Annotated in this window: 50 protein-coding genes and 2 pseudogenes (1 of these 52 only partly in view); 11 read left to right on the top strand and 41 right to left on the bottom strand. The window is 73.4% G+C overall.

The genetic code is table 11. The features are described 5' to 3' along the window. From ACIQZN_RS28180 to ACIQZN_RS28165, 4 genes and pseudogenes are all read right to left on the bottom strand, one after another. Window positions 1-227, bottom strand: a pseudogene (locus ACIQZN_RS28180) (trifunctional class I SAM-dependent methyltransferase/NUDIX hydrolase/VOC family protein) (it extends 1,134 nt beyond the left edge of the window). A 79-nt stretch (window positions 228-306) separates the two neighbouring features. After that, window positions 307-1,200 carry an esterase/lipase family protein gene (locus ACIQZN_RS28175; protein WP_403999499.1) on the bottom strand — a complete coding sequence of 298 codons (894 nt, stop codon included), beginning with the start codon at window positions 1,198-1,200 and terminating at the stop codon, window positions 307-309. A gap of 176 nt (window positions 1,201-1,376) precedes the next feature. Next, window positions 1,377-2,387 carry a hypothetical protein gene (locus ACIQZN_RS28170; RefSeq protein WP_403999496.1) on the bottom strand — a complete coding sequence of 337 codons (1,011 nt, stop codon included), beginning with the start codon at window positions 2,385-2,387 and terminating at the stop codon, window positions 1,377-1,379. Further along, entirely contained in the window at window positions 2,384-5,908 is a 3,525-nt protein-coding gene (locus ACIQZN_RS28165) for a DNA polymerase III subunit alpha (RefSeq protein ID WP_403999493.1), read from the bottom strand. The genes ACIQZN_RS28170 and ACIQZN_RS28165 overlap by 4 nt, the downstream gene beginning before the upstream one ends. A gap of 129 nt (window positions 5,909-6,037) precedes the next feature. Between ACIQZN_RS28165 and ACIQZN_RS28160 the strand changes: the two genes are divergently transcribed. Further along, a complete protein-coding gene (locus ACIQZN_RS28160) occupies window positions 6,038-7,033 on the top strand; it encodes a DUF3533 domain-containing protein (protein ID WP_403999490.1) in 996 nt (331 codons plus the stop codon). A gap of 137 nt (window positions 7,034-7,170) precedes the next feature. After that, window positions 7,171-7,653 (top strand): phospholipase, encoded by a 483-nt coding sequence (locus ACIQZN_RS28155; RefSeq protein ID WP_403999487.1) that lies wholly within the window; start codon window positions 7,171-7,173, stop codon window positions 7,651-7,653. A gap of 71 nt (window positions 7,654-7,724) precedes the next feature. Here ACIQZN_RS28155 and ACIQZN_RS28150 read toward each other — a convergent pair whose 3' ends face one another. The 5 genes from ACIQZN_RS28150 to ACIQZN_RS28130 all read right to left on the bottom strand — a co-directional run bounded on the left by ACIQZN_RS28150 (window position 7,725) and on the right by ACIQZN_RS28130 (window position 13,141). After that, the gene (locus tag ACIQZN_RS28150; RefSeq protein ID WP_403999484.1) at window positions 7,725-8,624 is read right to left on the bottom strand and encodes a S1 family peptidase; all 900 of its coding nucleotides are present in this window, start codon (window positions 8,622-8,624) and stop codon (window positions 7,725-7,727) included. A 189-nt stretch (window positions 8,625-8,813) separates the two neighbouring features. Further along, complete coding sequence (locus ACIQZN_RS28145; RefSeq protein WP_403999481.1) at window positions 8,814-9,614, bottom strand: DUF1684 domain-containing protein; 801 nt, start codon at window positions 9,612-9,614, stop codon at window positions 8,814-8,816. Between the two features lie 5 nt (window positions 9,615-9,619). Next, window positions 9,620-10,555 (bottom strand): LLM class flavin-dependent oxidoreductase, encoded by a 936-nt coding sequence (locus ACIQZN_RS28140; RefSeq protein WP_403999479.1) that lies wholly within the window; start codon window positions 10,553-10,555, stop codon window positions 9,620-9,622. Next, entirely contained in the window at window positions 10,552-11,526 is a 975-nt protein-coding gene (locus ACIQZN_RS28135) for an LLM class flavin-dependent oxidoreductase (RefSeq protein ID WP_403999476.1), read from the bottom strand. The genes ACIQZN_RS28140 and ACIQZN_RS28135 overlap by 4 nt, the downstream gene beginning before the upstream one ends. Window positions 11,527-11,962: 436 nt before the next feature. After that, complete coding sequence (locus ACIQZN_RS28130) at window positions 11,963-13,141, bottom strand: DUF5685 family protein (RefSeq protein ID WP_403999473.1); 1,179 nt, start codon at window positions 13,139-13,141, stop codon at window positions 11,963-11,965. 365 nt (window positions 13,142-13,506) lie between these two features. Here ACIQZN_RS28130 and ACIQZN_RS28125 point away from each other — a divergent pair, with 365 nt between their 5' ends. After that, complete coding sequence (locus ACIQZN_RS28125; RefSeq protein WP_403999471.1) at window positions 13,507-13,950, top strand: cell division protein SepF; 444 nt, start codon at window positions 13,507-13,509, stop codon at window positions 13,948-13,950. Between the two features lie 15 nt (window positions 13,951-13,965). On the opposite strand, the gene ACIQZN_RS28120 is transcribed toward ACIQZN_RS28125, so the two are convergent. Both ACIQZN_RS28120 and ACIQZN_RS28115 read right to left on the bottom strand, forming a co-directional pair. Continuing rightward, window positions 13,966-15,177, bottom strand: a complete 1,212-nt coding sequence (locus ACIQZN_RS28120) for an acyl-CoA dehydrogenase family protein (RefSeq protein WP_403999468.1) — start codon at window positions 15,175-15,177, stop codon at window positions 13,966-13,968. A gap of 65 nt (window positions 15,178-15,242) precedes the next feature. Continuing rightward, window positions 15,243-16,964 carry an MFS transporter gene (locus ACIQZN_RS28115; RefSeq protein WP_403999465.1) on the bottom strand — a complete coding sequence of 574 codons (1,722 nt, stop codon included), beginning with the start codon at window positions 16,962-16,964 and terminating at the stop codon, window positions 15,243-15,245. 466 nt (window positions 16,965-17,430) lie between these two features. Here ACIQZN_RS28115 and ACIQZN_RS28110 point away from each other — a divergent pair, with 466 nt between their 5' ends. Beyond that, window positions 17,431-18,468 carry a phosphatase PAP2 family protein gene (locus ACIQZN_RS28110; RefSeq protein WP_403999462.1) on the top strand — a complete coding sequence of 346 codons (1,038 nt, stop codon included), beginning with the start codon at window positions 17,431-17,433 and terminating at the stop codon, window positions 18,466-18,468. A gap of 67 nt (window positions 18,469-18,535) precedes the next feature. Here the strand turns inward: ACIQZN_RS28110 and ACIQZN_RS28105 are convergent, their stop codons facing one another. Next, the gene (locus ACIQZN_RS28105) at window positions 18,536-18,751 is read right to left on the bottom strand and encodes an I78 family peptidase inhibitor (protein ID WP_403999459.1); all 216 of its coding nucleotides are present in this window, start codon (window positions 18,749-18,751) and stop codon (window positions 18,536-18,538) included. A gap of 622 nt (window positions 18,752-19,373) precedes the next feature. On the opposite strand from ACIQZN_RS28105, the gene ACIQZN_RS28100 reads away from it, so the two are divergent. Continuing rightward, window positions 19,374-20,156 (top strand): hypothetical protein, encoded by a 783-nt coding sequence (locus ACIQZN_RS28100; RefSeq protein ID WP_403999456.1) that lies wholly within the window; start codon window positions 19,374-19,376, stop codon window positions 20,154-20,156. Between the two features lie 152 nt (window positions 20,157-20,308). Next, entirely contained in the window at window positions 20,309-20,644 is a 336-nt protein-coding gene (locus ACIQZN_RS28095) for a hypothetical protein (RefSeq protein ID WP_403999453.1), read from the top strand. 73 nt (window positions 20,645-20,717) lie between these two features. On the opposite strand, the gene der is transcribed toward ACIQZN_RS28095, so the two are convergent. From der to aroH, 5 genes are all read right to left on the bottom strand, one after another. After that, on the bottom strand, window positions 20,718-22,187 hold the full coding sequence (gene der, locus ACIQZN_RS28090) for a ribosome biogenesis GTPase Der (protein WP_403999450.1): 1,470 nt from the start codon (window positions 22,185-22,187) through the stop codon (window positions 20,718-20,720). A gap of 64 nt (window positions 22,188-22,251) precedes the next feature. After that, window positions 22,252-22,914 (bottom strand): lysophospholipid acyltransferase family protein, encoded by a 663-nt coding sequence (locus ACIQZN_RS28085; RefSeq protein WP_403999447.1) that lies wholly within the window; start codon window positions 22,912-22,914, stop codon window positions 22,252-22,254. Next, on the bottom strand, window positions 22,911-23,627 hold the full coding sequence (gene cmk, locus ACIQZN_RS28080; RefSeq protein WP_403999444.1) for a (d)CMP kinase: 717 nt from the start codon (window positions 23,625-23,627) through the stop codon (window positions 22,911-22,913). Before cmk ends, ACIQZN_RS28085 begins: the two co-directional genes overlap by 4 nt. 325 nt (window positions 23,628-23,952) lie before the next feature. Then, entirely contained in the window at window positions 23,953-25,038 is a 1,086-nt protein-coding gene (locus tag ACIQZN_RS28075) for a prephenate dehydrogenase (protein WP_403999441.1), read from the bottom strand. Next, window positions 25,035-25,397, bottom strand: coding sequence for a chorismate mutase (aroH, locus tag ACIQZN_RS28070; protein ID WP_376457408.1), 363 nt, complete (start codon window positions 25,395-25,397; stop codon window positions 25,035-25,037). The genes ACIQZN_RS28075 and aroH overlap by 4 nt, the downstream gene beginning before the upstream one ends. Before the next feature lie 129 nt (window positions 25,398-25,526). On the opposite strand from aroH, the gene ACIQZN_RS28065 reads away from it, so the two are divergent. Further along, entirely contained in the window at window positions 25,527-26,228 is a 702-nt protein-coding gene (locus ACIQZN_RS28065; RefSeq protein WP_403999437.1) for a DNA polymerase beta superfamily protein, read from the top strand. Here the strand turns inward: ACIQZN_RS28065 and ACIQZN_RS28060 are convergent. The 13 genes and pseudogenes from ACIQZN_RS28060 to ACIQZN_RS28000 form a co-directional block, all read right to left on the bottom strand. Further along, window positions 26,217-27,000, bottom strand: a pseudogene (locus tag ACIQZN_RS28060) (DNA polymerase beta superfamily protein). The gene ACIQZN_RS28065 and the pseudogene ACIQZN_RS28060 overlap by 12 nt on opposite strands. A 116-nt stretch (window positions 27,001-27,116) precedes the next feature. Next, window positions 27,117-27,851, bottom strand: a complete 735-nt coding sequence (locus ACIQZN_RS28055; protein WP_403999434.1) for an NUDIX hydrolase — start codon at window positions 27,849-27,851, stop codon at window positions 27,117-27,119. Then, window positions 27,848-28,927 carry an AAA family ATPase gene (locus tag ACIQZN_RS28050; RefSeq protein ID WP_403999432.1) on the bottom strand — a complete coding sequence of 360 codons (1,080 nt, stop codon included), beginning with the start codon at window positions 28,925-28,927 and terminating at the stop codon, window positions 27,848-27,850. Before ACIQZN_RS28050 ends, ACIQZN_RS28055 begins: the two co-directional genes overlap by 4 nt. Then, window positions 28,924-29,574: a nicotinamide riboside transporter PnuC gene (gene pnuC / locus ACIQZN_RS28045; RefSeq protein WP_403999430.1), complete on the bottom strand. Its 651-nt coding sequence runs from the start codon at window positions 29,572-29,574 to the stop codon at window positions 28,924-28,926. Before pnuC ends, ACIQZN_RS28050 begins: the two co-directional genes overlap by 4 nt. A 130-nt stretch (window positions 29,575-29,704) precedes the next feature. Further along, window positions 29,705-30,868 (bottom strand): pseudouridine synthase, encoded by a 1,164-nt coding sequence (locus ACIQZN_RS28040; RefSeq protein ID WP_403999427.1) that lies wholly within the window; start codon window positions 30,866-30,868, stop codon window positions 29,705-29,707. After that, window positions 30,868-31,509 carry an SMC-Scp complex subunit ScpB gene (gene scpB / locus ACIQZN_RS28035; protein WP_403999424.1) on the bottom strand — a complete coding sequence of 214 codons (642 nt, stop codon included), beginning with the start codon at window positions 31,507-31,509 and terminating at the stop codon, window positions 30,868-30,870. Before scpB ends, ACIQZN_RS28040 begins: the two co-directional genes overlap by 1 nt. Continuing rightward, window positions 31,506-32,462, bottom strand: coding sequence for a segregation and condensation protein A (locus ACIQZN_RS28030; RefSeq protein ID WP_403999422.1), 957 nt, complete (start codon window positions 32,460-32,462; stop codon window positions 31,506-31,508). Before ACIQZN_RS28030 ends, scpB begins: the two co-directional genes overlap by 4 nt. A gap of 95 nt (window positions 32,463-32,557) precedes the next feature. Continuing rightward, a complete protein-coding gene (locus tag ACIQZN_RS28025) occupies window positions 32,558-33,142 on the bottom strand; it encodes a hypothetical protein (protein ID WP_403999733.1) in 585 nt (194 codons plus the stop codon). Beyond that, a complete protein-coding gene (locus tag ACIQZN_RS28020) occupies window positions 33,139-34,257 on the bottom strand; it encodes a ParA family protein (protein WP_073968097.1) in 1,119 nt (372 codons plus the stop codon). Before ACIQZN_RS28020 ends, ACIQZN_RS28025 begins: the two co-directional genes overlap by 4 nt. Window positions 34,258-34,624: 367 nt before the next feature. After that, a complete protein-coding gene (gene ald / locus ACIQZN_RS28015; RefSeq protein ID WP_403999730.1) occupies window positions 34,625-35,740 on the bottom strand; it encodes an alanine dehydrogenase in 1,116 nt (371 codons plus the stop codon). 142 nt (window positions 35,741-35,882) lie between these two features. Further along, window positions 35,883-37,946: a tetratricopeptide repeat protein gene (locus ACIQZN_RS28010; RefSeq protein WP_403999419.1), complete on the bottom strand. Its 2,064-nt coding sequence runs from the start codon at window positions 37,944-37,946 to the stop codon at window positions 35,883-35,885. Window positions 37,947-38,198: 252 nt separating this feature from the next. Further along, window positions 38,199-38,825, bottom strand: a complete 627-nt coding sequence (locus ACIQZN_RS28005) for an NUDIX domain-containing protein (RefSeq protein WP_403999416.1) — start codon at window positions 38,823-38,825, stop codon at window positions 38,199-38,201. 90 nt (window positions 38,826-38,915) lie between these two features. Continuing rightward, window positions 38,916-40,589 carry a CTP synthase gene (locus ACIQZN_RS28000; RefSeq protein ID WP_403999413.1) on the bottom strand — a complete coding sequence of 558 codons (1,674 nt, stop codon included), beginning with the start codon at window positions 40,587-40,589 and terminating at the stop codon, window positions 38,916-38,918. 403 nt (window positions 40,590-40,992) lie between these two features. Here ACIQZN_RS28000 and ACIQZN_RS27995 point away from each other — a divergent pair, with 403 nt between their 5' ends. Continuing rightward, window positions 40,993-42,795 (top strand): glycoside hydrolase family 15 protein, encoded by a 1,803-nt coding sequence (locus ACIQZN_RS27995; protein ID WP_403999727.1) that lies wholly within the window; start codon window positions 40,993-40,995, stop codon window positions 42,793-42,795. Between the two features lie 70 nt (window positions 42,796-42,865). On the opposite strand, the gene ACIQZN_RS27990 is transcribed toward ACIQZN_RS27995, so the two are convergent. From ACIQZN_RS27990 to ACIQZN_RS27965, 6 genes are all read right to left on the bottom strand, one after another. Then, window positions 42,866-43,801: a sulfurtransferase gene (locus ACIQZN_RS27990; protein ID WP_403999410.1), complete on the bottom strand. Its 936-nt coding sequence runs from the start codon at window positions 43,799-43,801 to the stop codon at window positions 42,866-42,868. Window positions 43,802-43,857: 56 nt separating this feature from the next. Continuing rightward, window positions 43,858-44,937, bottom strand: coding sequence for a glycosyltransferase family 4 protein (locus tag ACIQZN_RS27985; RefSeq protein ID WP_403999407.1), 1,080 nt, complete (start codon window positions 44,935-44,937; stop codon window positions 43,858-43,860). A 207-nt stretch (window positions 44,938-45,144) separates the two neighbouring features. Next, window positions 45,145-46,890, bottom strand: a complete 1,746-nt coding sequence (recN, locus tag ACIQZN_RS27980) for a DNA repair protein RecN (protein WP_403999404.1) — start codon at window positions 46,888-46,890, stop codon at window positions 45,145-45,147. Window positions 46,891-46,931: 41 nt separating this feature from the next. Then, complete coding sequence (locus ACIQZN_RS27975; RefSeq protein ID WP_391264254.1) at window positions 46,932-47,837, bottom strand: NAD kinase; 906 nt, start codon at window positions 47,835-47,837, stop codon at window positions 46,932-46,934. Next, on the bottom strand, window positions 47,834-48,649 hold the full coding sequence (locus ACIQZN_RS27970) for a TlyA family RNA methyltransferase (protein WP_403999401.1): 816 nt from the start codon (window positions 48,647-48,649) through the stop codon (window positions 47,834-47,836). The genes ACIQZN_RS27975 and ACIQZN_RS27970 overlap by 4 nt, the downstream gene beginning before the upstream one ends. Before the next feature lie 7 nt (window positions 48,650-48,656). Continuing rightward, window positions 48,657-48,890 (bottom strand): hypothetical protein, encoded by a 234-nt coding sequence (locus tag ACIQZN_RS27965; RefSeq protein WP_403999398.1) that lies wholly within the window; start codon window positions 48,888-48,890, stop codon window positions 48,657-48,659. A 42-nt stretch (window positions 48,891-48,932) separates the two neighbouring features. On the opposite strand from ACIQZN_RS27965, the gene ACIQZN_RS27960 reads away from it, so the two are divergent. Further along, window positions 48,933-49,280 carry an SCP2 sterol-binding domain-containing protein gene (locus ACIQZN_RS27960; RefSeq protein ID WP_026171585.1) on the top strand — a complete coding sequence of 116 codons (348 nt, stop codon included), beginning with the start codon at window positions 48,933-48,935 and terminating at the stop codon, window positions 49,278-49,280. 101 nt (window positions 49,281-49,381) lie between these two features. Here ACIQZN_RS27960 and ACIQZN_RS27955 read toward each other — a convergent pair whose 3' ends face one another. The 4 genes from ACIQZN_RS27955 to ACIQZN_RS27940 all read right to left on the bottom strand — a co-directional run bounded on the left by ACIQZN_RS27955 (window position 49,382) and on the right by ACIQZN_RS27940 (window position 53,492). Next, on the bottom strand, window positions 49,382-50,215 hold the full coding sequence (locus ACIQZN_RS27955; RefSeq protein WP_403999395.1) for an ABC transporter ATP-binding protein: 834 nt from the start codon (window positions 50,213-50,215) through the stop codon (window positions 49,382-49,384). A gap of 68 nt (window positions 50,216-50,283) precedes the next feature. Then, window positions 50,284-51,357, bottom strand: coding sequence for a FecCD family ABC transporter permease (locus tag ACIQZN_RS27950; protein WP_403999392.1), 1,074 nt, complete (start codon window positions 51,355-51,357; stop codon window positions 50,284-50,286). Further along, window positions 51,354-52,313, bottom strand: a complete 960-nt coding sequence (locus ACIQZN_RS27945; protein ID WP_403999724.1) for a FecCD family ABC transporter permease — start codon at window positions 52,311-52,313, stop codon at window positions 51,354-51,356. Before ACIQZN_RS27945 ends, ACIQZN_RS27950 begins: the two co-directional genes overlap by 4 nt. Window positions 52,314-52,463: 150 nt before the next feature. Further along, complete coding sequence (locus tag ACIQZN_RS27940; RefSeq protein WP_403999390.1) at window positions 52,464-53,492, bottom strand: HAD-IIA family hydrolase; 1,029 nt, start codon at window positions 53,490-53,492, stop codon at window positions 52,464-52,466. A gap of 71 nt (window positions 53,493-53,563) precedes the next feature. Here ACIQZN_RS27940 and ACIQZN_RS27935 point away from each other — a divergent pair, with 71 nt between their 5' ends. After that, window positions 53,564-54,844 (top strand): DUF1015 family protein, encoded by a 1,281-nt coding sequence (locus ACIQZN_RS27935; RefSeq protein ID WP_403999387.1) that lies wholly within the window; start codon window positions 53,564-53,566, stop codon window positions 54,842-54,844. A 49-nt stretch (window positions 54,845-54,893) separates the two neighbouring features. Here the strand turns inward: ACIQZN_RS27935 and ACIQZN_RS27930 are convergent, their stop codons facing one another. Continuing rightward, on the bottom strand, window positions 54,894-55,586 hold the full coding sequence (locus ACIQZN_RS27930) for a tetratricopeptide repeat protein (RefSeq protein ID WP_403999721.1): 693 nt from the start codon (window positions 55,584-55,586) through the stop codon (window positions 54,894-54,896). A gap of 30 nt (window positions 55,587-55,616) precedes the next feature. Here ACIQZN_RS27930 and ACIQZN_RS27925 point away from each other — a divergent pair. Further along, window positions 55,617-56,511, top strand: an 895-nt coding sequence (locus ACIQZN_RS27925) for a hypothetical protein (protein WP_403999384.1), incomplete at its 3' end; no start/stop codon positions are given.

Genomic DNA, 56,511 nt, shown 5'->3' with positions numbered 1-56,511 from the left:
ACCATGCGCGGCGCGCTGTCCACGGCGGTGAGCCGGTGGCCCCGGCCGGCCGCGAGCAGGGACAGGCTCCCCGTACCGCAGCCGAGGTCGAGCACATCGGCCGGTCCGGCGGGCAGCCAGCTCTCCAGCCGCCGCGCCCAGGCGTCGCGGACCACCGGGTCGAGCAGCCCGTGGTCGGCCTCCTGGTCGAAGGTGTCGGCGAGGGAGTCCCAGTCGTTCGTCGTCATGATCCGATCGTGCCAGCCGCCACTGACAACGCCCCGTCCCGGCGAGGAGGAGCCCTCACCGGGACGGGGCGGCACGGCTCTAGCCGATGACCGAGGCGCAGTTGGTCGGGCCGGCGTGCGACGGGTCCAGGGCGTTCGCCACCTCGTGGTAGGCGACCCGGTCGATGGTCCCGATGGCGACGTGCTCGGAGAGGTCGACCGGGCACAGGTCCTGGAGCAGGACGTTGCGCACGTCCGGCCCGTCCAGGAACTGGGTCCGGTACGGGGTCACGACCTCGTCGTACCGGGTCGCGATGACGGTGTAGTGCACGCCGGGCACGGTGTCCGGCAGGGAGTTGAGCTTCTTGATGAAGGGCGATCCGGCCACCTGGTCGGCGAGTCCGGGCGTACCGGCGTTGAGCAGGTACTCGGCGCCGGGGAAGTACGGCAGGAGCTGGGTCAGGCCGAGCAGCGTGGTGCCGTGGTTGTCGGGGGCGAGGCCGATCATGGCGTTCACCTTGGCCGCCCCGCCGAGGAACTTCAGGTAGTAGTTCGGCATCATGCCGCCCTGCGAGTGGCCCACGATGTCCGCCTTGGCGGCGCCGGTGGAGGCGAGCACCTTGTCGACGAACGTGGCGAGCTGGCCTGCCGACTTGTCGATCGGACCGAGCCCGTTGAAGACCGGCACACCGGGCAGCTGGCCGTAGTCGAGCGAGTAGACGCAGTAGCCCCGGTTCACCAGGTAGGGGGCGAGGACGAGCCAGTTGTCGACGGAGTTCCCGAAGGTCCCGTGGACCAGGACGACGGGACGGGGGTGGGCGGCGGAGGGCTTGCAGGAGTAGTCGTTCCAGCCGCGCGAGGTGGCGGCCGTCGCGGTGGGGGCGGCCGCGGCGGCGGTGGCCGTGGGGGTGGCGACCGCGGCGACGGCGAGAAGCAGGGCGGCGAGCGTCCGGCGGGCGCGTGGGGAACGCGACGCACGGGTCCAGGGCAGCATCGTGGGGTCTCCTTGCGGCTCAAGGGAGTTGCGATGTCTGTGCACCCTGCGGCCCGGACCACAAGTTTCTGCTGCGTTTCTGCGTGCTCATGCCAAATTACGCATGAGTAGGGTTCGCTGGGAAGTTACGCGTCGGTAAAAAGTGCGCGGGGCCGCGCGGCGGGTGGCGAACCCCCTCAGGCCGCCAGCCGCCCCGGCATCACGGCCCGGGGGCCGAACCGCTCCCGCAGCTCGTCCGCGACCGCCTCGATCCGCCGGGCCCGCTCGTCCACCGGGTCGAAGCTCAGCTGCCGGGCGGCCCGTTCCGCCTCGCCCAGCCCCTCCGCGCGCAGCCCGATCCCCCGCACCCGGGCCCGTTGCAGGCCGAACGAGTCGTGGACGCGGTACGCGAGCGCGGTGAGCTCCGCGGAGTGCGCGGTGGGTTCGCGGAGGGTACGGCTCCGGGTCAGCGTCGAGTAGCCGGTGCGGTCGGCGTAGCGCACGGAGACCGCGAGCGCGCGGCACACCTGCCCCTCGCCGCGCATACGCGCCCCCAGCTCCTCGGTGAGCGACATGAGCGCGCGCCGCTGCCGCTCCGGGTCCAGCTCGTCGCGCGGGAAGGTGCGCTCGGCGGCGACCGAGCGGGCGGCGGCGTTCGGCCGGACGGCGGTGCGGTCGATGCCGTGCGCCCGCTCCCACAGGTCGCGCCCGGTCCGCGTCCCGGTGATCCGTTGCAGGGTGCCGAGCGGGGCCGCCGCGATCCGGCCGACGGAGTCGAGCCCGTACCCGCACAGCGTCCGGGCCGTCGCCGCCCCGACGCCGTCCAGCGCGGCGGCGGGCCGGTCCGCGAGGAAGGCGGCCACCCCGTCGGCGGGCACCACGAAGGTCGTCCCGGGCGCGGCCTGCCGCAGCGCCATCCGGGCCAGCATCGGATTCGGGGCGGCCCCGATCGCGCAGTCCACCCCGTGCAGGGCCAGCGCGCGGACCCGGATCACCGAGGCCAGGCCCCGCACGTCCCGCCCGAAGTAGCGGAGCGCGCCGCCCACATCGGCGAGCGCCCCGTCCGGCGGCGCCGCCTCCACGACCGGGGTGAACGAGCCGAGCAGGGCGAGCAGCCCCGCGTACCCGGCGGCGTCCGGGGGCCCGCCGCCGACCGGCCGGAACCGCAGGCAGAGGACACCGGGCTGCCCGTCCGGCACCCCGGTCATCCCGCGCTCCCCGGGCTCTGGTGCCACAACTTCCTTCCGGTGGGCAGGCCCTCACCGGGCGGCTTCAGGTCCGCCCAGGGGTTCATCTCGTAACCGGTGGGCATCCGGATGCGCCGCCCGTCGTCACCGGGCGGGGCCTCATCCGATGGCGCACCCCCGGCCTCCGGCTCCGGCACCTGCGCCAGCCGCTCCGCGACCGCGTCGAGTCCGCCGGTGCGCCGCAGCTCGGCCAGCTCCGCCAGATTCCAGGCGGCCGCGCCGACCACGCTCAGGCTGCGCGCCCCGCGCCGCTGCACCACCCCGCGCACAAGCAGCAGCCAGGAGTGGAAGACGGTGTGCGCGCAGGCGGCGTGGCTGTCGTCGAAGAAGGCCAGGTCGACCAGGCCCGTACCGTCGTCCAGGGTGGTGAAGACGACCCGGCGGCCGGAGCGGATGGGCGGGGTCTGGGTCGCCGCCTTGGCGCCCGCGACCAGCACGGTCTCCCCGTGCCGCGCCTCGCGCAGCCGCTTCGCCGAGACCGCGCCGAGCTCCTTGAGGAAGGCGTGGTGATCGCTCATCAGATGGCGCGAGACGTCCATGCTCAGCACGCCCAGTTCGGCGCTGAGCCGTTCCGCCTCGTTGAGGTCGGGCAGGCCGACGGAGGCGGTGCGGTGCCCGCCGCCGAGCGGGAGCTGCGCGCCGGAGCCCGCGCCGCGCTGGGCGCGGTGCAGTTCGGACAGGTGCAGCAGCAGGTCGCGGCGGTTGGCGCCGAACGCGTCCAGCGCGCCGACCTGGGCCAGCCGTTCGGCGGCCGGCTTTCCCGGGCGGGCCCGCTGCCAGAAGTCGAGCAGTGAGCTGTAGGGCTGGCCGTCCTCGATCCGGGCGACCTCGGCCTCGCTGATCCCGTGCACGTCGGAGAGCGCGAGCCGCAGCCCCCAGCGCTCCGCCTTCCCCCTCCCATCGGACACCAGTTCGATTCGATGGGCGGCCGCCGACCGGTTCACGTCCAACGGCAGCACGGGCACCCCGCGCCGCCGGGCGTCGGCGAGCAGCAGCCGCTTCGGGTACATCCCGGGGTCGTGGGTGAGCAGCCCGGCGTAGAAGGCCGCCGGATGGTGCGCCTTCAGCCAGGCCGACTGGTACGTGGGTACGGCGAAGGCCACCGCGTGCGCCTTGCAGAAGCCGTAGCTTCCGAACGCCTCGATGATTTCCCAGGCGCGGGCGATGACCTCCGCGTCGTACTTGCGCGCCGCCGCGTGCTGGGCGAACCAGACTCTGATCAGGGCCTGCGACTCGGGGTGGGAGAGCCCGCGCCTGACCCGGTCGGCCTCGTCGCGGCCGCAGCCGGTCATGATGTCGACCATCCGGATGATCTGCTCGTGGAAGACCACCACGCCGTACGTCTCGCGCAGCGGGCCCTCCAGGTCGGGGTGCGGATAGCGGACCGGCGCGCGGCCGTGCCGGGCCTCGATGAACGGGCGGACCATGTCGGCGGAGACCGGGCCCGGCCGGAACAGCGAGATGTCGACCACCAGATCGTGGAAGTTCTCCGGCTGGAGCCTGCCGACCAGGTCGCGCTGGCCGGGCGACTCGATCTGGAAGCAGCCCAGCGTCTCGGCCGTCCTGATCAGCTGGTACGTGCGCGGGTCGCCCGGCTCCACGGCGTCCAGGTCCACCTCGCGTCCCGAGGCCCGCTTCACCTCGGCGACCGCGTGCGCCATCGCCGACTGCATCCGTACGCCCAGCACGTCGAGCTTGAGCAGCCCCAGGTGCTCCACGTCCTCCTTGTCGAACTGGGACATGGGGAAGCCCTCGCCGCTGGTGGGCATGACGGGGGTGCGGCGCAGCAGCGAGGCATCCGAGAGGAGGACGCCGCACGGGTGCATGGCCACGCCGCGCGGCAGTGCGTCCAGCGCTTCCACCAGCTCCCACAGCCTCCCGTACGTCTCCTTGGTCTTCGCGACCTCGCGCAGTTCGGGCAGTTCCTCCATGGCCGCGCGGGCGTCGCGGGCCCGGATGTGCGGGAACGCCTTGGCGAGCCGGTCGGTCTCGGCCGGGTTCATGGAGAGCGCGGCGCCGACGTCGCGGATGGCGTGGCGCACCCGGTAGGTCTCGGGCATGGCGACGGTGGCGACCCGCTCGGCGCCGAAGCGGTCGATGATCGCGCGGTAGACGTCGAGGCGGCGGGCCGACTCCACGTCGATGTCGATGTCGGGCAGCACGAAGCGGCGCTTCGACAGGAAGCGCTCCATCAGCAGCCCGTGCTCGACCGGGTCGGCGTGGGCGATGCCGAGGAGGTGGTTGACCAGCGAACCGGCCCCGGAGCCCCGGGCGGCCACCCGCACCTTCATCGCGCGTACGTCGTCCACCACCTGGGCGACCGTCAGGAAGTACGAGGCGAAGCCGTGGTGGGCGATGATGTCCAGCTCGTGGTGCATCCGGTCCCAGTACCCGGGCCTGCGGTCATAGCCGCGCAGCACCATGCCGGCGGCGGCGCGGGAGGCCAGCACCCGCTGGGCGGTGCGCCGCTCCGCGCCGACGAGGCCGGGCTCGGGGAAGTGGACGGAGCCGAGTCCGATGTCGCCCCCGGGGTCCACCACGCACGCCTCGGCGGTCTGCCGGGTCTCCGCGAGCAGCCGCGCCCCGGCACCGGCGCCGAGCCCGGCGGCGGAGGTGATCCGCTCGGCGGTCTCCGCCATCGCGCGGGCGTCCTTGAGCCAGCGCTCACCGCTGTCGAGCGGGGCGCGGCGCGGATCGACGGGGACGAGCCGGCGGGCGGCGTCGAGCACGTCGGCGACCGGACCCTGCCCCGGGTCGGCGTACCGGACGGCGTTGGTCAGCACGGCCCGTACGCCCTGCTCGGCGGCGAGGCCGACGGTACGGGCGGCGAGCCGCAGCGAACCGGGCCCGGCGCCGGTCCGCCCGTGGTGGACGGCTTCGAGGCGCAGGCCGTCGCCGTACAGCTCGCGCCAGGGGGCGAGGAGGGCGGCGGCCAGGTCGGGGCGGCCCGCGGACAGGGCCCGGCCCACGTCGGAGGCGGGGCCGAGGAGCACGGTGAGCCCTTCGGCGGGCAGCGCGAGCCGGCCGACCAGGGGCCGGCCGCCCTCGGGGACGGCGGCGTGGGCGGCGGTGACCAGCCGGCACAGCTCGGCCCAGCCCTGGGCGCCGTCGCGGGCGAGGAAGGTGACCCGGGGTGCGGATTCATCGACAAAGACACCCCCACGGGCCGGGGTGCGGGGGCGTCGGGCGGGCCCGTCCCCCGCGCCCGGCCCCGGTCCCACCGCGAGGTCCGCCCCGAAGAGCGGGCGCACTCCTTCCCGCTCGCAGGCCCGGGCGAACCGGACCGCGCCGGCCAGGGTGTCGCGGTCGGTCAGCGCGAGGGCGTCCAGGCCGCGCTCGGCGGCGCGCTCCGCCAGCCGCTCCGGGTGCGAGGCCCCGTACCGCAGGGAGAACCCGGAGGCGGTATGCAGATGCGTGAACCCTGGCACCTGCACCTCCTGAACCGATTCGTACGCGCTGGCCACCCCCTCGCTCTCCACCATAAACCAAGTTTCGAACACTCGTACGATACTCGCCGCCCGCCTCATCTCCCCCGGTCACGCGCGCCTCCCCTTCCGCCGTTCGGCCGCGCCCCGACTGCGCGCGCGAGGGGCAGCCCGGAGCGTGGGGGCATGACTTTCGCCGACGAGGTGAGGAACGCCGTCACGCCCCGGGCCGCTCTGCTCGTCATCGGGGTGCTGGCGCTCCAGCTGCTGTTCATCGCGTCGTACATCGGGGCGCTGCACCACCCGAAGCCGACGGACGTCCCCTTCGGCGTCGTCGCGCCCCAGCAGGCGTCCGCCCGGCTCGTCGCCCAGCTGGACGACCTCCCGGGCGGCCCGCTCGACCCGCGAACGGTCTCCGACGAGGCCACCGCCCGCCGGCAGATCCTCGGCCGCGAGATCGACGGCGCCCTGATCGTGGACCCCCGGGGCACGCGGGACACCGTGCTGGTCGCCTCCGGCGGGGGCACCGTCCTGGCCACCTCGCTCACGAAGATCGTCAAGGAGGCGGAGGCGGCCCAGCGGCGCACCGTGCGCGCCGTCGACGTGGCCCCGGCCTCGCGCCAGGACTTCGACGGGCTGTCCGCGTTCTACCTGGCGGTGGGCTGGTGCGTCGGCGGCTATCTGTGCGCCTCGATCCTGGCGATCAGCGCGGGCACCCGCCCCGCCAACCGGCAGCGCGCGCTGATCCGGACCGGGGTCATGGCGCTGTACGCGATCGCGGGCGGCATCGGCGGCGCGCTCATCATCGGCCCGATCCTCGACGCCCTGCCCGGCAGCTCCTGGGGGCTGTCGGGCCTGGGCGCGCTGACCGTCTTCGCGGTCGGCATGATCACCCTCGCCCTGGAGGGGCTGACCGGCATCGTCGGCATCGGCCTGGCCGTCCTGATCGTGGTCATCGCGGGCAACCCGAGCGCGGGCGGCGCCTTCCCGCTCCCGATGCTCCCGGACTTCTGGCGCGCGATCGGCCCCGCCCTGCCCCCGGGCGCCTCGACCTGGACGGCCCGCTCGATCGCGTACTTCCACGGCAACGCGGTGACCGGCCCCCTGCTGGTCCTGTCCGCCTGGGCGGCGGCGGGCACGGCGGGCACCCTGCTGACGGCGATGCGGCGGCGCGCCCGCTGACACGTACCCCGCACGGCGCACAGCGCCGAACAGCCACCGCACGCCCCTAGGCGTGACAGGTGCATGGCGGCATTCTGGAGCGACCTCGCGCACCCGCGAGGTCGCTCCAACTGCTCCTCACCCCACGGAGGTTGTCCATGCGCCGTCGCGTCGCCACCCTGCTCGCCACCCTCGGGCTGTCGCTCCCGCTCGCCCTGCTGCCCACCGCCTCCGCCTCGGCGGCCCCCGCGGACAAGCCCCAGGTCCTCAGTTCCTGGACGCAGACGAGCGCCGCCAGCTACAACGCGTGGAACTCCGCCCGCAACAACAAGGGCGCCTGGTCCGCGTACGGCTTCGACTGGTCGACGGACTACTGCAGCACCTCGCCCGACAACCCCTTCGGCTTCCCGTTCCAGACGGCCTGCGCCCGCCACGACTTCGGGTACCGCAACTACAAGGCCGCCGGCACGTTCTCCGCCAACAAGGCCCGGCTCGACAACGCGCTCTACTCCGACCTCAAGCGCGTGTGCGCCGCCTACTCCGGCGCCAAGCGGAGCTCCTGCGACGCCACGGCCTGGACGTACTACCACGCGGTGGACATCTTCGGCGTGGCACCGGCCGGGGCGGGCGCCAGAGGCTGACCGGCCCCGCACCCCGCACGCACATGGCCCCCGGCGGGACCGGGGGCCATGTGTCCGTACGGGACCGGACGTCAGTTCAGGGTGACGCCGTACGCGCTCAGCGCCTCGGTGACCGGCTGGAAGAACGTCGTACCGCCGGAGCTGCAGTTGCCGCTGCCGCCGGAGGTCAGGCCGACGGCCTTGCTGCCGGAGTAGAGCGGACCGCCCGAGTCGCCGCCCTCGGCGCACACATTGGTCTTGATCATGCCGTAGACGACATCACCGTTGCCGTAGTTGACCGTGGCGTTGAGCCCGGTGACGGTGCCGCTGTGGATGCCGGTCGTGGAGCCCCGGCGGGTCACCGACATGCCGACCGTGGCGTTGGCCGCGCCGGTGATGGTGACGCTGCCGACCTTGCCCGGGTGGGCGAGCGAGGTGTTGTCGTAGCGCACGATTCCGTAGTCGTTGGTCGGGAAGCTGGAGCCGACCGTCGGGCCTATGTAGGTGCTGTTCGAGGAGTTGGTGTACCAGGGCGGGTTGCCGTCGGTGCAGTGACCGGCGGTCAGGAAGTAGTACGTGCTGCCGCTGTGGACGTTGAACCCGAGGGAACAGCGCCAGCCGGGGGCGTAGATCGCGTCACCGCCGGCGAGCAGCTTGTTGAACTTGCCCGGGGTGTGCTCGATGCGCAGGGCGCCCGCGTTGCCGCCCGCGGAGTCCTTGATCTGCTTGATCTCCGCCGCGGAGACCGTGCTGTCGACCGTGACGACGACCTTCCCGGTCTTCTGGTCGACGCTCCACGCCGTGCCCGCGATGTCGGCGCCGAGGACGGCGTCACTCGCGGCGGCCAACTGGTTGGCGCTGTACGTTCCGGTGGAGTTCGCCTGGGCCGTGGGGGCGGCCAGGGCGCCTACGGCCACCAGGCCCGCCGCGATGGCGAGGGCCCGAGTGCGTCTGGCGGTACCGCTGAGGGGGGTGGTGCGCTTGATCCTCACTGTCATTCCTCCCGAGGGGAACATCGGGGGCCCGCCTGTGGGGTGGTCGGGCCCGTGAGGCGCAGTCAGGCACACGGCGATCCGTCCGCATTCCGGATACGCCGTGCCCCTGACAAGCGCTGCTCGGGAGTATTCAAGGCGTCAACTTCGCGCGCAAGGGTGCCTTTTGGCCTGAGCTCGCGACAGCCCTCAGCCGTCGGTGCGTTGCCGCTCCCCCGCCTCCACGGCCACCGGAAGGGTGTTGCCCGGCGGCGGGAAGGGGCAGATGAAGTGGTCCGCGAAGGCGCACGGCGGCAGCAGAGCGCGGTTGAGGTCGACGGTCACCGCGCCGTCGGCGTCCGGTGCGGCGGGCCGCAGGAACCGGAAGCGGTAACTGCTGTTCCCGCTGGTGGCGTCCGCGAAGACGGCCCAGAGCGAACCGTCCGGCTCGACGGCGACCTGGAGCGTGTGCCCGGCCCCGTCCAGCGCGAAGGCGATCTCCCCGGCGAGCCCCAGCCCGCGTGCGACACCGTCGGCGTTCTCGACCCGGACGGTGCGCGCGTCCGTGTACGGGCGGAAGGTGCCCGGCACCGCCCAGCGCGGCTCGTACGGGGTCGCCTCGATCGCCCGGAAGGCGCGCCGCGCGGGCGATTCGGGGTCGAAGACCCGCACCGCCCACAGGCCCTCGCGGCTGAGCACCACGAGCCTGCGTCCCTCGTGCGCGGCCCGGGACGCGTCGACCGGACCCCGGTCGGCACCGAGCCGGACCTCCCCGGCGAAGGGCTTCCCGTCGACGGTCAGCCCGTCCTCCGGGGCGGCGTCGAGCACCAGGGCGCCGTCCTCCTCGCGCCACCGGCCCGGGACGGCCGGAATTCGCCCCTCCGGGTAGTCCGCGAGCCAGTGGGTCCCGGTGAGGGAGAGCGGACCGTAGGGCGCCGAGACCGTGGCGGTCCGCTCCTGGTGCCAGCGCTCCCAGTCCCGCGCTGCCTGCTGCTGTGCGTGCGTGCTCATGGAGGTCAACCCTTCCATACGGGTGCGGCGATCCCGAGGTGCGACCGCAGCGTGGAACCGGTGTACGTACGGCGGAACGCCCCCCGGTCCTGGAGGAGCGGAACGACCCGGTCCACGAAGTCGTCGAGGCCGCCGGGGCCGTGCGCGACGAGGAGGAAGCCATCGGCCGCGCCCTCGGCCACGTACGCGCCGAGCAGTGCGGCGACGGCTTCCGGGCTGCCGCTGAACGGTCCCCGCGCACCGGTGTCATCGTTGTCATCGAGTACGGAGGCGTTGTCATCGAGCACGAAGGCGACGCGGAGCATGACCTTCAGCTCGTCGTGCGCCCGGCCGTGGGCCGCGAGCCGCCCCTTCACCTCCGCGTAGCGGGCGCGGGCCGCGTCGAACGTGGTGTGCGGGAGGAGCACGATGTCGGCGGTGGACGCGGCGAGTTCCCGGTCCTCCGGCGAGTCGCCGGCCAGGACGGTGACGGGATGCCCCTGCGGACAGCGCTCCACGGTGAACTCCCCCTCCACCGCGAAGTACCGCCCGCGATGGGCGACGGGGCGCGGGCTGCCGTCGGGCGACCAGGAGTCCCAGAGCGCCCGGGCGGCGGTGACGAACTCGGCGGCGCGCGGGTGCTCGCCGGCCGGGGGGTGCGCGTGCCAGGCGGCCCGGCCGGCGCTGAGGTGGTCGAGGGTGGCGAGGCGGCGGGCCGGTTCGCAGGGCTCCCCGAAGGCGGTGCTCGCGGCGAGGCCGAGCCGGTCGGTGCCGGCGGCGAGCGCGGCCAGCACGGTGAGCGCGTCGGGGCCGTGGGCCTCCCCCTCCGCGACGAGGAGGAAGTCGAACAGGCCCCGCTCCGCCGTGCGCGCGAGCCGTTCGTACGAGGCGAACCCGGCCCGCTCGCCGGCGCCGGGGGCGTACGCGGCGAGGTGCATCCGCCGGGGCGGGGCGGTCGTCATACGCCCGCTCCGGCCCGTGCGTACCGGCGGGCGGGCCGGGCCAGGCCCAGGTGCTCGCGCAGGGTGCCGCCCGGGTAGAACGTCCGGAACAGGCTGCGGTGCTGGAGCAGGGCCACCGTGCCGTTGACGATCCGTTCGAGGTCGCGCCCGGGGGTGATCGGGGTGAGGTGGAAGCCGTCGACCGCGCCGGCCCGGTACCACCGGGTGATCAGCGCGGCCAGATCGACCGGGCCGCCCCGGTAGTAGGTCCCCCGGTCGGCGGGTGGCGGCTCGTCGGCCAGCCCCGGTTCCGGTGCGGTCTCGGCGTCGCCGAGGTCGACGGTGAGCGCGGCGAACACCCGCAGCGCGTCCGGGTCCCGGCCGTGCGCGGCGGCGCGGCGGCGCACGTCGTCGCGGATCGCGGCGGTCCGCTCGGGGGTGGCGGCCCGGACGAGGACGACGTCGGCGTGGCGGGCGGCGGCCGCCCTGGCCGGTTCGGGCGTGCCGTCGATGACGACGACGGGGTGGCCCTGGGGTGGTTCCCAGTGGTCCCAGCTCCGGGCGCAGACCTCGGCGCACTCCCCGGCCCCGTCCCACAGGGCTTCGGCGGACGCGGCGGGGCGGCGGCCGAACAGCCGGGCCTCGGCCTCCGTCGCGGACACGTCGACCCGCCAGCCCGCCCGGCCCCGGCTGACCCAGTCCAGGGTGGCCACGGCGGACGCCAGGCGGGAGGGCTCGGTGTGGGTGGCGGTGACCGTCGGCACGAGGCCGATGCGGCGGGTGGCGGGGGCCACCCGGGCGAGGACGGCGAGGGCGTCGGGCCCCGGCCGGGCGAAGGAGTCGCCGAGGGTGACGAAGTCGAGCGCGCCGCCCTCCGCGAGCCGGGCGAGGCCGGTGTGGTGGGCGGCGTCGTAGCGGGGCGGGCCGCCGATCTCGGCGGCCAGGTGGAGGGGCCGGAGGGCGGAACGGGATGCGGATGTGCGCGCGGGCATGCGGAGGCTCCGTGGATACGGTGATCGAACACGGGGCGCGCCCTCGGCGCGAAAACGCGGAATCGCAGCAGCGTGAAGCATGACGGACGGGCCCCTCAGCCCGGTCCTCCCCCGAGACAAGCGGTGCCGGGGGCGGGCTGTCAAGCCTGTCCACACTGTGAGCACTACGTCTCAAGGCAGTTGACGGGACATCGGACGACTGTTCCACTGGGGCCATGCAATCGCAGCAGTGGCTGGTCAAGCGCTCCCACATCGACTTCGGTCGCGTGTGGTCCTGTTCCTGTTGAGCCGACGCCCTGCTCTCCGCGCCCGCCCCACCCTTGTCCAGGCGCGTCCTCGCACGTCCGGCACAGCAGCACACCCTCCCCTCGCTCCGTCCCGCTCCGCCCTGCCGCGGAGCGGGACGCAGGCGTGACGGCGTACAGGTGACACCGCCTCAGCAGTCGCAGCCGCAGTCACAGCCGTCGCAACCGTCACAGCAGCTGCAGCAGTCGCAGCAGTTGCTGCACGCGTCGCAGCCGTCACAGCAGTCCCCGCAGTCGCACTGGCTGCACAGCCCCTCGCGCCGCTGACGCGACCAGGGGTCCTCGAAGGTGCCGCAGCACATCTGGCAGGTGCAGGCGAGCCCGGCCCACACCAGGCAGCCCACGACGAGCCCGCGCCGGTCGCGCGGCGGCTCGGGCGGCCGGGGCCCGGAGGGTCCGCCCGGTCCCGTGGGCGCGTACGGATTGCCCGGCGGCGGCCCGAAGGAGCCCGTGGGTGCCGTTCCTGACGGTTCGCCGGACGCGGTCAGCAGTCCGCCGGACCGGTGGGAGCAGACGTCCGTGGCGAAGGCGCGGTCCACCGAGCGCCGCAGTTCGTGGGTCAGCAGCACATGGGCGAGCCGGCCGTCGGTGAACTCCGCGTCCGCCAGCGCCAGCCGTACGCCCTTCAGCGCGTCGTCGGCCAGCCGCCGGGCCTCGGCGCGCGAGGTGCCGGTCGCGGTGAGCGGGTTCCAGGCACCTGACGCGGCGTCGGCTTCCTGGTCCTCGACGGCGTCCAGCAGGTGCGCGAGGCGTCCGAAGAGGCGTCCGGCCTCGGCGAGCGGTTCGGCGTTCTCCGGCTTGCCCGCGAGGACGGCGGTGTGCGCGAAGGCCGCGGCGGTGGCGGTCTCGGTGGGCTCGGTGACCGTCAGCAGCGGGGTGCCGGGTCCGGCGAGGAGTTCGATGCCGGTCTGCCGGTCGACGGCGTCGACCAGGACCGCGGTGTCGAAGCCGAGCCGGGCGCCGGTGCGGGCCCCGGCCCGGTCCCAGCTCGCCGCGACCTTGCGGGCCGCCGCGGCGACCGGGCGGCGCGCCAACAGGCCGTCCCGGTCGGCGACGTGGTCCCGTACCTTCGCCGAGGCGAGCACCAGCGAGACGGCGGCGGCCAGCCGGGCGCCCTCGCCGCGCGCGACGGGCGCGGTGCGCATGGAGCGCAGCGGGCAGGGCCCGGCGGTGCGGCGCTGTGCGGGGGTGCGCTCGGTCTGAGCCTCCGTCAGGACCGAGACGATCAGGCCGTCGTAGTTGGTGACGACCCGGGCGAACTGCCCGTGGTCGGAGCGGAGCGCCAGGCAGAGCCCGCAGAGATGGGCCATCCACTCGGTCTTGAGCCTCTCGGAGAGGCGATGCGTACAGGGCCTGACTATTCCGAACACGGCCGTCCCCCGGTTTTCGTTCGCGTGTGTGCCGCGCTCGGGCGCGGATGCGACGGCATCGTACCGAGCGGCCCGTTCACCCGTACGTCCCCCATGTCACCCGTACGGCCCGGAGATCATATTTTCTTTCTTCAGGCCCCCTTACCCGTACGAAACCTGACGAATCGCCACATCCTCTGCACCAGTACCGTCACGAATGCCCTGCGCGCCGCCTATCCCCTTGGCGCACGATCCGCATCATGGACGACCATAGGGATACGAAAGAGATGCGGAACACCAAGGAACCGCGGTGAGAGGAGGCGTCCATGGGATCGGTGCGCAAGGCGAGTGCCTGGCTGGGCCTCGTAGAGGACAACGACGAGCGGTACTACGACGACGACGAGTACGCCGAGGGTGCACGGACCGGTACCGGTCAGGCGTGGGTGACCGATCCCCGGGTTCGGGTGGCCTCCGAGAGCGCTCAGGAGACGGGCCGCAGGATCGCCACCGTGACCCCGGACAGCTTCCGGGACGCCCGCGCCATCGGCGAGCTCTTCCGGGACGGCGTCCCGGTGATCATGAACCTCACGTCCATGGACTCCGCCGACGCCAAGCGCGTGGTGGACTTCGCCGCGGGCCTGATCTTCGGACTGCGCGGGTCGATCGACCGCGTCGCCACCCGCGTCTTCCTGCTGACCCCCGCCGACACCCAGGTGATGAACGGCGAAGCCGCCGGCCGGCCGGCCGACGGCTTCTTCAACCAGAGCTGACCGCCCTCCGGGCGCTCATCGGAACGCGTCCAGACCGGTGAGCGCCTTCCCCAGGACCAGCTGGTGCATCTCCACGGTCCCCTCGTAGGTGAGGACCGACTCCAGATTGGTCGCGTGCCGCATCACCGGGTACTCCAGCGAGATCCCGTTGGCGCCGAGGATCGTGCGCGAGGTGCGGCAGATCTCGATGGCCTCCCGCACGTTGCTCAGCTTTCCGAAACTGACCTGCTCGGGGCGCAGCCGCCCCGCGTCCATCCGCTGCCCGAGGTGGTGGGCGAGCAGGATGCCCTTGTGCAGCTCGACGGCCATGTCGGCCAGCTTGGCCTGGGTGAGCTGGAAGCCGCCGATCGGCTTCCCGAACTGCTCCCGGGTGCGCGCGTAGTCGACGGCCGCCTCGAAGCTGGACCGGGCCGCGCCCATGGCGCCCCAGACGATGCCGTAGCGGGCGTGGCTCAGACAGCTGAGCGGGCCGCGCAGCCCGGTGACCCCGGGCAGGACGGCGTCGGCGGGCAGCCGCACCTCGTCCAGGATCAGTTCGCTGGTGACCGAGGCGCGCAGCGACCACTTGTGCCGGATCTCGGGCGCGGAGAAGCCCGGCGAGTCCGTCGGGACGACGAAGCCCCGGATGCCGGTGCCGGCCGTCCCCTCGTCGGTCTGCGCCCAGACGACCGCGACCCCGGCGACCGAGCCGTTGGTGATCCACATCTTGCGGCCGCTGAGCACCCAGTCCTCACCGTCGCGCTTGGCGTACGTGCGCATGGCGGCCGGGTCCGATCCGTGGTCGGGCTCGGTGAGACCGAAGCAGCCGATGGTCTCGCCCGCCGCCATGCCCGGCAGCCACCGCTGCTTCTGCTCCTCGGAGCCGTAGCGGTGGATCGCGTACATGGCGAGTGAGCCCTGTACGGAGACGAGCGAGCGGATGCCGGAGTCGGCCGCCTCCAGCTCCAGGCAGGCCAGCCCGTACTGGACGGCCGTCGCGCCGGCGCAGCCGTAGCCCTGGAGCGACATGCCGAGTGCGCCCAGGGAGCCCAGTTCGCGGGCCAGCTCGCGGATGCCGGGCAGCTCGCCGTTCTCGTACCACTCGGCGATGTACGGCAGGACGCGGTCGGCGGCCCAGGTGCGGACGGTGTCGCGGATCGCGAGGTCCTCGGGGCTCAGCAGGTCGTCGACGCCGATCGGGTCGCGGGGGTCGAAGGGCGGGAGCTTCGAGGTGGGGGCGGTGGACATGAGGGTGTGCCTCCGGCGGCTCGCACGGTACCGATGTCGGTGAGGTGACTCAAAAACTAGCAGCGTTAGTTACGGTGCCGTGCCGACGTTACGACCCGGTGTGCCGGACGTCCAGGGTGTCCCGAGCCCGCCCCGCCCGGCCGGCGCCGCGCGGGCACCCGGGGCTGCGCGTCGGGCCGGTCCACGGCCTCGCGCGGCGGCGCGTCGTCCGGGCGCTCCGCCGCCCGGGGTTCGCAGAGCTTCGGGGCGCACTCCATCGCCCGGGGCAGCCGCAGCGCGGCGAGCGCCCCGAGCAGCAGGAGCCCCGCGCTGACCAGCAGCGTCACATGCAGCCCGTCGATGAAGGCGTCCCGGGCCGTGGTGCGCAGGACGGCGCCGAGCGGCCCGCCCAGGTGAGCGGCCTCCTGGTACGCCTCGCCGAGCGAGTGGGCGGCCCCGGCGGCCGCCGACGCGGGGACGCCGTCGGCGTGCAGCCCCGCGAGACCGGGCGTATAGGCGGCGTTCATCACGCTGCCGAGGAGCGCTATGCCCATCCCGGCGCCCAGCTGGTAGGAGGTCTCCCCGATCGCGGCCGCCCCGCCCGCCCGGTCGGCTGGGGCCTCGCTGAGCATCGACTCGTATGCGCCGAACAGCGTGGACTGGAGGCCGAAGCCGAGGGCCACGAAGGCGGCGGCCAGCAGGGCGGGCCGGTCGTCGCGGCCCATCACGGTCAGGCTCAGCACCGAGGCGGCCGTCAGGACGAAGCCCCAGCCGACCATCCGGCGCGGCCCGACCCGGCGCAGCGTGTGCGAGCCGGTGGCGCCGGCGGCCATCGCGGCGAAGGTGAGCGGCAGCAGCCGGAGGCCGGTCTCCAGGGGGCTGAGGCCCAGGACGAGCTGGAGGTACTGGACGGCGACGAGCTCCAGGCCGACCAGGGCGAGCATGGCCAGGACGATGCAGCCCACGGCGGCCGAGAAGGCGGGCCTGGTGAACATGCCGATGTCGATCAGCGGGTGGGTGCGCCGTTTCTGGCGGCGCACGAAGGCGGCGAGCAGGACGGCCCCGAGCAGCAGCGGCACCAGGGTCGCCGGACCGGTCAGGCCCTCGCCGGTGCCGGCCCGCTTCACGCCGAGGACCACCCCGAGCACCCCGGCGGCGGCCATCAGCGCGCCGAGCACGTCCCAGGGTCCGTCGTCGTTGCCCCGGGACTCGGGGAGCAGCAGCCGGCCGACCGGGAGGATCAGGGCCATCAGCGGGATGTTGATCAGGAAGACCGAGCCCCACCAGAAGTGCTCGACCAGGAAGCCGCCGATGACGGGCCCGGTGGCGGCGCCGACGGCGGCCACGGCGGACCAGACGCCGATCGCCACGGCCCGTTCGCGCCGGTCGGGGAAGACCTGGCGCAGGATCGAGAGGGTGGCGGGCATGATCATCGCCCCGCCGACGCCGAGCAGCGCCCGCGCCGCGATGAGCACGCCCGCGCTGTCGGCCAGGGCGGCGACGGCCGAGGCGACGCCGAAGAGGGCGTACCCGAGCAGCAGGACGCGCCGGCGTCCGACCCGGTCGCCGAGGGTGCCGAAGAGGATCAGCAGCGAGGCGCAGACGAGCGGGTAGGCGTCCACGATCCACAGCAGTCCGGCGGCGCTGGGCCGCAGGTCCTCGGTGACGGCGGGGACGGCCACGTGCAGCACGGTCGCGTCGAGCGCGACGAGCAGCAGGCTGAGGCAGAGGACGACGAGGACGACCCAGCGGTTGGCACCGTCGGCGGCTGCGCGCAGGCGGATTCGGGCGGTGGGCGTCCCGGTCATGCATCTACCTCCCAGATGGTCCCTCGCTCTCGGCGGGCCCACGGGACTCGGTGGTCCGGGCCCGGCATCGACGGGCGAGTGATCCGCCAGCGTACGCGAGTTCGGCGGGGCCACACGTGGTCCATCTCATACCGTCCGACCCGGCGGAGTGTGGCGTACGCCACTGCGCGCACGGCCCGGCGCCGCCGCTCGACCCCCCGCCCGAAGCCGTACGGTAACCGGACTGACACCCTCCGTTCCGCTCCGCCGCACCGTGGATAAACACACTTCGAGAACCCCAGAATTCTTCGCAAGTGTCAGCGAATTACTTGTCGAACTGGTATCGCATAACGGGCCGAAAAGAATAGGGGAGTTATTCAGGCACCCTGGAAAAACCCGGCGGCTGAGACATACTCCACATCACATCGTCATCACAAAGCGCCCGGATCGACAGGCGCGCCCACTCACTCGCTGTAACGTCGATTGGGTGCGTACCGACATCTTCGCCCGGCTGGACCGGGAGCCGGAACCGCCGAAGATAGAGACACCGCGGATGAGCCGTCACCGCATCGCTCTCTTCGGCGGGACGTTGGCGTTCTATCTGGCCATCGTCGTTGCCGTGCTCATGTCGTCCTGGCTGGTGGCCCTGGACTGGAAGGTCATGCTCTTCCGGCCCTACCAGCAGTGGCCCGAAATCCACGCCGCCCTCGACTACTACGTGGTCCTCGGCCAGCGCGGGCCCACCGCGGTCATGGTCGCCTGCTGGCTCGGCTGGCGCTCCTGGCGGCAGCACACCCTGCGTCCGCTGCTGACGCTCGGCGCCTCGCTGCTGCTGCTCAACCTGACGGTGGGCGCGGTCAAGATCGGCCTCGGCCGGCTCGGCCCGCACTACGCGACCAGGATCGGATCGGCCGAGCTCTTCGCCGGCGGCGATATATTTCCCTCCGGCCACACCGCCAACGCGGTCGTGACCTGGGGCATCCTCGCCTACCTGGCCGCCACCCCGAGGGCCAGGCGCTATCTGTCGGCCATGTCCGCGATCGTCTCGCTCGGCGTCGGCCTGACGACGGTCTACCTCGGTACGCACTGGCTGAGCGATGTGCTCCTCGGCTGGGCGGCGGGCCTGCTGATCCTGCTCGGCCTGCCCTGGGTGGAGCCGCTGATCACCCGCGCCGAGGACTGGATCTTCGCCGCCCGTGCCCGGCTCGGCGCCCCCGGCAGCCGCCCCGTGGCTCCGGCGCCCGTCGCCGACGCCCCGGCGCCCGTACCGACCGCACAGCCGTCCGCGCAGCCCGCCGCACAGCCGCCCGCCGAGGAGCCGGCGGCGCAGGGCCCGGGGCGCGGCCAGACCGGGCGGCCTCCGGCCGCGAGCGGCCGCCCGCGCGCCCATCCGGCGCCGGCCGCGGCCCACGCGGTGCGCTCCGAGCGGTCGCCGGTGACGCCGGCCGGCAGCCGGCGCCCGCCGCACGCGGACCGCGCGCCGCGCGGGGGCACGGCTCCGGCCCGGCCGGTCGCCGGCGGCTGATCCCGGTGTACGCGAGAGGGGCCCCGACCGGACGTGGTCGGGGCCCCTCTCGCGTACACCGGGGGTCTCAGCCGGTCCAGCAGCGCCTGACGACGCCGCCGTCGACCTCGAAGTTGATCCGGCCGGCCTGGAACTCCATGGTGATGACCGTGCCCGGCGCCAGGGCCCGCACGGTGGACCAGCCGTGCTCCCGGGCCCGCTGCTCGGCGGTCTCTGCGGAGAGCCCCACATAAGCGCCGGTGGCGTCGTCGGGCTGGGCGGGAGGAGTCGGTATGGGTGCCATACCTCTCACCGTAGGCGCCCGGGTGCGGAGGCGGTAGCGGGGGCCGCGCGCGGGCCCACGGCATCCTCACGTCCCTCACCGGTCACACTTGTGTCACAGGATCCCGACACGTGTTCCCCGTGACCCCCTTCACCCGAACGTGCGATTCACAACCGGACGCACAGTAATCGCACAGGCCCATGGACGATCTTCCGACCGGCGGGAAAACGGCGGGGATTTCCACCCGGGGGCGAGGCCGAATTCCTGGCGGGAAAACGTTCCGCAAAGGCGGGCTTCGCCGGTAATTCACCCTCCCTTATCGCACCCTTATCCCCGGGACCGACAGACATACCATCGGACGGGCCCTCCCGTGGTCGGCGGACCGTATAGCGGACAACCCGGTTCCGCGCATTCCGGCGCGCGGCCGGGGAGCCGTCCGCACCCCGCGCCCACCCCGCGCACGCCCCTCCACGCCCGTCCGCGCGGGCGGTTTCCTCCCCCTTTGTCGGCCGGCCCCCCGCCCTCCCGGCGCGCCCGGGCCCGATTCCGTACGGCTTCCCGCGTGACCCCGGCAGCGGCTCGCCCGTTGTCATCTCTGAGCCGGGAACCGCCCGGCGCACGTACCGAGTTCGAGGAGCCACCCGTGCCGCGCATGCTCGACGTCAGCGAGGACGTACGCGCCGAGATCGGCGACGCCGAAGCCGATCGGCTGCTCGTCGGCGACAACGCCCCGGGCAGTTACGACTGCACCTCCTGCCGCACCCCCGGCGACTCCGAGCAGGAGCGCACCAGCACGGTGCTGTTCGTCGGCGACGAGACCGCCGTGCTCGCCTTCGCCCACGCCAGCTGCATCCCCTCGCAGGTCGTCCAGGTCGCCGAGGAGCAGCTCCAGGGCGCCGTCCGCAGCATCACCGCCGGCGACGGGGGCGAGCCGGAGCGGATCGTCCCCGAGCAGGCCGTCCTCGGCATCACCAGCGGCCTCGTCCTGATCGACGACGAGCTGCACCCGGCCCTGGTCGTCGAGCCGACCGGCGCGATCGCCCGCCCCGGGACGGACGGCCGGGACGGCGACCAGTTCCTCCAGCTCCTCCTGGAGCAGGGCTTCCAGCCGGTCCACCGCATGGAGCAGGTGCCGGAGGTGCTGCACGGCTGGTCGATCCTGCTCGCCATGGGCCAGCTGCACGCCGTGCTCCAGCCCGGTACGGGGGGCGGCACCCCGGTCGCCTGGTGGCAGGCGCACGCGCCGCTCCAGGTCACCGAGGGCTGGCGGACCGCCGCCAACAAGTCGCAGACCGTGCTGGTCTACGCCGCCCCGGCGGGCTCCATCGGCCAGCAGCCCCGCGAGGACCTGCTGCGCGACGCGCTGGAGAAGGCGTCGGCCGCCGGGCTGCTGGTCGCCGCCGCCATGCCGCTGGCCGGGACCTGACGGTGACCGCGCATCCGGAGCGCCGGCGGCGAACAGTTGTCTTTCCGACGGGTGTTTCTCCGGCGGGCCCGCATCCGACGGCCGACGAGGTCGTTGGCACCTACGTGCACTCATACGACCCCTCCCACCAGCGTCCGAGCCCGATCCCTGCGATGCGTCCCGCGCAGGACCCCTCGGGCGGCCCGTCCCACACCCCGATCTACGACGCGCTGTACTCCGAGTACCGCCGCTCGTTCCGGGCGTTGCCGGGTGACCGGACCGGCGAGGAGAGTCTCGGCCTCCAGGCGCTCGGCCTCGGCCTCTTCGGCTCACGCGCCCCGCTGCGCGGCCACTCGGGCCACTCCTCGCCCGGCGGTACGGCGACGGCGGCGGGCGACCGCTCCGGCACGGGCGGCCGCTCCGGGAGCCTCGGCGGCTGGCAGCGGGTGGGCCGGCACGCGGGGCGCACCCGGCCCGCGGCCCTGCCGCCCGGCTCACGGGACGCCTGACCTCCCGTACGTACGACGCAGCCCCGGACCGCTCGGTGATCGAGCGCTCCGGGGCTGCGTCGTACGGCAGGGGTTACTTCTTGCGGCCCCGCTTCTCGCGGACCCGGACCGAGATGTGGATCGGGGTGCCCTCGAAGCCGAACTCCTCGCGCAGGCGGCGCTCCACGAAGCGCCGGTAGCCGTGCTCCAGGAAGCCGGAGGAGAAGAGCACGAAGCGCGGCGGCTTGGTGCCGGCCTGGGTGCCGAACAGGATGCGGGGCTGCTTGCCGCCCCGGACCGGGTGCGGGTGGGCGGCGACGATCTCGCCCAGGAAGGCGTTGAGCCGGCCGGTCGGGACGCGGGTCTCCCAGCCGTCGATCGCGGTCTCGATCGCCGGGACCAGCTTCTCCATGTGGCGGCCGGTGCGGGCCGAGACGTTGACCCGGGGGGCCCACGCGACCTGCGCGAGCTCCGTCTCGATCTCGCGCTCCAGGTAGTAGCGGCGCTCCTCGTCCAGCGTGTCCCACTTGTTGAAGGCGAGCACGACGGCGCGGCCCGCCTCCACGGCCATGGTGACGATGCGCTGGTCCTGGACGCTGATCGTCTCGCTGGAGTCGATCAGGATGACCGCGACCTCGGCCTTCTCCAGGGCGGCGGCGGTACGCAGCGAGGCGTAGTAGTCCGCGCCCTCCTGGAGGTGGACGCGGCGGCGGATGCCGGCCGTGTCGATGAACTTCCAGGTGACGCCGCCCAGCTCGATGAGCTCGTCCACCGGGTCACGGGTGGTGCCGGCCAACTCGTTGACGACGACGCGGTCCTCCTTGGCCACCTGGTTCAGCAGCGAGGACTTGCCGACGTTCGGGCGGCCGATGAGCGCGATGCGGCGCGGGCCGCCGACGGCCGTGCCGAAGGACTGCGGCGGGGCCTCGGGCAGGGCCTCCAGGACGGCGTCGAGCATGTCGCCGGTGCCGCGGCCGTGCAGCGAGGAGACCGGGTGCGGCTGGCCGAGACCGAGCGACCACAGGGCGGTGGCGTCCGCCTCGCCGCTCTGCCCGTCGACCTTGTTGGCGCAGAGCACGACGGGCTTGCCGGCCCGGCGCAGCAGCTTGACGACGGCCTCGTCGGTGTCGGTGGCGCCGACGGTGGAGTCCACCACGAAGACGACCGCGTCGGCCGTCTCGATCGCGTACTCCGCCTGGGCGGCGACGGAGGCGTCCAGGCCGAGGACGTCCTGCTCCCAGCCGCCGGTGTCGACGACCTTGAAGCGGCGGCCGGCCCACTCGGCCTCGTAGGTGACGCGGTCGCGGGTGACGCCCGGCTTGTCCTGGACGACGGCCTCGCGGCGGCCGATGATCCGGTTCACCAGGGTCGACTTGCCGACGTTGGGCCGGCCGACGACGGCGAGGACGGGGAGCGGTCCGTGACCGGCCTCACCGAGCGCGCCCTCGACCTCCTCGGGGTCGAACCCTTCCTGCGCGGCGAGCTCCATGAACTCCGCGTACTCGGCATCGCCAAGCTCTCCGTGCTCGTGGTCCGAGCCGCCGGAGTGAATCTGGTCGTTCATGAAGTCCGTTCCTCTTTGCATCATCATCGATGGACCGCGCAGCGCGCGCTCCACTACTCAAGTCTTACCCGGTGCGCCCGGTGAGGCGCCCGGCGTGCTCCAGGTGGCCGGTCAGCCGGGCCTGGATGCGCAGCGTGGCCTCGTCCAGCGCCTTGCGCGTACGCCTGCCGCTCCCGTCGCCCGCCTCGAAGGCTTCTCCGAAGACGACGTCCACGCGGCTGCGCAGCGGAGGCAGTGCCGATATCAACCGTCCGCGGCGCTCGGTGCTTCCCAGGACGGCCACGGGGACGATCGGCGCCCCGCTCCGCACCGCGAAGTACGCGAGCCCGGCACGCAGCGAGGCGAAGTCTCCTTCGCCCCTGGTGCCCTCGGGGAAGATCCCGAGCACTCCGCCGTCCTCCAGCACGCCGAGCGCGCGGGTGATGGCGGTGCGGTCGGCGGTCGTACGGTCCACCTCCAGCTGCCCGATTCCGCGCAGGAACGGGTCCAGGGGGCCGACGAACGCCTCTTTCTTGATCAGGAAGTGGACGGGCCGGGGCGCGGTGCCCATCAGCATCGGCCCGTCGATGTTGTGCGAGTGGTTCACCGCGAGTATGACGGGTCCGGCGGCCGGGACCCGCCAGGCACCGAGGACGCGGGGCCTGAAGAGCCCGTACATCAGCCCGATCCCGATGCCGCGCCCGACCGCCGCACCACGCGGCGAGGGCGCGCTCGTGGCGTCGGTCACTTCGCGGCCCGCTTCTCCCCGACGAGGGTGACGACGCACTCGATGACCTGCTGGAGCGTCAGCTCGGTGGTGTCCACCTCGACCGCGTCGGCCGCCTTGGCGAGCGGGGAGGTCTTGCGGCCGGAGTCGGCCGCGTCCCGCTTGATCAGCGCCTCCTTGGTGGCGGCGAGATCGGAGCCCTTGACCTCGCCGCTGCGGCGGGCGGCGCGGGCCTCCGGCGACGCGGTGAGGAAGATCTTGATGTCGGCGTCCGGCAGCACGGTGGTGCCGATGTCGCGACCCTCGACCACGATGCCCTTCTCGGCCTCGGCGGCGATGGTGCGCTGGAGCTCGGTGATCAGGGTGCGCACCTCGGGGACGGCGCTCACGGCGCTGACCTTGGAGGTGACCGCCTGGGTGCGGATCGGGCCGGAGGCGTCCTCGCCGTCGACGGTGATCGTCGGGGCGGCCGGGTCGGTGCCGGAGACGATGACGGGCTTGGCGGCGGCGGTGGCGACCTGCGCGGCATCGTGCACGTCGATGCCGTTGTTCAGCATCCACCAGGTGATGGCGCGGTACTGGGCGCCGGTGTCCAGGTAGCTGAGGCCGAGCTGGGCGGCGACGGCCTTGGAGGTGCTGGACTTGCCGGTGCCGGAGGGGCCGTCGATGGCGACGATCACTGCGGCCGGGGCGGTCCGGACGGCGGCGCTTACGGTTTCCACGGTGGTGGACACCTTCCTGGTGCTCGGGGCGGGCTGGGCGGGACGCGTGAACCCGCCCCGCACAAGGTTACCGAGTGCGGGGAGGGGTCCGGTCACCCCTGTGGACAAGTGTGCGACCGGTTAGGTCCTTTCCTTTGGATCAGGCCGGATCAGGGAGCGGGGCCTGGTGCCGTGCATCGCAAGGCGGAGGATTGAGGCAGATGGGGTCTCCCCTGCTCGAACGGAGTTGAGAGCTTGGGGAAGGAGCGTTGGTGATTGACGACAACGCCGCGAGGTGCGGTGCCAGGCCCCGCGAGCCCGGCCTGGTCCAAAGGAAAGGGCCTAGTCTCCCACGGTCCTACTGACGGATGGACCAGCCCCGCTCGCGGAGGGCCGCCGCCAGGACGGGGGCGGCGCTGGGTTCGACCATGAGCTGGACGAGACCGGCCTGCTGGCCGCTGGCGTGCTCGATGCGGACGTCCTCGATGTTGACCCCGGACCGGCCCGCGTCGGCGAAGATGGCGGCCAGCTCGCCGGGCCGGTCGCTGATCAGGACGGCGACCGTCTCGTACGAGGCCGGGGCGGCGCCGTGCTTGCCGGGCACCCGGACGCGGCCCGCGTTGCCCCGGCTCAGGACGGAGCGGATGCCCTCGGTGCCCGCGCGCCGCTTCTCCTCGTCGGCGGACTGGAGCCCGCGCAGCGCGGTCACCGTCTCCTCCAGGTCGGCGGCGACGCCCGCGAGGACGTCGGCGACGGGGCCGGGGTTGGCGGACAGGATCTCGACCCACATGCGCGGGTCCGAGGCCGCGATCCGGGTCACGTCCCTGATCCCCTGCCCGCACAGCCGCACCGCGCTCTCGTCGGCGTCCTCCAGGCGCGCCGCGACCATCGAGGAGATCAGCTGCGGGGTGTGCGAGACGAGCGCGACGGCCCGGTCGTGGGCGTCGGCGTCCATGACGACCGGGACGGCCCGGCAGAGCGCGACCAGCTCCAGGGCGAGGTTCAGCACCTCGGTGTCGGTGTCCCGGGTCGGGGTGAGCACCCAGGGCCGCCCCTCGAAGAGGTCGGCGGTCGCGGCGAGCGGCCCGGAGCGCTCCTTGCCGGCCATGGGGTGCGTGCCGATGTACGGGGTGAGGTCGGTGCCCAGCGCCTCCAGCTCGCGGCGCGGGCCGCCCTTGACGCTGGCGACGTCGAGGTAGCCCCGGGCGACCCCGTCGCGCATGGCGGCGGCGAGCACGGTCGCGGTGTGGGCCGGCGGGACGGCGACGACCGCCAGGTCGACGCGGCCCTCGGGGGGCTCGTCCGTACCGGCGCCGAGCGCGGCGGCGGTCCTGGCGGACTCGGGGTCGTGGTCGACCAGGTGGACGGTGACGCCCCGGCCCGCGAGGGCGAGGGCCGCGGAGGTCCCGACGAGGCCGGTACCGATGACGACGGCAGTTCTCACTGGGCGATGTCCTTGCGCAGGGCGGCGGTGGCGCCGAGGTAGACGTGGTTGATCTCGGCCTTGGACAGATAGGTCTCTACGTGCGCCAGGACGCGGACCACCCGGGGCATGGCGCCCTCGATGTCCAGTTCCTGGGCGCAGATCAGCGGTACGTCGGTGATCCCGAGGGAGCGCGCGGCGGCGGCCGGGAAGTCGCTGTGCAGGTCGGGCGTGGCCGTGAACCAGATGCTGATGAGGTCGTCCGCGACGAGTTCGTTGCGCTCCAGCACGGCGGTGAGCAGGGCACCGACCCGCTCGTGCAGGTGCCCGGTCTCGTCCCGGTCCAGCTGGACGGCGCCCCGGACCGCTCGTACCGCCACGTCGTGCTCCTCGCTCGTTCCGTACCGCTTCGTGCTCAGGAGATCAGCGTAGAGGGGCGGCGGGGTCCCGTGCCCGCCCGCCCTATTTATGAGACGCGCCCACGCCCGGTCCTCGCGTAGCCTCCCGGCATGATCACGCCGACCGACGAGGACCTGGTGCGCCGCCACACGGTGTACTCCTGTGTGATGGGGTCGCGCGCCTTCGGTCTCGCCACGGAGGACAGCGACACCGACCGGCGGGGCGTGTTCCTGGCACCGACCCCGCTGTTCTGGCGCTTCGAGAAGCCGCCCACGCACATCGAGGGCCCGGCGGACGAGCAGTTCTCCTGGGAGCTGGAACGCTTCTGCGAGCTGGCCCTGCGCGCCAACCCGAATGTGCTGGAGTGCCTGCACTCGCCGCTCGTCGATTACGTGGACGACACCGGCCGGGAGCTGCTGGCCCTTCGCGGCGCCTTCCTCTCCCGCCGGGCGCACGACTCGTTCGTACGCTATGCCCTGGCCCAGCGCCGCAAGCTGGAGGCGGACGTCCGCCTCCACGGCGCCCCGCGCTGGAAGCACGCCATGCACCTGCTGCGCCTGCTGGCGAGCTGCCGGGACCTGCTCCGCACCGGCGAACTGACGATCGAGGTGGGCGAGGCCCGCGAGGCCCTCCTCGCGGTCAGGCGCGGCGAGGTCCCCTGGCCGGAGGTCGAACGCCGCATGACCCGCCTCGCCACCGAGAACGACGAGGCGGCGCCCACCTCTCCCCTGCCGCCGGAGCCCGACCGGGCGCGCGTCGAGGACTTCCTCGTCCGCACCCGCCGGACATCGGCGGCGGCCTCAGCGCTCTGAGAGCCGGGCCCGCACCACGAGGTCGTGGAGCGCGTCGTAGCCGCCCGCCCCGTCCGGAAGCTCCGACGCCTCCTGCGCCGCGTCGAGCACCCCGTGCAGCGCCGCGACGTCCCGGCCCACGGCCGCCGCGTCCACACCGTCCGCTCCCCCGTGCTCGGCCTCCGCCTTGGCCGCGATGAGGCCGGGCAGGTAGCCGGGAGCGTCCACCCGCGCGAGGAGCGTCGGCAGGTGGGCCAGCACCTCACCGCTGCGCATCAGATGGATACCCGGTGAGCAGCGCCCGGAAGGTGTACAGCAGCGGCTTGAGCTCACCGGTGCGCTCGAAGAGCCGCCACTGCGTGTTGGCGAACCCCCGGTAGTGGTGGGCGTGGTTGCGGGTGAGCACCTGCGGGGCGAGGGCCACCAGCTCGGCGTGCAGCGGGGTGGTGTGCACGATGAGCGGCGAGAGCAGCTGTTCCAGCACGTAGCCGTTGGGCTTCAGCATCAGCCGGACGAACTTGCGCAGGTCGTGCGTGACGAGGTCCATCTCCACCCCGTCCCGGTCCCACATCCGCGTACGGGTCTCCTCGGGCTCCCGCAGCCCGACGAGGTCCTCCGCAGGCAGCAGATGCACCCCGCGCATGTCAACGTCCGAATCCCGGGACGGGAAGCCGTACAGGTGCGCCCCGGAGACCGTGGCGAACAGCAGCGGGTGACGTTCGCCGGCGAGGACCGGGCCGAGGTCGGTGACCGGCAGCCCGGCGTCGTGGAGGGTTGAGGCGTTGCGAGGCATGGCTCAAGCGTCCCAGAGGACCCCCGGCTCCTGCGGGCCCCCCTGCATGCCGACGGCAGCCATCGGCGCGAGCCCGAGCAGCGCGCCGGTCGCGGCCCTCTTCGTACGGGTCGTGGTCATGCTGGGCGTCCTTCCGGTCGCAGGAGCGGGGGGTGCAGTGCGGTGGCGTCGCCCGCGCGGTAGAGGGCGGCCGGTTTGCCGCGGCCGCCGGTGCGGCGGGGGGCGCCTTCGGCGGGCTGCACGAAGTCCGGGGTCGCGAGGACCTTGCGGCGGAAGTTGGGGCGGTCGAGCTCGACGCCCCAGACCGTCTCGTAGACCTGTTGCAGCTCGCCCAGGGTGAAATGCGGCGGGCAGAACGCGGTGGCCAGGCAGGTGTACTCCAGCTTGGCGCCGACCCGGTCGCGGGCGTCCGCGAGGATGCGGTCGTGGTCGAAGGCGAGCGGGCCCGTCCGGGCCGCGTCCCACCACCGCGCCCCCGCCGCGTCACCGCCGCCGCGCGGCTCGGGCAGGTCCGGGACGAGGGCGGTGTGGGCGACGGAGACGACGCGCATCCGGGGGTCGCGGTCCGGGTCGCTGTAGGTGCGCAGCTGCTCCAGGTGGAGGCCGGAGACGGTGTCGTCGCTCAGCCCGGTCTCCTCGGCCAGCTCGCGGCGCGCGGCGGCCCCGGCGGACTCGCGGGGCAGCAGGAAGCCGCCGGGGAGCGCCCAGTGGCCCTTGTACGGTTCCGCGCCGCGTTCGACCAGCAGGACGTGCAGCCGGGAGGCGCGGACCGTGAAGACCGCCAGGTCCACGGTGACCGCGAACGGCTCGAAGGCGCTCGGGTCGTAGCCCTCGGGGGCGGCGGCGCTCATCGGTGCTCCGGGAGGGGCGCGGCGAAGTCCCAGCCCTCGGCGAGCAGCGCGTCGACGGCCTCGACCGCGCGGGCCAGGCGCGTCTCACGGCTGCCGGTCACCTCGATGAAGGTCCGGCCGGTACGGGTGAGCTCGGCCCGGAAGCGGTCGGTCATCCAGGGCCGCAGCTCCTCGCCGTCGCGCAGCCCGTCGTCCTCGAAGGCGACGCCCTCGTGGTCGGTGAGCAGCCAGAGGTGGTGGCGGGCCCGGTCCGCGACGCGCTCGACGAGGGGGTTGCGCCCGCCCACGTACCGCTCGTGCCAGACGGTCGTCGCGAAGGAGTCCGTGTCGCAGAAGAGCACCGGGGAACCGGTGCGGGCGGCCTCCTCCTCGCGGGCGTTCTGGACCTCGGCGATGTGCGGGAAGTCGTGGGTGGCGAGGGTGACGTCCTCCCACTGGGCCCGGGGCCACCGCTCGCGCAGCTCGGCCAGTCTCCGTTCGCTGAACTCGCGCCCGTACTCGGCCACGTACCCCGTGTGCGCCCAGATCCCGCCGCGCTGCCGGTAGTGGGCGGCGAGCGCGCGGGCCAGCGTGGTGGTGCCGGTGGACTCCGCGCCGAGGACGACGACGCGGCGGGCGAGCGCCGCCCGCACCGGCGCTTCGAGGAAGCCCCAGCAGCCGGCCGGGTCCGCGCGGACGGCGGTGCCGGAGACGGGGTACGCGGTGCGGTCGGGGTCGACGCGGACGGACTCGGCGCCGAAGCGGCGGGCCAGTTCGTCCCCGTACGACTCCGAGGTGAAGACGGCGTCCACGCGCTCGGGCACCGCGGCGGTGAAGACGGCCATGTGGGCGTCCCAGATCGCCGGGTCGTGGAGGTCCATGCGGGTGTCATCGACGGCGCCGACCACCGTCACGTCGGGGTGCGCCTCGCGCATCCAGGCGACCCGGTCGGCGAGCGGGACGGACTCCACCGAGGCGGCGCAGACGAGGACGGTGAGCCGGTCGCAGCGGGCGGCGGCGGTGCGGACGAGGTGGTGGTGGCCGGCGTGCGGCGGGTAGAACTTGCCGAGCACGAGTCCGTGCGGGTAGCGCTTCATGCCAGGGTCTCCGCAGGTCGCGGGGTGGATGCGGTGAGGTCGCGGCGCCAGTTGCGCAGGCCGATCAGGCACAGCGTCAGGAAGCCGATGTACAGCAGCGAGGTCAGGTACAGCTCCTTGTACGCGTACAGCGGGATGTACACGAGGTCGGCGGCGATCCACAGCCACCAGGACTCGACCAGCTTGCGGCACTGCCCGTAGGTGGCGGCGAGCGAGAGCGCGGTGGTCAGCGCGTCCCAGAACGGCACGGTCGAGTCGGTCGCCCGGTCCAGCAGGACCGTCAGCGCCGCGGTCCCCACCGCCCCCGCCGCGAGCAGCCAGGTCCACTCGGTGCGCGTGGTGCGCCGCACCGGCAGATCCGTCCCTGGTCCACCCCCGTGGGTCCAGGTCCACCAGCCGTACGCGGCGAGGGCGATGAAGACGATCTGGAGTCCGGCGTCGGCGTACAGGCCGGACTGGGTGAACAGCAGGATGAAGAAGAGGTTGTTGGCGATGCCGATCGGCCAGTTGGCGAGGTGCTGGCGGGCCACGAGCCAGACGCACAGCGCGCCGCTGCCGAAGCCCAGCACCTCGGTCCAGCTGACCGGGGTGTCCAGGACCGTCACCAGGGGCTGCTGCAGGGGATCGAGTATGTCCGCGAGACTCACGCCCGCCTCCTTAATGGTCAGTATGACTATAAAGGCTCGGCCGGGCATGCGAAAGGCCCGCGGCCGGTTCCCCTCCGGAAAATTCCGGGGAACCGGCCGCGGGCCTTCGCGTGCTGCTTACGGGGACGGGCTACAGGCCGACCTCGCGCATCAGCATGCCCACCTCGGTGTTGGTCAGCCGGCGCAGCCAGCCCGACTTCTGGTCGCCCAGCGCGATCGGGCCGAAGCCGGTGCGCACGAGCCGGTCGACGGGGAAGCCCGCCTCGGCCAGCATGCGGCGCACGATGTGCTTGCGGCCCTCGTGCAGGGTCACCTCGACCAGGTAGTTCTTGCCGGTGTTCTCCACGACGCGGAAGTGGTCGGCGCGGGCGTAGCCGTCCTCCAGCTGGATGCCGTCCTTGAGCCGCTTGCCCAGGTCGCGCGGGAGGGGGCCCTGGATGGCCGCCAGGTACGTCTTCTTCACGCCGTACTTGGGGTGGGTGAGACGGTGGGCCAGCTCGCCGTGGTTGGTGAGCATGATGATGCCCTCGGTCTCGGTGTCCAGCCGGCCGACGTGGAAGAGCCGCGTCTCGCGGTTGGTGACGTAGTCGCCGAGGCACTGGCGCCCGTCCGGGTCCTCCATGGAGGCGACGACACCGGCCGGCTTGTTCAGCGCGAAGAACAGGTAGGACTGGGTGGCGACGGTCAGCCCGTCGACCTTGATCTCGTCCTTGTGCACGTCGACGCGCATGCCCTGCTCGACGACGATCTCGCCGTTGACCTCGACCCTGCTCTGCTCGATCAGCTCCTCGCAGGCGCGGCGCGAGCCCATGCCGGCGCGGGCCAGGATCTTCTGCAGCCGCTCGCCCTCCTGCTCGGCGCCCGGGTGCGTCTTGGGGGTCTTGATCTCGGGCTTGTTCGCGTACCGGTCGCGGTTGCGCTGCTCGATCTTGGCGTCCAGCTCGCGCGGGCGCGCCGGGGCGCCGTACGGGCCGCGCCGGGCGCCGCCCTTCGCGCCGCCGCCCTGCGGGCTCTTCGGGCCGCCCTTGGCGCCGCCCCGGGCCGCCGCGCCGCGCCCCTTGCGGGCACCGCCGTCGGCGCCGGGCTTGTCGGAGCCCACGTCGTAGCGGCGCTCCTCGGGCCTGGGCTTGCGGGGGCGCTCCTCGTTCCGGCGGTCCTCGCGCTCGGAGCGGGGGGTCCGCGCGTTCGGGTTGCTGTTCCTGCCGGTGCCGCTGTTGTTCCTGCCGCTCCGGCCCCCGCCGCTGCCGCCGCTCCTGCCGCCGCCGCTTCCGCTGTTCCTGCCACTGCTTCGCATCAAAAGTCCGTCTTGTCGTCTGCGTGAGTTTCCGGGGTGTCCGGTGCGTCCGGATCGAACGACGGCACACCCTCTGGCGTCTCGGCCTCGATCGCGTCCGCCTCGGGGAGGAAGGGCGCGAGCTCCGGGAGCTCATCCAGGCCACGCAGGCCCATCCGCTCCAGAAAGTAGTTCGTCGTCCTGTACAGGATCGCACCTGTTTCGGGTTCCGTGCCCGCCTCCTCGACCAGGCCCCTCTGGAGCAGGGTCCGCATGACCCCGTCACAGTTCACCCCGCGCACCGCCGAGACCCGCGACCGGCTCACCGGCTGCCGGTACGCGACGACCGCCAGGGTCTCCAGGGCGGCCTGGGTCAGCCGGGCGTGCTGGCCGTCCAGGACGAAGCCCTCGACCGCCGCCGCGTACTCGGGCCGGGTGTAGAACCGCCAGCCGCCCGCGACGAGCCGGAGGTCGAAGCCGCGCCGCTGCACGGTGTACTCGTCGGCCAGCTCCCGCAGCGCGGCGGCCACGGCCCGCCGGGGGCGCTCAAGGACCTTGGCCAGGTGCTCCTCGGTGGCGGGCTCGTCCACGACCATGAGGACGGCCTCCAGGGCGGGCTTGAGGTCGAGGTCCGCGACCGCGGAGCCGGTGGGGTCCGTCATGGCGTCTCCTCGGGGGTTGCGGAGGCGTCCGGCGCCTCCTGGTCGAATTCGTCCGTCACGACGGGCTCGGCCCCCGCCTCACCGGCCCAGCGCACCATCAGCTCGCCGAGCGCCACGTCCTGGTCCAGGGCGACCGCCTTCTCCCGGTACAGCTCCAGCAGGGCGAGGAAGCGGGCGACGACGGTGAGGGTGTCCGGCGCGTCCTCGGTCAGCGCCCGGAAGCTCATCTCGCCGGCCTCGCGGACCCGGGCGATCACGATGCCAGCCTGCTCGCGCACGCTGACCAGGGGGGCGTGGATGTGGTCGACGTACACCTGCGGCGCGGGCTTCGGCTGCATCGCCTTCACGGCCAGCCTGGCGAAGCCCTCGGCGCCGATGCTGATGACGACGTCCGGCAGCAGTGCGGCGTGGTGCGGTTCGAGGCCGACGGTACGGGGGTAGCGGCGGCTCTCCGCGTCGAGCCGGCCGCTGAAGATGTCGGCGACGCGCTTGTACGCGCGGTACTGGAGGAGCCGCGCGAAGAGCAGGTCCCTGGCCTCCAGCAGCGCGAGGTCCGCCTCGTCCTCCACCTCCGCGGCGGGGAGCAGCCGGGCGGCCTTCAGATCGAGGAGGGTCGCGGCGACCACCAGGAACTCGGTCGTCTGGTCCAGGTCCCAGTCGGGGCCCATCGCCCGGATGTGGGCCATGAACTCGTCGGTGACCTTGGACAGGGCGACCTCGGTCACATCCAGCTTGTGCTTGGAGATCAGCTGGAGGAGCAGGTCGAAGGGGCCCTCGAAGTTCGCGAGGCGCACGGTGAAGCGGCCGTCGTCGGGGGCGGGTGCCGCTTCGGGGGCCTCAGCCGGCTCGGGTGGCTCCTCCGGCGCGGGCGGCTCGACGGGCACGCCCCCCGCCCCCGGTCCGCGCCCCAGGGGGCGGCGGGCGGTGCGGGCGGGCTCGTCGGGTGTCGGCATGGAGATCCAGGGTGCGCGGGGCGGGATACGGCGGCGGGCGGCGGCCCGTACGGAAGGGGGCATGCCTCCCGGGCAGGCTACCGGCGCCGTACCGGTCAGCGGCCGCGCAGCCGTCGTACGAGGATGCTCGCGTCGCCGCGCGATTCCAGGTCCGCCAGGACGACGGCGACCGCCTCGCGGACGATCCGGCCCCGGTCCACGGCGAGGCCGTGCTCGCCGCGCAGGACGAGGCGCGCGTGCTCCAGGTCCATCAGCTCCTCGGCGGAGACGTAGACCGTGATCTTCTCGTCGTGGCGCTCGCGGCCGCTGGGCCGCCGGTTCGCACCGCGTCCGCCGCCGCGCCGGCGCTGCTGCTGCACGACGGGCGCCGGGGCGGGTTCGGCGGGCTGCTGCGGGCGGCGGCCGGCCTGGGCGGCGACGGCGACCCGGTCGGCATCGGCGGTCCGGCTGCGCGAGTCGCCCGCGTCGGCGCCGGCCGCCGCGTGCTCCGGGCGCGCGGGGGCGGTACCGGGGTCCGGGGCGGTCTCCCCCGGCGCCTCGGCCCCGGGGTCGTTCTCGTCGGCCGGGGCCGGGACCCGGGCCTCGCCGTTCGCCTTGCGCCTCCGCTCGGCGGGCGACGAGGACTGGAGCCCCATCCCCCCGGTCGTACGGAACAGTTCGTCGGCCCCGGGCAGACTCACTCGGCGTGACACCGGGCGAGCACCTCCCTGGCGAGCTGACGATAGGCGGCGGCACCGACCGAGTTGGAGGCGTACGTGGTGATGGGCTCACCGGCGACCGTGGTCTCCGGGAAGCGGACCGTGCGCCCGATGACCGTGTGGTAGACGTGGTCGTCGAACGCCTCGACCACCCGCGCCAGGACCTCGCGGCTGTGCACCGTACGGGAGTCGTACATGGTGGCGAGGATGCCGTCGAGCTCCAGCTCCGGGTTGAGCCGCTCCTGGACCTTCTCGATCGTCTCGGTGAGCAGCGCCACCCCGCGCAGCGCGAAGAACTCGCACTCGAGCGGGACTATCACCTTGTGCGCGGCGGTCAGCGCGTTCACCGTGAGCAGGCCGAGCGAGGGCTGACAGTCGATCACGATGTAGTCGTAGTCGGCCATCAGCGGCTTCAGGGCGCGCTGGAGCGTGGACTCGCGGGCCACCTCGCTGACGAGCTGCACCTCGGCGGCGGAGAGGTCGATGTTGCTGGGGAGCAGGTCCATGTTGGGGACCGCGGTCTTCAGCAGGACCTCGTCGGCCGCCATGCCCCGCTCCATGAGCAGGTTGTAGACGGTGAGGTCGAGCTCCATCGGGTTGACCCCGAGGCCGACCGAGAGGGCGCCCTGCGGGTCGAAGTCGACCAGCAGGACACGCCGTCCGTATTCGGCCAGCGCGGCACCCAGGTTGATGGTCGACGTGGTCTTGCCGACGCCGCCCTTCTGGTTGCACATCGCGATGATCTTCGCGGGGCCGTGGTCGGTCAGCGGGCCCGGGATCGGGAAGTAGGGCAGGGGGCGGCCGGTCGGGCCGATCCGCTCGCGGCGCTGCCGGGCGGCGTCCGGGGCGAGCGTGGCCGCGTACTCCGGGTCGGGCTCGTACTCGGCGTCGGGGTCGTAGAAATGCGCCTGAGGCGTCTCGGCGAAGTCGGCGAGGGGGGCGGTGTCCCGGCCACTCTCGTTGCCGGCCATGGCGTTCACGTGTAGGCCGTCCATCATCTGGGGGGCTGTCGTCATGTGCTGGTGGGTGGCGAAGGTGCGGACAGCGACGGAGCCGACAGCCTCCAGCCCGTTCGGGCTCTGGCCCCGTGCAGGCATCCCTGGTTGAACACCCCCGGGAGTAATTGTCGACTCATTCACAAGTCGTCTTACCTCCTTGGACGTGACCAGGAACTTATCGATAGGTCAGCGTGGCACCATGCCGACGATTGGCGACTCTATGGCGTGTCCCCTGTCCGCAGCAACACAATCCGCCGGACCCGGCCCGTTGTGTCGGCAATCGAACGCCCCGCTGTCAAGGGCGCGCAACCCTCGGTACACACTTTTCCCGAGTGTACGAAACGGTTAAAGGGTTACGTTCGAGACGAGTTGCTCGGGGGCGCGCACGGCCCCGGCATGCGTCCGGCCGGACCTCGACAGCAAGGTCCGGCCGGACGCACGGAGTTGACGAAGGGGTTGACCCGGGTCAGCCGATGAGCGTGTTCAAGTCGACATGGTCGAGGCCGTGCGCCTCAGCCACCTCGCGGTAAACGACCTGTCCGTCATGGGTGTTGAGGCCCTTGGCGAGTGCGGCGTCACGGCGCAGCGCCTCCGCCCAGCCCCGGTTGGCGAGCTCCACGATGTAGGGCAGCGTCGCGTTGGTGAGGGCGTACGTCGAGGTGTTGGGCACCGCGCCGGGCATGTTCGCGACGCAGTAGAAGACCGAGTCGTGGACCTGGAAGGTCGGCTCGGCGTGCGTCGTGGGGTGCGAGTCCTCGAAGCAGCCGCCCTGATCAATTGCAATGTCGACAAGTACACTTCCGGGCTTCATCTTGGCGACGAGCTCGTTGGTGACCAGCTTCGGGGCCTTGGCACCGGGGATCAGCACGGCACCGACGACGAGGTCGGCCTCGACCACGGCCTTCTCCAGCTCGAAGGCGTTGGAGACGACGGTCTGCACCTTGGTGCCGAAGACCTTGTCCGCCTCGCGGAGCTTGTTGATGTCCTTGTCGAGCAGCGTGACGTGGAAGCCGAGGCCCACCGCGATCTGGGTGGCGTTCCAGCCGGAGACACCGCCGCCGATGACGACGGCGCGGCCGGCCGCCGTACCGGGGACCCCTCCCGGCAGCACGCCGCGGCCGCCGGCCGAGCGCATCAGGTGGTAAGCGCCGACCTGCGGGGCCAGCCGGCCCGCGACCTCGGACATCGGGGCGAGCAGCGGCAGCGCGCGGTTGGCCGTCTCGACGGTCTCGTACGCGATGGCGGTGGTGCCCGACTCCAGGAGCGCGTCGGTGCACGCGCGGGAGGCGGCGAGGTGCAGGTAGGTGAAGAGGGTCTGACCCTTGCGGAGGCGGTGGTACTCCTCGGCGACCGGCTCCTTGACCTTGAGCAGCAGGTCGGCGGCGGCCCAGACCTCGTCGGCGGTGGGCAGGATCTCCGCCCCCGCCGCGACGTACTCCCCGTCCGTGATGGACGAGCCCGCTCCGGCGTTCCGCTCGACGACGACCTGGTGGCCGTGGCGGACGAGCTCATGCACACCGGCAGGCGTGATCGCCACGCGGAACTCGTTGTTCTTCACTTCGCGGGGGATGCCGACCTTCATGTCGATCACGGTCCTTGGCTCAGAGGATAATCCGGGCACAGCAATGCAAAACGGGTGGATGCATCGCATGTGAAGGCACCGCGAAGGGCCGCGGTACAGCCAGTCTAATGAAGGGCTTCCCGCTGTCTAGCCTTGCAAAGCATTATTTTTCTGATGAAGCACTGCCGGTTTCGCAGGCTGCACTCGCTTCGCCCAGCAATCTGTCGGCCGTGCCCCGGTGCAGCCCCGCCGCCGCGGGGTCACCGAGCCGGTCCAGGGTGTCCGCGAGCCGCAGCTCCAGCGCCGCCTGAAGCCGTACGTCCTTGGCCCGCCGCGCCCACTCCACGGCTTCCCGGCAGGTGCGCAGCGACTCCTGCGGGCGGCCCGCGTACTCCTGGACCCGGGCCATCTCGCTGAGGGCCCGCGCCTGGGCGGCGAGGTCGCCGAGCCTGCGGTGGCCCGCCGCCGCGGCCCGCCAGTTCCGCAGCGCCTCGCCGTACCGCCCGGCGTAGGTGTGGACGGTGCCGAGCCGCCCGTACAGGCGCGCCGCCTCGGCCGGCTCGCCCTGGGTGAGGCGCTGGGCGAGCGCCCGTCCGTACCAGTCGGAGGCCCGGTGGTAGTCGCCCAGCTCCGCGTAGGCGCCGCCGACGGACTCCATGGCCCGCCCGGTGGCGTACGGGTCCTTCGCGGCCCGCCCGGCGTCCAGCGCTTCCCGGTAGCGGGCCAGCGCCTCCCCGGTGCGGCCGGTCCCGGCGTCCAGGTCGGCCAGGTTGAGCAGGGCCGCCGCCCGCTCGCGGGGCAGGTCGCGGCGCTCGGCGACGGCCAGCACCAGTCCGTGCAGGGCGTAGAGGTCGGGGGCGGCGGCGTCGGTGCCCTCGTGCGCGGCGAGCGCCCGCACCAGCGCGGCGACCAGGCGGCGGGCCAGCGTGTCCAGCTCCCCGTCCTCGACGGCGATCCGGGCGGCGGCCAGCAGGGCGGGCCTGCGGGCGCGCAGCCAGGCGGCGGCGGTCTCCGGGTCCGGGAAGCGCAGGGTGCGCGGGAGGCCGGCCAGCTTGCGGCGGGACGGCGAGCCCTCGGGGTCCGTGACGGCGCGGCAGGACTGGAGGAGGCGCACGGTGCGCTCCAGCATCCTGGCCCGGGCGAGCTGGATCTCGGCCGGGCGGTCCCGGTCCGCCAGGAGCGCCCGCAGCAGCCCGGCGAGGCAGCCCGGCACCTCGTACTGCGGATCGTCGGTGCCCTCGCGGCGCAGCAGGCCGAGGGTGACGAAGTCGTCCAGGGTGGTCCGGGCGGCCGAGACGGAGCAGCCGGCCAGCGCGGAGGCGGTGTGGGCGTCGGCGAGACCGCCGGGGGCGAGGGCGAGCAGGCGCAGTATCCGGGCGGGGGTGGCCGGCAGGGAGTCGTGGACGAAGCGGAAGGCGCGGGTCAGCGGGCGCGTCCCGGCGGGCGGTTCGGGGTCGTCCGGCAGCGCGCGCAGCTGTCGGCCGGCGTCGGCCACCGAGGTGGTCGGACGGGTGGCGAGCCAGCCGCCGACGAGGACGAGGGCGGCCGGCTGCCCGCCGCACTCCTCGGCCAGGGTCTGGGCGGTCAGGGGGTCGACGGTGATCCTGACCTGGCCGGTGGCGCGGCCGAGGAGTTCGACGGCGGAGCCCGCGTCCAGGCCGCCGATGGTGCAGGGCCGGACGCCGGGGATGCCGGTGAGCGGGCCCTCGGACGTGGCGACGACGAGGCAGTCCGGGTTGTCGGGGAGGAGCGGGTCGACCTGTTCGGCGTCGGCCGCGTCGTCCAGGAGGAGGAGCACCCGGCGGACGGCCAGGGCCTCGCGGACCATTTCGGACAGCTCGTCGGCGTCGGCGCCGGGCGGTCCGGTCAGGCCGAGCCGGCCGAGGAGGTCGCGGGCGGCGCGCTCCGGGGGGACGGGGCCGACGCCGGTCTCGGCGAGCCGGACGCGGAGCAGCCCGTCGGGGTAGTCGCCGGTCTCCAGGAGGCGGCGGGCGAGTTCGGAGGCGAGCGCGGTGCGGCCGGAGCCGGGGCGTCCGGCGATCAGGAGGACCCGGGCGCGGGCGCTGCGGCGGCCGGCCATGGTGTCGAGCCCGGCGCGTTCGATGTCGTCGCGGAGTTCCTTCAACTCGCGTTCGCGGCCGAAGAATCGGGCTGGTTCCGGCGCGGGCGGCTCCTCGGTCCCCGCTGCCTCGGCCGGGCCGCTGGTGTCCACCGCCTGATCCGTCACGGGCCACGCTCCACTTCGCTGACGCGTCGCCCTGCGGGACTCCGGTCAGGGCATTCGAAGCGTAGTTCAGGCGGGTGTCCGGAGAAGGGGGAGCGCGACCCGGGCATCCCCCGATCGGATCAGCATTTTTTACGATCGGGAGATGCGCGGGAGTGACCGTACGGACGGCCTCATCGACTGCCCCGCAGGGCTTCGGACGGCCCGTCAAGCCCCGAGGAGACGGCGCCCGTCAGGTTTCGAAGGGCCGGGCCGTCAGGCTTCGAAGGGCCGGGCCGGCCAGGGCGCGTCGGCCGGGCGCAGCGCGTCGACGCCGTCGCCCGCGAGGGCCGCGGTGAGCGCGAGCACGCCCACGACCAGGCAGCTGTTGTGCAGGTCGCCGGCGAGGACCTTGCGCACGAGGTCCTGGAGCGGCACCCGGGCCAGCTCCATGTCGGCCTCCTCCTCGGCGACCTCGAAGCGCTCGCCCTCCGCCTCGGAGACGTCCCGGGCGAGGAAGATGCGTACGGCCTCGTCGGAGCCGCCGGGCGAGGTGTAGATGTCGGCGAGGACCCGCCAGTCCTCGGCCTTGACGTGCGCCTCCTCGTACAGCTCGCGCTGCGCGGCGTGCAGCGGGTTCTCGCCGGGCACGTCGAGCAGCCCGGCGGGGATCTCCCACAGCTTGTGGCGGACCGGGTGGCGGTACTGGCGCAGGACGAGGACGCGGTCCTCGTCGTCCAGCGCGAGCACGGCGACGGAGCCGGGGTGCACCTGGTAGTCGCGGTGCGCGACCGTACCGTCGGGCATCTCGACATCGTCGGAGCGGACGCTGGTCTTCTTCCCCCGGAACGGGGTCGCGCTCTCGGTGACGCGCCATTCCTCGGGCGTGTCCTGGAAACCCATCTGCGTCCTCCCACGAAAAACGGTGACCGGGGCCCGCGTCCCTGTTCGGACGCGCGCCCCGGTCAACCGTAACGCCTGCGGAGGTGCCGCTTACTTGCCCTGCTCGCCCCCGGCGGCGGCGCCCGTCTTGCGGGCGACGGCCGCCTTCACCAGGCCGGCGAAGAGCGGGTGCGGGCGGGTCGGCCGGGAGCGCAGCTCCGGGTGCGCCTGGGTGGCGACGAGGTACGGGTGGACCTCGCGCGGGTACTCGACGTACTCGACGAGCTTGTTGTCCGGCGAGGTGCCCGAGAAGACCAGGCCGGCCTTCTTCTCCAGCTCGGCGCGGTAGGCGTTGTTGACCTCGTAGCGGTGGCGGTGGCGCTCCTCCACGTACGGCTCGCCGTCGTAGGCCTCGCGGACCAGCGAGCCCTCGGCGAGCTTCGCCGGGTAGAGGCCGAGCCGCATGGTGCCGCCCAGGTCACCGGCGCCCTCGACGTACGCGAGCTGCTCCTCCATGGTCGAGATGACCGGGTGGCCGGTCGCGGCGTCGAACTCGGTGGAGTTGGCGTCGGGGATCTCGGCGAGGTTGCGGGCCGCCTCGATCACGATGCACTGGAGGCCGAGGCAGAGGCCGAGCAGCGGCACCTTGTTCTCGCGGGCGTACTGGATCGCGCCGACCTTGCCGACCACGCCGCGCTCGCCGAAGCCGCCGGGGATGCAGATCGCGTCGATGCCGGCGAGGGCCCTCTGCGCACCGGCCGGGGTCTTGCAGTCGTCGGAGGCGACCCACTCGACCTTGACCCGGGCCTTGTTGGCGAAGCCGCCGGCCCGGATGGCCTCGGTGACCGAGAGGTAGGCGTCGGGCAGGTCGATGTACTTGCCGACCAGGGCGACGGTGACCTCGTGGTCGGGATTGTGGACGCGGTCCAGCAGGTCGTCCCAGGTGGTCCAGTCGACGTCGCGGAACGGCAGGTCGAGCTTGCGGACGACGTAGGCGTCCAGGCCCTCGGTGTGCAGCACCTTGGGGATGTCGTAGATCGACTTGGCGTCCACGCAGGCGACCACGGCGGCCTCGTCCACGTCGCACATCAGGGAGATCTTGCGCTTGATGGCGGTCGGGACGTCGCGGTCGGCGCGCAGCACGATCGCGTCCGGCTGGATACCGATGTTGCGCAGCGCGGCCACGGAGTGCTGGGTGGGCTTGGTCTTCAGCTCGCCGGAGGGGCCGATGTAGGGCAGCAGCGAGATGTGCACGACGAAGACGTTGTCCCGGCCGACCTCGTGGCGGACCTGGCGCACGGTCTCCAGGAACGGCAGCGACTCGATGTCGCCGACGGTCCCGCCGACCTCGGTGATGACCACGTCGACGTCGTCGGTGGCCATGCGGCGGATGCGGTGCTTGATCTCGTTGGTGATGTGCGGGATGACCTGCACGGTGTCGCCCAGGTACTCGCCGCGCCGCTCCTTGGCGATGACCTGCGAGTAGACCTGGCCGGTGGTGACGTTGGCCGAGCCGTCGAGGTCGACGTCGAGGAAGCGCTCGTAGTGGCCGATGTCGAGGTCCGTCTCCGCACCGTCGTTGGTCACGAAGACCTCGCCGTGCTGGAACGGGTTCATCGTGCCCGGGTCGACGTTCAGGTACGGGTCGAGCTTCTGCATGGTGACCCGGAGACCGCGCGCCTTGAGCAGGGCGCCGAGGCTGGAGGCAGTCAGACCCTTGCCGAGGGAAGAGGCGACACCCCCGGTGACGAAGATGTGCTTGGTCGTCGTGGATGTGGGCTGCATAGCCAAAGGGGGCTCCCGTGGTCGCGATCATGAGGTGCGTGCCGGCGTTGCCGTCCGGAGATTCCGGAGATGCCGTCGCTGCGGTTCGGGGGCCTCGTCTGCTCTCGCCGACGACCACCGGTCCACGGGCTACCAGGGTATCAGCGACGGGGAGAGACCGCTTCCGGCCACCGGTACGCAAGCGCGGCGCAAGCCGCATATGCCACTCGCACCCCGCTAGACCGGACCACTCCGGTTGGCAAGAGGGTCGCGCGGATCACCCGGCTGCGTCGTATCCTGCTCGGACACTCGCTCGGGCGAGGCCGAAAGTTCGCAGGTCCCCCCACTACAACCCCTTGCGACACCCTCTTGACCCGCAGTAAGCGCCCCACGGGGCGACATGGCCGTTCGACTGGAGATGCACGTGGCCGGGCGCATCGAGGATTACGCACTCATCGGAGACATGCAGACCGCAGCCCTGGTCTGCCGGGACGGCACAGCCGACTGGCTCTGCCTGCCCCGCTTCGATTCACACGCCATTTTCGCGGGCCTTCTGGGCACCGAGGAACACGGCTTCTGGCGACTGGGGCCGGCCCGCCCCGAGGGCACGGAGCCGCCCGCGGCCGACCGCCGCCGCTACCGCGGGGACTCCCTCATCCTCGAATCGGAGTGGGACACGCCGCGCGGCACGGTCAGAGTGACCGACTTCATGCCGCCCCGCGACGGCGCACCGCAGCTCATCCGGATCGTGGAGGGCGTCAGCGGCCGGGTGCCGATGCGCTCGGAGCTGCGCATGCGGTTCAGCTACGGCCGCGTCACCCCCTGGGTGCACAAGGTGGACTCACGTACGGTCGCCGTCGCCGGCCCGGACTCGGTGTGGCTGGACACGCCCGTCGACACCTACGGCGAGAACCTGACGACGTACTCCGACTTCACCGTCGCCCCCGGTGACCGGATCGCGTTCACGATCAGCTGGCAGCCCTCGCACCACGAGCCGCCCGCGCTCCCGGACCCGGACGGCTCGCTGGAGGCGACCGCGGACTTCTGGCGCGAGTGGGTCGAGCAGTGCACGTACCACGGGCCGTACCGCGAGGCCGTGGTCCGCTCGCTGATCACGCTGAAGGCCCTGACGTACGCGCCGACCGGCGGCATCGTCGCCGCGCCGACCACCTCGCTGCCCGAGGACATCGGCGGCTCCCGGAACTGGGACTACCGCTACACCTGGCTCCGCGACGCCGCGATCACCCTCTCCTCGCTGCTGCGCACCGGCTACCGCGAGGAGGCCCGCGCCTGGCGCGAGTGGCTGCTGCGCGCGGTGGCCGGCGACCCGGAGAACCTGCAGATCATGTACGGGATCGCGGGCGAGCGGGAGCTGGGCGAGGCGGAGCTGGAGTGGCTGCCCGGTTACGAGGGCTCCGCCCCGGTCCGCGTCGGCAACGGCGCTGCGGGCCAGCTCCAGCTGGACGTGTACGGCGAGGTCACCGAGGCGCTGCACCTGGCGCACATGACGGGCCTGGCCCGCAACGACTACGCCACCGGACTCCAGCTCAAGCTGATCGAGTACCTGGAGAAGCACTGGAACGAGCCGGACGAGGGCATCTGGGAGGTGCGCGGCCCGCGCCGCCACTTCGTGCACTCCAAGGTGATGGCCTGGGTCGCCGTCGACCGGACGATCAAGCTCATCGAGTCCGGCGACGCGGAGGGCCCGGTCGAGCGGCTGCACGAGCTGCGCGACGAGATCCACCGGGACGTCTGCGAGCGGGGCTACGACCCCGAGCGCAACACCTTCACGCAGTCCTACGGCTCGAAGGAGCTGGACGCCTCCCTGCTGCTGATCCCGCAGATGGGCTTCCTGCCCCCCGACGACAAGCGGGTCATCGGCACCATCGAGGCGATCCAGCGGGAGCTGTCCACGGAGGACGGCTTCGTCCTGCGCTACCCGACCGCGGGCGACGACGCGGGCGTGGACGGCCTGGAGGGCGACGAGGGCGCGTTCCTGGCCTGCTCGTTCTGGCTGGCGGACGACCTCGCGATGATCGGCCGGGTCGACGAGGCCCGCCGGCTGTTCGAGCGGCTGCTGGCCCTCCGCAACGACCTGGGCCTGCTGGCCGAGGAGTGGGACGCCCGGCTCCAGCGCCAGGTGGGCAACTTCCCGCAGGCGTTCAGCCACGTCCCGCTGATCGACACGGCCCTGCGGCTGACGGCGAGCGGGGCGTACGTGGGCTGACGGACGCGGTCCGTTTCCTCCCCGCCCGGCTGCCGTGCCCCGGCAGCCGGGCGGAGCCACATCCGCGCCGCTACGGGCCCGTCACGACCGGCCGGTCCGCCGGGGTCTCCGGGGCCGCCGGGTCCCCCGTGGGCAGCCCCCACTCGCTCCAGGATCCGTCGTACACGGCCAGGTCCCGGTATCCGGCCAGCTCGGCCCCCAGCGCGAGGACGCAGGCGGTCACACCCGACCCGCAGCTGAAGTACAGCCGCTCGCGGTCACCGGCCGCACCGGCGAACGCGGCGCGCAGCTCGTCCGGCGCCCGCATCCGCCCCTCGTCCTGGAGCCGGCCGAACGGCAGGCTGACGGCCCCCGGCATATGGCCGCCGCGCAGCCCGGTCCGGGGCTCCGGCTCCGTGCCCTCGAACCGCCCCCGGGTCCTGGCGTCGAGCACCGCCGCCCCCGGATCGGCCAGCGCCTCCGCCACCTCGCCGGCGCCGACGAGGAGTCCGGGCCGGGGCCTGGCCGTGAAGTCCCCGCGCCCTGCGGCCGGTTCGGGTGCGCCCTCGGTGACCGGCAATCCGGCGGCGGTCCAGGCGGGCAGGCCCCCGTCGAGGATGGCGGCCCGGTCGAAGCCCATGGCCCGGAGCATCCACCGGGCCCGGGCGCTGGAGTAGATCCCGGCGGCGTCGTACACGACCACGGTGTCCGTGTCGTTCAGGCCGAGCGCCCGCATCTCCTCGGTGAACCGGGCGGCGTCCGGCATGGTGTGGGGCACCGGCGCCGTGTGGTCGGAGAGCGCGCCGTCGATGTCGAAGACCCCGGCCCCCGGAATCCGCGTCCCGCTCCCCCGGCGCGCGCCGACCGACGCGTCGGGTACCTGCCCGGGAGCGCCGACCGACGCGTCGAACACCCTCAGCCCGGGGGCGCCGAGGCGCGCGGCGAGCCACTCCACGGAGACGAGGGGGCCGGGCAACGCGCCGACGGCGGCTCCCTCGTCCTCGTACGCCTGCGTGTCCTCGGCCATACGCCCTCCCCGATTGCCCGGTCCGATTTTCAAGATCGCAGCCGGTGCGGGGGCTGTCAACGCGGCCGGGCCAGCTCGTCGTACACCGCGAGCACCTGGGCCACCGTGTCGTCCTCGGTCGGCCAACTCGCCGCCTGCCGCAGCCCCTCGGCGGCCAGCCGGTCCCGCTCGGCCGGGTCCCCGAGCAACCGGGCCACCTCGGCGGCCAGCGCCTCGGGGTCCGCGTACGGCACGAGGACGGCGGCGTCCCCGACGAGTTCGGGCGTACCGCCGACCGCCGTGGCGACCAGGGGCACCCCGGACCGCAGCGCCTGCTGGGCGGAGGTGGAGCGGGACTCCCAGCGGCTGGGCAGGACGGCGACATCGGCGGCGGCCAGGAGGGCGGCGGCGTCGGACCGGTCGCCGAGCAGTTCGACGGGCAGGCCCTCGGCCGTGATCCGCCGCCGCAGGGCCGCCCGCTCCCGCCCCTCGCCGACGACCGCCACCAGCGGCACGGGGTCGAGCAGGCGCCACGCGGCCGCCGCGTCGAGCAGGGTGTCGTAGCCGTGATGCGGTACGAGAGTGCCGAGCGCGACGATCAACGGCCGCTCGACCGCCCCGAGTTCGGCGCGGACCTTGTCGGCGGGCGGCCCGGTCGGGCGCGGCGCCCTGGGGGCGGCGACGGGCGCGAGCCGGGCATCGCGGGCGCCCCGGGCGCGCGCCCGGTCGACCAGGTCGGACGAGGTGGCGAGCACCACGGCGGCCGCGCGCACCGCCCGTCGCTCCAGGAGGTGCAGGAGCCGGCGGCGGGCCCCTTCGGCGTGGGACCGGGTGTGCCAGGTGACGACCAGGGGGACGGGCCGGCGGCCGATCGCCAGGGCGGCCCGCACGGCGGCGTGCAGTCCGTGCGCGTGGACGACGTCCGCTTCGGCGCAGGCGGCGCGCAGGGCGGCGACGGCCGCCGGGTCGCTGCGCCGGGGCACGGGCGCGAAGTGGGCGCCGGTGGCGGCGAAGTCGTGGGTGCGGTCCAGCGAGGCAGGCGCGCAGACGGTGACCCGCACGCCCCGGGCGACCAGCCCGGCGGCCAGCGCGCCGGCGTGCGTGCTGCTGCCGGCACTGCCGCCGCCGACTACCTGGACCGTGCGCAGCTGTGACACGTCGATTGGCTCCCGGGGCTCCCGAGTCGGGGGTACGAACACGGCCAAGGATGCCAGTCCGTACGCACGTTCCGGCACGACGGAACCGTTACCCCGGGGCTCACCACGACAAATCGGGCACCGCACACCACCCGCACGGGTGAAAGTGTGTACGGCGCCACGACACCCGTACGGCCGGGGCGCGCGGACGCGCCCCGGCCACCGCGGCTATCCGTCGGCGCGGGCCGTGGCGAGCAGTTCCTCGGCGTGGGCGCGGGCCGTCTCGGAGTCCTCCTGGCCCGCGAGCATCCGGGACAGCTCCCGTACCCGGTCCTCGCCCTCCAGGACGGTGACCCCGCTGCTGGTCACCGAGCCGTCCACGGTCTTCTCGACCAGCAGCTGCCGGTCCGCGAACGCGGCCACCTGGGGCAGGTGCGTGACGACGACGACCTGGGCGGACTTCGCCAGCTTCGCGAGCCGCCGCCCGACCTCCACGGCCGCCTTGCCGCCGACGCCCGCGTCGACCTCGTCGAAGAGGTACGTGGGCACGGGGTCGGAGCCCGCGAAGACCACCTCGACCGCGAGCATCACCCGGGACAGCTCACCGCCCGACGCGCCCTTGGCGATCGGCCGGGGCTGGGCGCCGGGGTGCGGGGCGAGCAGCAGTTCGACCTCGTCGGCACCGGACGGGCCGTAGGCCACATTGCGGCCGCCGATCTCGATGCCGGACGCCTCGTCCGCCGCCTCGGTCTGCCGGATGTCGAAGGACACCCGGGCGTGCGGCATGGCGAGCGACGCCAGCTCCTCGGTCACCGCCTCCGCGAAGGACGCGGCGGCGGCCGTCCGGGCGTCGGTCAACGCCTGCCCGAGGCCGGAGAGTTCGGCGCGCAGCGCGTCCCGCTCGACGGTCAGCTCACCGATCCGGTCGTCGTCGCCCTCCAGCTCGGTGAGCCGGTCCGCGCCCTCCTGCGCCCAGGCGAGTACGGCGGTGATGTCCTCGCCGTACTTGCGGGTGAGCGCGGTGAGCGCGGCGCGCCGCTCCTCGACGGCGGCGAGCCGCAACGGGTCGGCGTCGAGCTGGTCCGCGTAACCGGACAGTTCGCCGGAGACGTCCGCGAGCAGGATGGAGATCTCGCCGACCCGGTCCGCGAGCGAGGCGAGCGCCGGGTCGTGCGAGCGCACCCCGTCGAGGGCCTGCCGGGCGGCGGCCACCACGGTCGTGGCGTCCAGGGCCTCCGGGTCCTCCGGGTTGCCGGCCAGCGCGGTGTGCGCGAGCGCGGCGGCGGAGGCGAGCGCGTCGGCGTGACCGAGCCGCTGGGCCTCGGCGGCCAGCTCGGTGTCCTCACCGGGCAGGGGCTCGACGGCGGCGACCTCGTTGAGCCCGAAGCGCAGCAGGTCGGCCTCCTGGGCGCGCTCGCGGGCGCGCGTCGTCAGCTCGTCCAGCTCCGCCGCGACGTCCCGCAGCCGCCGGTGGGCCGCCGCGTACTTCGCGAGCGGCCCGGCGACGCCGTCACCCGCGTACCGGTCGAGGGCCTGGCGCTGCCGGGCGGGCTTGAGCAGGCCCTGCTGGTCGGTCTGGCCGTGCACGGCGACGAGTTCGTCGGCCAGCTCGGACAGCACGCCCACGGGCACGGATCTGCCGCCGAGGTGCGCCCTTGAGCGCCCTTCGGCGGAGACGGTGCGGCTGATGAGCAGCGCCCCGTCCTCGATCTCGGCCCCGGCCTCCTCGGCGCGCAGCGCCACCGCGTCGCCGTCGGCCACCGTGATCCGTCCCTCGACCACCGCGGCCTTGGCGCCGATCCGCACCAGGGCGGGGTCGGCGCGCCCGCCGAGCAGCAGCCCCAGGCTGGTGACGACCATGGTCTTGCCGGCGCCGGTCTCACCCGTCACCGCGGTGAAGCCGGGTGACAGCTCCACCACCGCGTCGTCGATGACCCCGAGCGACCGTATCCGCATCTCCTCCAACACGGACATGACCATACGAGGTTTCCCCGCCCGCGTGCACACGGGCGGGGTCAGTGGGGCGCGCCCCGCCACCCCGAGACGGGCAGCGCGAACTTGGCGACGAGGCGGTCCGTGAACGACGCCTGGTGCAGTCGGGCGAGCCGGACGGGCACGGCACCGCGCCGCACCTCGACCCGCGCCCCGGAGGGCAGCTCGACGGTCCTGCGCCCGTCGCACCACAGCACTCCGTGCGGGGTGTGCGGCTGGACCTCGACGGCGAGCACCGAGGTCGGCGAGGTCACGAGCGGCTTGGCGAACAGGGCGTGGGCGCTGATCGGGACCATCAGCAGCGCCTCGACCTCCGGCCAGACGACGGGCCCGCCGGCCGAGAAGGCGTACGCGGTCGAGCCGGTGGGCGTCGCGCACACGATGCCGTCGCAGCCGAAGCCGGTCACCGGGCGGCCGTCGATCTCCAGGACGACTTCGAGCATCCGCTCGGCCGACATCTTCTGCACGGCCGCCTCGTTGAGCGCCCAGTCGGTGTGGACGACCTCCCCGTTGCTGTGCACCAGGACGTCGATCGTCATGCGCTCCTCGACCGTGTACGCCCGGGTGACGACCCGGTCGACCACCTTGTCGAGGTCGTCGCGCTCGGCCTCGGCGAGGAAGCCGACCCGGCCGAGGTTGACGCCGAGCATGGGCACGCCGGAGGCGCGGGAGAGCTCGGCGCCGCGCAGCAGCGTCCCGTCGCCGCCGAGGACGATCAGCAGCTCACAGCCGTTGAGCACCTCGGGCGTGGCATCGGTGACGGTCTCCACGGCCGCGGGCAGGGGGAGGTCGGCCGCCTCGGTGGCGAGGACCCGCACCCCCAGGCCGTTGCGCAGCAGCCCCTGCACGACGAGCTCGGCGCTGCGGATCGCGGCCGGGCGGCCGGTGTGCGCGAGAAGAAAGACTGTACGTGCCGCATTCGTCGTCAACGGGGCCCCTCCGCCACTGCACGGTCGACATCCGCGGGATCCAGTTCCGGTGCTCCGGCCCGCAGCCACAGAAAGTACTCGACGTTCCCGGAGGGCCCCGGCAGCGGGCTCGCGGTCACGCCCCGCACCCCCAGGCCCAGCGCCCACGCCCGGCGGGCCACTTCCCGTACCGCCTCGGCGCGCAGCTCGGGGTCGCGCACCACACCGCCGCTGCCGAGGCGTTCCTTGCCGACCTCGAACTGCGGCTTGACCATGAGGACCAGGTCGGCGCCGGGGGCCGTGCAGCGGACCAGGGCCGGCATCACGAGCCCGAGCGGGATGAACGACAGGTCGCCGACCACCAGGTCGGCCGGCTCGCCGTCGATGGCCTCCAGGGTCAGTTCCCGGACGTTGGTCCGGTCCTTGACGACGACGCGCCCGTCGGACTGGAGCGACCAGGCGAGCTGCCCGTAGCCGACGTCCACGGCCACCACCTGGGCCGCCCCGGCGCGCAGCAGCACATCGGTGAACCCGCCGGTCGAGGCCCCCGCGTCGAGCGCCCGGCGGCCCTCGACCTCAAGGCCGAGCGGGACGAAGGCGGCGAGGGCGCCGGCCAGCTTGTGGCCGCCGCGCGAGACGTACTCGGGGTCGCTGTCGTCCTTGGTGACGACGAGGGCGGCGCTGGTCTCGACCTGGGTGGCCGGTTTGGTCGCGGTGTTGCCGCCGACGGTGACCCGGCCCGCCGCGATCAGCTGGCTGGCGTGCTCGCGCGACCGGGCCAGCTTGCGGCGTACCAGCTCGGCGTCGAGACGGCGGCGGGCGACTCCTGCCACGTTCGGTTCAGCTCCTGTGGTTGTACGGGGGTGCGGGGGCGGGGCCGGCGTCCAGCGCGCTCAGCGCCTCGCGGAGGCCCCGGTGTACATCCTCGTACACCTCGGTGTGTCCGTCCGCCGCGAGGTGGTCGGCGTCGGCCAGCCGCTCCAGCAGGCCGTCCACCTCGGCATTGCCGGTGGGCGTCCGTACGACTCCGAGGGGCGCGGGCTCCGTCACGGTGTCGGGCATCGGGTCGCTCATGCGGAAACGCTACCGCGAAGCGCTGGGGTACCGTCGATCACGATGGCGACCATGGCGGAGTGCCGCAGCGCACTCGACAGACTTTCCGACAACCTCGCGGGGGCCGACGGCGACGTACGCCGCGCCGCCGACCTGGACCGCTCGCTGAGCTGCCACATCCGGGACCTGGACATCACGTTCACCGGCCGCCTGTCCGGCGGCCGCATCCGGGTCCTGGACACGCTGGAGGGCCCACCCCGCGAAAAGGCCGAGATCCGCCTCGCGATGACCGGCGACGACCTGGTCGCCATGGTCGACGGCGACCTGAACTTCGCCAAGGCCTGGGCCTCGGGCCGAGTCCGCCTGGAGGCGGGCTTCAGAGACCTGCTCAAACTGAAGTCACTGTTGTAGGAATCCAAGCCCTGCATGCAGGCCGAGGTCAGCACACTCAAGCCCGTCCGGCGATTGAGGACATCTTTGGCCTCGGCAGGACGAGCCCACGCCGGCCAAACTCAAGCCCGTCCGGCGCTTGAGGACGTCTTTTCGACGGCCCCGCGCGCAACGCGCGCCCGCGCAGCAGGTACGACAAGCGGCGTCCCCGTCTCCGGATCCGGAATCACCTGACACCGCAGCCCGAACACCCGCTCCACCAGCTCCGCGGTGACGATCTCCCCCGGCGCCCCCTCCGCGACGATCTCCCCACCCCGCATCGCGATCAGATGCGTGGCGTACCGCGCCGCGTGGTTCAGGTCGTGCAGGACGGCCACCAGCGTCCGCCCCTGCGTCTCGTGCAGCTCGGCACACAGGTCAAGCACATCGATCTGGTGCTGGATGTCGAGGTACGTCGTCGGCTCGTCCAGCAGCAGCAGCGGCGTCTGCTGGGCGAGGGCCATCGCGATCCAGACCCGCTGCCGCTGACCGCCGGACAATTCATCGACATAGCGATCGGCCAGCTCACCGACGCCCGTCGCCTCCATCGACTCCTGGACGACCCGCTCGTCCTCCGGCGACCACTGCCGCAGCAGCCCCTGGTGCGGGTACCGCCCCCGCGCCACGAGGTCCGCGACCGTGATGCCCTCCGGCGCGATCGAGGACTGCGGCAGCAGGCCCAGCGTCCTGGCGACCTTCTTCGCGGGCAGCCCGTGGATCGACTGCCCGTCCAAAAGCACCTGGCCCCGGCTCGGCTTGAGCATCCGGGAGAGCGCCCGCAGCAGCGTCGACTTGCCGCAGGCGTTGGGGCCGACGATCACGGTGAACGAGTGGTCGGGTATCTCGACCGAGAGGTTCTCCGCGATGACCCGCTGGTCGTATCCGAGGGTCACCGAGTCCGCGGTGAGGCGCTGCATGGTCGTACTCCGGGGGTCGGACGGTCGGCTGTCGGGCGGTTGAGGAGAGGCGGCGGGGAGGCGGGATCTCATATGCGCCCCGCCTTGCGCTCGGTCACAAGGAGCCACACCAGATAGCAGCCGCCGAGCACCCCGGTGACCACACCCACCGGCAGCTGACGGTCGCCGAACGCGTCGAGCGCGACCCAGTCGGCGACGAGCAGGAGCGCCGCGCCCATGAACGTCGAGGCCACCAGGTTCGGCCCGGTGGACCGGGTCAGCCGGCGCGCCAGCTGCGGGGCGCTCAGCGAGACGAAGGCGATCGGCCCGGCGGCGGCCGTGGCGACGGCGACGAGCAGCACGGCGGCGCCCATGAGGAGGAGGCGGGTGCGTTCCACCCGTACCCCGAGCGCGTACGCCGCGTCGTCGCCCATCTCCATGACGCGCAGGGCCGGCCCGTGCCCGTACACCAGCGGGAGCAGCACGGCGCAGACGACCAGCAGCGGCCAGACCTGCGCCCAGTCGCGGCCGTCCAGCGAGCCGGTCATCCAGACGACGGCACGCGTCGCGTCGACCAGGTTCGCCTTGGTGATCAGGTACTGGGTGGCGGCGGTCAGCATGGCCGCCGCCCCGATCCCCACCAGGACCAGCCGGAAGCCGTGCACACCGCGCTTCCACGCCAGCAGGTACACGGCGAGACCGGTCAGCAGGCCGCCGACGACCGCACCGGCCGCGACCTCCTTCGCACCGCCCTGGAAGAGGACGATCACGGTGAGCGCGCCGACCGTGGCGCCCTGCCCGAAGCCGAGCACGTCGGGGCTGCCGAGCGGGTTGCGGGAGATGGTCTGGAAGACGGCGCCCCCGGCACCGAGCGCCCCGCCGACGAGGAGTCCGACGAGCACACGGGGCAGCCTGAGGTCGGTGACGATGAACTCCTGCTGGAAGGTGCCGTGGCCGAAGAGCGTGGTCAGGACCTCGTCGGGGGTCATCGAGAAGTCGCCGCTGCCGATGAGGACGACCGCGGCGCACGCCGCCACGACGGCCAGGAGCAGGACGACCAGGGCCGCCCGCACGTTCATCCGGAACGAGTACCCGCCGGCCGTCCGCATGGCCCGCACCGGACGGACGGCGCGTGCCGTCTCCTTCGTGGTCGTGGCCTTCACAGCTGGGACATCCTCTTGCGTCGTACGAGGTAGATGAAGACGGGCCCGCCGATCAGCGCGGTGACGATACCGACCTGGAGCTCCGAGGGGCGCGCGATGACCCGGCCGACCACGTCCGCGCCGAGCAGCAGCACCGGGGAGAGCACCGCCGCGTACGGCAGGATCCACCGCAGGTCGGGACCGGTGAGGGTCCGCACCAGGTGCGGGATCATCAGCCCGATGAAGACGATCGGCCCGCACGCGGCGGTCGCCGACCCGCACAGCAGGGTGACGGCGAGCATCGCGAGCACCCGGGTCCTGGTCAGGTTCGCGCCCAGCGACCTGGCGGTGTCGTCGCCCATCTCCAGGGCGTTGAGCGGGCGCGCGATGAACACGGTCAGCAGGACGCCCGCCGCGATGAACGGCCACACCTTGCCGACGGTCTCGGTGTTCGCGGAGGCCAGCGAGCCGACCGTCCAGAACCGCAGCCGGTCCAGCGCCGCCGAGTCCAGCAGCTGTACGGCGTTGACGTATCCGTACAGCGCGGCGGTGACGGCCGTCCCCGCGAGCGCGAGCCGCACCGGTGTGGAGGACCGGCTTCCGCCGAGGAAGTACACGGCGACCGACACGATCGCGGCGCCCGCGAAGGCGAACCACACATAGCCGGTCAGCGAGGTCACGCCGAAGAAGCTGATGGCGGAGACGACGGCGGCCGAGGCCCCCGCGTTGACCCCGAGGATGCCCGGCTCGGCGAGCGGGTTACGGGTCAGCGCCTGCATCACCGCCCCGGCGAGGCCGAGCGCGGCACCCACAAGGAGCCCCAGCACCGTGCGGGGGACGCGGACCTTGCGTACGAGGACGTCGTCGCCGCTGCCCGCGTAGTGGAACAGGCCGTGCCACACGTCGGAGAGCGGCAGCGCCTTGGCGCCGATCCCGATGGACGCGAGACACACCAGCGCGAGGACGGCCACGGCCACCAGGAGCCCCGCCGCTCTCGCCGCGTGACGTCTGCGGGGAGCGGCGGCCTTGTCCGGCGCGGCTATCGGGCCGGAACTGGAATCCGGGGGGCTTTCAACCAACACCCGGTTAGGTTAGCCTACCCAGCCTCTCGGGCCCCGGGCCCGTCCTCACAGCCCCAGCCGGGCCACCGCCTTGTCCGCGTCCAGGTCACAGGCCCCGTCCCCGGCGTGCGACCAGGCCGCCGCGCACAGCGCCCGCAGCCCGTCGAGCGCGTCGCCGTCGCCGTCCAGCACGAGCGCACCGCCTCCGGCGGAGGCCGTCCAGCCGCCGCAGCGGAATCCCCCGCCGTCCTCGGTCACCTCGGGCTGTCCGGTGAGCAGCCCGCGCAGGTCCGCGTCGATGTACGTCGGCCGGTGCTCGGGGACGGCGGTCACCAGCTGGGCCGCGTCGGTCACCCCGGTGAGCACGAGGAGCGAGTCGACGCCGCCGTTGAACGCCCCCTCGATGTCGGTGTCGAGCCGGTCGCCGACCACCAGCGGCCGTTCGGCGCCGGTGCGCAGCACGGTCTCGCGGTGCATCGGCGGGAGCGGCTTCCCGGCGACCTGCGGTTCGGCGCCGGTGGCGATACGGACGACCTCGACGGCCGCCCCGTTGCCCGGCGCGATCCCGCGCGCGCCCGGGATCGTCAGGTCGGTGTTGGACGCGTACCACGGCAGCCCGCGGTTGATCGCGTACGACGCCTCGGCGAACCGGCCCCACGGCAGGTCGGGGCCGCCGTATCCCTGGACCACGGCGACCGGGTCGTCGTCGGCGGACTCGACGGGTTCGAGGCCGCGTTCCCGCAGCGCGACGCGCAGTCCCTCGCCGCCGATGACCAGGACCCGGGCCCCGGCGGGCAGCTGGTCGGCCATCAGCCGGGCCACCGCCTGCGCCGAGGTGATCACGTCGGTCGCCTCGGCCGGGACGCCCAGCTCGGTCAGGTGCTCGGCCACGGCGGCCGGGGTGCGCAGCGCGTTGTTGGTGACGTACGCCAGGTGCATCCCGCCGTCCCGGGCCGTGCCGAGCGCCTCGACGGCGTGGTCGATCGCCTGCCCGCCCGCGTACACGACACCGTCGAGGTCGAGCAGCGCCGTGTCGTACGCCTCACTCAGCGCGGTGCTGCTGCCGCTCGGCCTGGTCCTGCTCGTCCCGCTCATGTTCCGCGCTCCTCTTCGACTGCTTCTCCCCCGATCATCGCGCATCCGTGCAGCCCACATACGATGCGTGGATGAACACACGAGGCACGGCGGACCAGGGACTGCGTCTGCTTCCGTTCCGTGGCCTGCGGTACGTCCCCGAGCGGGTCGGCAGCCTCGCCGCGGTGACCTCTCCCCCGTACGACGTGGTCGTGCGGCCCGACGGGCTGCTGCACCTGGAGTCGGCGGACCCGCACAACATCGTCCGGCTGATCCTGCCGCAGGCCGGCACGGTCGCCGCCCGCAACGCCCGGGCCGCCGCCACCCTGGACGGCTGGCTCGCGGAGGGCGTCCTCGCCCCGGACGCCGAGCCCGCCCTGTACGTGTACGAGCAGCGCGACGACGAGATCCTGCAGCGGGGCGTGATCGGCGCCCTCGGGCTCTCGGGCCCGGCGGACGGCGTGGTGCTTCCGCACGAGGACGTCATGGCCCATGTGGTCGAGGACCGGGCCGACCTGATGCGCGCCACCGCCGCCCATCTGGAACCGCTGCTGCTGACGTACCGGGGCGACGGGGACACGGCGACGGGGGCGACCGCGGTGGTCGAGCGGACCGTCGAGCGCGAGCCGCTGTTCTGCACGACCACGGAGGACGGCTTCCGCCACCGGCTGTGGGCGGTCACCGATCCCGCCGAACGCGCCGAGGTCCAGGCGGACCTGGCCCGGCACCAGGCACTCATCGCGGACGGCCACCACCGCTGGGCCACCTATCTCAGGCTTCAGCAGGAGCACACGGACCCGGGCCCCTGGGACTACGGCCTGGTCCTCCTGGTGGACACCGCCCGCTACCCGCTCCGGGTCCGCGCCATCCACCGCCTGCTGCACGGACTGCCCGTCGCGGACGCGCTGGCCGCGCTGACCGGCCTGTTCCGGATACGGGAGGTGGCGGGGCCGCTTCCGGACGCGATGGAGGCCCTGGCCGGGGCGGCCGCCGAGGGCAACGCCTTCCTGCTCGCGGGCGACGGGGGCTTTCACCTGGTCGACCGCCCGGACGCGGCGCTGCTGGCCCGCACGGTTCCGGCGGACCGCCCGGCCGCCTGGCGCACCCTCGACGCGACGGTCCTGCACTCGGCGCTGCTCGACGGGGTGTGGCGCATCCCGGACGACCCGGCTCACATCGCGTACATCCACGACACCGCCGCCGCGGTGGAGCAGGCCGAGCGGAACGGTTCCACGGCGGTGCTGATGCATCCGGTACGCGAGGAGCTCGTCCGGGACCTGGCCCGCCAGGGCGTCACCATGCCCCGCAAGTCGACGTCGTTCGGCCCGAAGCCGGCGACGGGCCTGGTCCTGCGCAGCCTGAACCTGGGCTGAACGCGAAAGAGGGCGGCACCCCGTGCGGGTGCCGCCCTCTTCTCATGCGTTACGCCTGGGACTCGCCGTCCTCGTCGGTGTCGTCCCGGTCCGCGTCGGCGGCGACGGGCTCGGCCTCGTCATCGTCCAGCGCGTCCACGAACTCGACGCCGTCCAGCTCGGCGAGGCGGTCGGAGGCGTCGGTGGCGCCATCCTTGTCGGCCTCCAGCGCCTTGCCGAACCACTCGCGCGCCTCGTCCTCGCGGCCCGCTTCGAGCAGCGCGTCCGCGTACGCGTAGCGCAGGCGCGGGGTCCAGGGGTGCACGGCGTTCGAGGCGAGCTCGGGGCTCTGGAGCGTGACGATGGCGGCGTCGAGCTGCCCCATGTCCCGCCGGGCGCCGGCGGCCACGAGACGCATCTCGACCTGGCCGGCCTTGTCCAGCTTCTGCACCTCGGGCTCACCGGCCATCGCCATGGCCTTCTCGGGCCGCCCGAGACCGCGCTCGCAGTCGGCCATGACCGGCCACAGCTCCACGGACCCGGTCATCCGCCGGGCCGCCCGGAACTCCGCGAGCGCCTCCGCGTACTTCTGGGTCGCGTAGGCGGCGAAACCGGCGGCCTCGCGGACGGCGGCGACGCGCGAGGCGAGCCGGAGGGCGATGCGCGCGTAGGCGTACGCCTCCTCGGGGTCCTCGTCGATGAGCCGGGCCACCATGACCAGGTTCCGCGCGACGTCCTCGGCCAGCGTCTTGGGCAGGCTCAGCAACTCCTGGCGGACGTCCTGGTCGATCTCGTGGCCGGTGACGTCGTCCGGGATGGGCAGCCGCTTGATGGGCTCACGGTCACGGTCGCGGTCGTCCCGGCGCTCGTAGCCGCCCGGCCGGCCGCCGCGGTCGTCGCGGCCCCGGTAGCCACCCCGGTCGTCGCGACGGTCGTCCCGCTGGCCGCGGAAGCCGCCGCCCCGGTTGTCGTCGCGACGGGGTCCACGGTCACGGTCGTCGCGACGGAACCCACCACGGTCGTCATCACGACGCGGCGCACGATCATCGCGACGGAACCCACCACGGTCGTCATCACGACGCGGCGCACGGTCATCGCGACGGTAGCCACCACGGTCATCGTCACGGCGGGGCGCGCGGTCATCGCGACGGAAGCCACCACGCTCGTCGTCCCGGCGCGGGGCACGGTCGTCACGGCGGAACCCACCACGGTCGTCATCACGACGCGGCGCACGGTCGTCGCGGCGGAACCCACCACGGTCGTCGTCCCGGCGCGGGGCACGGTCATCGCGGCGGAAGCCACCGCCGGAGTTGCCACCACGGTCGTCACGACGGAAGCCACCACCGGAGGGACGGTCGTCGCGACGGAAGCCACCGCCACGGTTGTCGTCGTCCCGGCGGGGACCACGGGGCCGGTCGTCACGACCGCCACCGAAGCCACCCGGCCGGCCACCACGGTCGTCATCACGACGCGGCGCACGGTCGTCACGGCGGAAGCCACCACGGTCGTCATCACGACGCGGCGCACGGTCATCGCGACGGAACCCACCACGGTCGTCATCACGACGCGGCGCACGATCATCGCGACGGAACCCACCGCCGGAGTTGCCACCACGGTCGTCACGACGGAAGCCACCACCGGAGGGACGGTCGTCGCGACGGAAGCCACCGCCACGGTTGTCGTCGTCC

Source organism: Streptomyces sp. NPDC097595, from assembly GCF_044761525.1.
Taxonomy (GTDB): Bacteria; Actinomycetota; Actinomycetes; order Streptomycetales; family Streptomycetaceae; genus Streptomyces; species Streptomyces drozdowiczii_A.
This window is presented reverse-complemented; position numbering and strand designations above follow the sequence as displayed.

Excerpts from the sequence above, each read along its gene's own strand:
- ACIQZN_RS28120 (WP_403999468.1), bottom strand. The coding sequence starts at position 15,177 with ATGTCCACCGCCCCCACCTCGAAGCTCCCGCCCTTCGACCCCCGCGAC.
- der (WP_403999450.1), bottom strand. The coding sequence starts at position 22,187 with ATGAACGACCAGATTCACTCCGGCGGCTCGGACCACGAGCACGGAGAG.
- ACIQZN_RS28030 (WP_403999422.1), bottom strand. The coding sequence starts at position 32,462 with ATGCCGACACCCGACGAGCCCGCCCGCACCGCCCGCCGCCCCCTGGGG.
- scpB (WP_403999424.1), bottom strand. The coding sequence starts at position 31,509 with ATGACGGACCCCACCGGCTCCGCGGTCGCGGACCTCGACCTCAAGCCC.
- ACIQZN_RS28175 (WP_403999499.1), bottom strand. The coding sequence starts at position 1,200 with ATGCTGCCCTGGACCCGTGCGTCGCGTTCCCCACGCGCCCGCCGGACG.
- ACIQZN_RS28140 (WP_403999479.1), bottom strand. The coding sequence starts at position 10,555 with ATGACGACCGCCCCGCCCCGGCGGATGCACCTCGCCGCGTACGCCCCC.
- ACIQZN_RS27940 (WP_403999390.1), bottom strand. The coding sequence starts at position 53,492 with ATGAGCGGGACGAGCAGGACCAGGCCGAGCGGCAGCAGCACCGCGCTG.
- ACIQZN_RS28105 (WP_403999459.1), bottom strand. The coding sequence starts at position 18,751 with ATGGCACCCATACCGACTCCTCCCGCCCAGCCCGACGACGCCACCGGC.
- ACIQZN_RS28130 (WP_403999473.1), bottom strand. The coding sequence starts at position 13,141 with ATGGCCCATCTCTGCGGGCTCTGCCTGGCGCTCCGCTCCGACCACGGG.
- ACIQZN_RS28065 (WP_403999437.1), top strand. The coding sequence starts at position 25,527 with ATGATCACGCCGACCGACGAGGACCTGGTGCGCCGCCACACGGTGTAC.
- ACIQZN_RS28160 (WP_403999490.1), top strand. The coding sequence starts at position 6,038 with ATGACTTTCGCCGACGAGGTGAGGAACGCCGTCACGCCCCGGGCCGCT.
- ACIQZN_RS28050 (WP_403999432.1), bottom strand. The coding sequence starts at position 28,927 with ATGAAGCGCTACCCGCACGGACTCGTGCTCGGCAAGTTCTACCCGCCG.
- ald (WP_403999730.1), bottom strand. The coding sequence starts at position 35,740 with ATGAAGGTCGGCATCCCCCGCGAAGTGAAGAACAACGAGTTCCGCGTG.
- ACIQZN_RS27955 (WP_403999395.1), bottom strand. The coding sequence starts at position 50,215 with ATGCAGCGCCTCACCGCGGACTCGGTGACCCTCGGATACGACCAGCGG.
- ACIQZN_RS28055 (WP_403999434.1), bottom strand. The coding sequence starts at position 27,851 with ATGAGCGCCGCCGCCCCCGAGGGCTACGACCCGAGCGCCTTCGAGCCG.
- recN (WP_403999404.1), bottom strand. The coding sequence starts at position 46,890 with ATGTCCGTGTTGGAGGAGATGCGGATACGGTCGCTCGGGGTCATCGAC.
- ACIQZN_RS28095 (WP_403999453.1), top strand. The coding sequence starts at position 20,309 with ATGCGTCCCGCGCAGGACCCCTCGGGCGGCCCGTCCCACACCCCGATC.
- ACIQZN_RS28165 (WP_403999493.1), bottom strand. The coding sequence starts at position 5,908 with ATGGTGGAGAGCGAGGGGGTGGCCAGCGCGTACGAATCGGTTCAGGAG.
- ACIQZN_RS28020 (WP_073968097.1), bottom strand. The coding sequence starts at position 34,257 with ATGCCTGCACGGGGCCAGAGCCCGAACGGGCTGGAGGCTGTCGGCTCC.
- ACIQZN_RS28040 (WP_403999427.1), bottom strand. The coding sequence starts at position 30,868 with ATGCGAAGCAGTGGCAGGAACAGCGGAAGCGGCGGCGGCAGGAGCGGC.
- ACIQZN_RS27965 (WP_403999398.1), bottom strand. The coding sequence starts at position 48,890 with ATGAGCGACCCGATGCCCGACACCGTGACGGAGCCCGCGCCCCTCGGA.
- ACIQZN_RS28145 (WP_403999481.1), bottom strand. The coding sequence starts at position 9,614 with ATGAGCACGCACGCACAGCAGCAGGCAGCGCGGGACTGGGAGCGCTGG.
- ACIQZN_RS28005 (WP_403999416.1), bottom strand. The coding sequence starts at position 38,825 with ATGGGTTTCCAGGACACGCCCGAGGAATGGCGCGTCACCGAGAGCGCG.
- ACIQZN_RS27990 (WP_403999410.1), bottom strand. The coding sequence starts at position 43,801 with ATGGCCGAGGACACGCAGGCGTACGAGGACGAGGGAGCCGCCGTCGGC.
- ACIQZN_RS28125 (WP_403999471.1), top strand. The coding sequence starts at position 13,507 with ATGGGATCGGTGCGCAAGGCGAGTGCCTGGCTGGGCCTCGTAGAGGAC.
- ACIQZN_RS27960 (WP_026171585.1), top strand. The coding sequence starts at position 48,933 with ATGGCGACCATGGCGGAGTGCCGCAGCGCACTCGACAGACTTTCCGAC.
- ACIQZN_RS28000 (WP_403999413.1), bottom strand. The coding sequence starts at position 40,589 with ATGCAGCCCACATCCACGACGACCAAGCACATCTTCGTCACCGGGGGT.
- ACIQZN_RS27935 (WP_403999387.1), top strand. The coding sequence starts at position 53,564 with ATGAACACACGAGGCACGGCGGACCAGGGACTGCGTCTGCTTCCGTTC.
- ACIQZN_RS28170 (WP_403999496.1), bottom strand. The coding sequence starts at position 2,387 with ATGACCGGGGTGCCGGACGGGCAGCCCGGTGTCCTCTGCCTGCGGTTC.
- ACIQZN_RS28115 (WP_403999465.1), bottom strand. The coding sequence starts at position 16,964 with ATGACCGGGACGCCCACCGCCCGAATCCGCCTGCGCGCAGCCGCCGAC.
- ACIQZN_RS28155 (WP_403999487.1), top strand. The coding sequence starts at position 7,171 with ATGCGCCGTCGCGTCGCCACCCTGCTCGCCACCCTCGGGCTGTCGCTC.
- ACIQZN_RS28135 (WP_403999476.1), bottom strand. The coding sequence starts at position 11,526 with ATGCCCGCGCGCACATCCGCATCCCGTTCCGCCCTCCGGCCCCTCCAC.